Source organism: Pseudomonas sp. BE134 (assembly GCF_031456105.1).
In the GTDB taxonomy this organism is placed as follows: domain Bacteria; phylum Pseudomonadota; class Gammaproteobacteria; order Pseudomonadales; family Pseudomonadaceae; genus Aquipseudomonas.
On sequence record NZ_JAVDUA010000021.1, the window covers coordinates 1 to 57671 of the forward strand.

Genomic DNA, 57671 nt, shown 5'->3' on the forward strand with positions numbered 1-57671 from the left:
CGTACCTTCGCTCCGGTATCCATCCGGGGATACTGCCCTCCGGTCGGCTTCGCTTCGACCTACATGCAGCGTGTTCGACTGCGTCGAACGGCGCTACGCGCCACTCCCCGGATGAACACCTCCACTCAGCCTCCCGAAGGGGCGGGCAGATCAAAAGCCAGATCAAAAGCTGCAGGCGAGCTAACGCTCGGCCTGATGAGTGGTGAGAAGCAAAAGCGGTTTGTTGCTCTGTTTTTTTGTGGGAGCTGGCTTGCCAGCGATGGCGGCCTGACAGCCGACCAGTATCTAGCCGATGTACACCAATCCCCTGTGGGAGCTGGCTTGCCAGCGATGACAGCCTGACAGCCAACCCATTTCTAGCCGATGTACACCAATCCCCTGTGGGAGTTGGCTTGCCAGCGATGACGGCCTGACAGCCGACCAATCTCCATCAGATGTACACCGATCCATTGTGGAAGCGAGCCTGCTCGCGATGACGGCCTGAAAGCCAACCAATTCCTGACAGGTGTACCTCATTCCCTGTGGGAGCTGGCTTGCCAGCGATGACGGCCTGACAACCGACCAATCTCCATCAGATGTACACCGATCCATTGTGGGAGCGAGCCTGCTCGCGATGACGGCCTCACGACCCACCCATCTCCACCAGGCGCACACAAAAAAACCGCAACCCTCCCCCAAGAGCCGCGGTTTTTCTATGCTGCGTGATTATTGCTGGAACACTGTTGCCTGGTTGGTACTGCCATTCTGCTGCACGATAGCTGTCTGGGTGAGACCGCTTTGATTAACACTGGCAATGTTGCCGGTGCCGCCCTGGGTTACATAAGCCACGTTCAGGTTGTCGGTTTGTTTGACGGTAATGATGTTGTCGCTGCCATACAGCTGTGTGGTGAACGCCTGGTTGTCAGAGCCGGACTGGTTGAACTCGGTGCTGTTGCCAATACCTTCGCTGCTGCCTTGCGCCAGGTTGGTGGTGCCGCGCTGGTCGGCGATGAGGATGTTGTCGGTGCCGTTCTGCTCGAAGTACAGCTCGTTGTAGGACTCGGCCTGGCTGACGGTGGTTTTGTTGCCGGTGCCGGTCTGATTAGTGGTCATGCGGTGGCCGACGCCGTTCTGGGTGAAGTTGGCGACGTTGTCGATGCCGTTCTGATTGACAGTCGCAGTCTGGAGGCTGCCGAACTGACCTCCCGCTTGCGGACCTTTCCAGTTGCTGGCGTAGACCTTGTTGCCGGTACCCACCGAGTTGGCGTTCAGCACATGACTGTCGCCGCTTTGGTAGGTGAAATGCACGTTGCTCGTGCCGTTCTGGTACAGCGCGACGGTCGAGCCGATGGATTCGAACTGGTCGGCATAGATCGCGTTGAGGTCGCCGACTTGCAGCACCGTCGCCACGTTTTCCTGGCCGAAGCTCTGGTCGACCACGGTTTCGTTGGTTTGCCCGGACTGATTAATGGTGGCGTGGCTGGAAACCTGGGTTTCTTGCCAGACTTCGGTGCCGTTGAAGTCGCCTTCCTGGGTGATTCTCACCGTGCCACCTTCGCCGTTGCGCTGGTCGCCATAGGCATAGTTATCGTTACCCGACTGGAAGGTATTGATCTGGCCAGCAATGTGGGACACCTGTTCGGCGGCGCTGTAGTTGGTGTTGCCGAACTGGATGACGGTGGCGTTGTTGCCGATGCCCATGACCATTTGCTCGACGTAGGCTGTGTTGTTGTCGCCTTGCTGGAAGGTGGTGCCGGTGGCGCCGTCCTGACTGTCCTGATAGACAAACGAGAAGTTGCCGCTGCCTTCCTGCTGTTGCAGCGCCTGGCTGGGGCCTGCGCCAACCGACTGGCTGGCATGGGTGTTGTTGAACGAGCCGGCTTGTTGCTGGGTGATGGTGCTGCCGTTTTCGAACAGTTGCTCACCGTAGGCGGCATTGAATTCACCGTTCTGGGTCTGATCGATCGTGCTGCTGGCGTTGTCCTGCAACGCCGCCGCATCGTTGCCGGTACCGGCCTGTTGCTGAGTGGCGGTGCTGAAGCTGGCCACCTTCTGTGTCACGTTGGCGACGTTGGCATCGCCATTCTGGTTCTGGATGGATGTGCTGTCATCAGCCATCGCCTGGGCACTGACCATGACCAGAATGGCGGCGGCAAGGGGTTTCAGTTTGAACATGATGGAACCTCCAAAGTGGGGCAGTGCTTAGCGATATTGTTTGACCGAGACGCTCATACCGTTCCCGGATTGGTTCACGGCGCTGGAAAGCCCCGTGCCCGCCTGGTCGATGCTGGCGTCGTTGTTATTGCCGTTCTGGGAAATCTGCGCACGGTTATGGCTGCCGGTTTGGGTGATGTCGGCGTTGTTGCCGTAGCCTTGCTGGTTAATCATTGCCATCAGGTCGCTGCCTTGTTGCAGGATGTAGGCTTCCTGGTTACTGCCCGACTGCACGATGGTGCCGAGCAACGACTGACCGTTCTGTTGCAACAGCGCAATGTTGGCCTGACCGTTCTGGTCGATCACCGCGCGCTGGCCAACCAGCGGTGGCAACTCTCCCAGGTCGCCACCGGGACCCAGGTCGTCGTTTTCCATCAAGTCATCGGCGCGCGCGCCCGTACTGCTGCAAAGCAGAAGCAGGCAGAGCAGGGTGGCGGTCGACGTTTTCATGGTTCTAGTCCTTACGGGTGAGGCCAGCCCCACCCACCCCAATGGTGGGTGGGTAGGGCGAGGGCTCAGTTAGCGACTACCGATACCGAGCGTACGGAGCCTTGGGACGAGCGGATGGTCGCCGTCGGATTAGCTGACGGGATCACCGTGGTGGTGTTGCTCACCGTCAGCCGCCAGCGACCGGTCAGCGGCACCGTGGTGGTGCCCAGGGTTTGCAGCCCGGTCGGGGTGGAGACCTGCACGGTGACGGTGTTGCCGGTGGTCACCGATGAGGTACCCGCAAAGTCCCAGGTGAAGCGGTTGTTGGAGCGCGCCGACACCGTGGCCGTGGTCACCGCGAAGGTTTCCGCAGCAGGTCTTGGCGAGACTTGCACCGTGACCGTCGCTGGCGTCGACGCGGCGCCGAAGCTGTCCCGGGCGAGGTAGGTGAAGGTGGTGGTAAAGGCCGTGGTCACCGTGGCCGGTGGGGTGTAGGTGATGACGGTGCCGTCGGTGCTGACGGTGCCGCGACCGGTCGCCGGTGGGCTCACGATGGCTGCACTGAGCGGCACGTTGCCTTCAGGATCGGTGTCGTTGGCCAGCACGTTGATGGGAATCGCCACGCCCAGGGTCGCGACAGCATCGTTGACCGCCGTCGGTGCCTGGTTAGGCGCCACAGTGATGGTCACCGTCGCAGGCGTGGTCGAGGCCAGGCCTTTGGCGTCTTGAGCCGTGTAGTTGAAGGTCACGGTCAGCGGCGCGTTGACAACGGCTGGCGGGGTGTAGACCACCGCTGTGGTGCCGCTCAATACCACGCTGCCTTGCCCGGCAGGCAGTTGAGTCAGCCCCGTGATGGTCAGTGGCGTGTCGCCGTCCGGGTCGCTGTCGTTGGTCAGCAGGTTAAGGGTGAGCGGCACGCCGAAGCTGGTGCTGCCGGTGTCGTTGACGGAAAGCGGCGCCTGGTTCTCACCGACTTCCGGTGCTTTGCCGACGACCACGACTGGCTCGGTGTCACTGCCGCCCGCTGCGGATTTAACCGTCACGGTGGCGGGTGGCTGGGTCAGGTCGGAGACGGTAATGCTTTGCAGGGTGCCGGACTTCGACAGGCGTCCATAGCCCTGAACGACCATATCCGGTACGACCACTTCGTCGCTGGAGGACGCTTCGATCAGCAGTTTGTGATCGTTCCAGCTATAGCGCGCGGTGCGGATTTTCACCACATCAGTGAGCTTGCTCGACACCGATGTAGGTCGGGTAGAGCCCGTCGGGTTGGTGGCGGTGACCACCACGACCGGAGGCACGAGGCCATTGAACAGACGCTTGCCGAAGAACTGCCCGTCGCTGCCGCCTGTCAGAGTGGTCTGGCATGGCGAAAGCGGTGGGCCGGGCACGAGCGCGATGCTTTCGCGGAAGCACAGGGTCGAGCTGATGTCCGCCTTGGCAAAGACTTCGACCTGAGTGTTGATGCCCGTCTCCGATGGGGTGCGGCGATAGGTGGCGCGGTCGATTTCCACTGGCGTTTGTGCACGGTTGTCGAGGATTTTACCGGACAAGGTGAAGAGGGGGGTCTCAATGGTTCCGGCCGGTCCCTGGATCCGTAAGAAGTTAGTGTTGAAGGGGCTGCCGGTGACCGGTTCATTGAGGTTCGGGTCGCCGACGAAGGTATCGATGCTCCCGGTGTCCGGGTTCACTTCGGTATAAGGGCCGTTGATACTTTTCAGAAATGGTCCGATGGCCCCGCCCACGGCGCCGGTGAAATTGCCGGGAGCACCAATGCCGATATCTCTGGTGATGTTGATCGCCCGACGTCCAGTGGTGGTGACGTTGACGGTTTCGACGCCGTAAGGGTGGGTGATGGTATAGACCCCGGCGGTGGGGATGTTCACCCGCAGACGAATCCGCGCGAAGCTTTGCTGATCGCCATCGACAGGGTTTTCCGAAGCAAACGCTGCTTCGATCCCGGCCACATAAGCGTCCACACCATAGCCGGCGGCATTGTCGGGGATGGCTGTCTCGGCGAGGAACCAGAACGCTTCCGGTGGCCAGTTATCCGGGAACACCATTGGCTGGGCGTCGTCGTAAATCCCCGGTTCTGCCAACAAGATACACATGTAGGCCGGTGGCACGCTGACCGGTACTCGCGAGCTGGCGGCTCGGGACTGGCAGAGTTCCATCGACAGATTATTGTTGTCCTGATACCACATGGGGAATTTCCCCGTGGCGAAGGTGTAAGGACCCGGGTCGACTGCGGCGAGTTGCGCGAAGGCGCTACCGGACAGTGAAAGTGTCAGTCCCAAGGCGTTGAGCGCCAAGCGTGGCCAATTGTTCATGATGCCTCCTGATGAGGATCTGGGCATGTGAGCGTTCATTGCACGATGACCACTTCTTCGGTATCACTGCCGCCATTGGCTGACGACACCCGAACCTTGGCTGGCGGATTTGGCGAGAGGCCGGTGGACAGGGCTTTCGCCGCCCCATCGCCAATCAGGGAGCCAATCGGAACCCCGGTGCCAGTGGTGGCGGTGAGTACCGGTGGCGAGGTTTCGTCACTGGTGGAGGCTTCGATGGTTATTTGCCCGGTGCTCAATTTGTATTCGGCGCGTGAAATCACTACCAGGTCGGTCAAGGGCAAGGGCAAGGTCGTTGGCGTGCTGCTGGCGATGGCCAGATGGTTGTCGGCGGTCACTTGCAACGTACTCGGCACCGTTGGATTGCTGGAGGACTGGGCGTACCAGCTGCCGGTGGTATTCGCTTCGGTCAGATTCAACGCCGGGCTGTTGCTGTCCAGGGTCACTGTGGCCGGTGGCGGTGGGGCCAGCACAAACACATCCTGTTGGGCCTCCACTGCGCTGGTGCCGGCATGCCGCGAGTAGGTACTGCGCTGGGCGATCATTGGCGTCGGGCGGACCACTGCCGACAATTTGCCGGAGACGGCGAGCACATCGGTGCGCAAGTCCAGGCCGCCGGGGCCTTCGATGCGGATGAAGTTAGTGTTGAACGGGCTGCCGGTGACGGCTTCCGAGAGGTTTGGGTCGCCGACGAATTGTTCGGCGGCGCCGGTGACCGGGTTCGTCTCGGTATAGGGACCGTTGACGCTGCGCAGGAACGGTCCGACATCACCCTTGAGCGCCCCGTCATAGGTTTTCGGGCTGCCGATGCCGATGTCCCGGGTCATGTTGATCGCCCGCCGCCCGGGGGTAGCGATGTCGAAGACCTCGACACCGTAAGGGTGGGTGATGACATAGGTGCCGGCGGTGGGCACATCGACGCGAATGCGGATACGGGCGAAACTGACCTGGTCACCGTCGACGGGTTCTTCGGCGGCGAAGGCGGCTTCGATGGCCGCTCCGTAGCCCAGATCGATGCCTCTGGCCGCATCGACGATCGCGCCATCGGCAGTGAACCAGAACGCTTCATCGGGAAAGTTGGTCGGGAAGACCACCGGTTGTGCATCGTCGAAGACGCCAGGGGTCGGCAGCAAATTACACATGTAGCTCGGCGCGCCTGGAGCGCCGGGAACCCGAGAACTGACAGCCTTTGACAGGCACAGGTCGAGGGTTCGACCATGGGTGTCTTGATACCAGGCGGCGAAACCGCCGTTGGCTGGCAAGTACACTCCGAGGTTCCCTGGGTCCACAGCAAACAGCGCCGCCTGGGCAGTGCCTTGGGCCAGAGCGGTCACGACCAGAGCGATCGCGGTTTTGGACAGTAAAGGGTGCATGTGTATTCCCTCTATCAGAAGACCTGCCCCATGGGGGGCAGGTCAGTTGACAGGGCTTTGGCAACATCCATACCAACTTTGAAAAACGTCAGCACAGGCCCGTAATGAAGGCCTGTAGCAGTGCAGCGGCGAAATCGTGTCGAGCGCCGAAGCGGGCGACTCCCCCCAGAGTTGGGGGTAGATGGGGGGCGGAGGATCAGGCGGGGAAAGTTGGGGGGGGAAATACCGCAAACGGGGCAAACAGCGAGCAGTGGGCTATAACCTATAGGGGAAGCCGGGGAACCACGTCCATGAATATCCAAGCAGCAGCCCTTCAAAAAGAGGAGGCCGATATTCGCCTTAGGTCGCGTAAACAACCGTTCAATCTGCTGCGCTGGTTTTCGCTGATCAGCCTGGCGGTGATCGGCACGGTGGCCGTGGCGCTGGGCGCAGTGTCCACGCGTTTTGTCATTACCGAGAGCGTGCAGCGCGATGCCTTGTTGACGTCGCAGTTCATTCAAGCGATTGCCTCAGCCGAGGTACGCCATGTGTCCATTCCCAACGTGCGGACCATGGGCGAGTTGCTCGATCCGCGCAAAGACAAGGATTTTCCCGATGTCGATCCAATGGCCCGTGCCAGTGCCCGCGGTGAATTTCTCGACCATATCGAACATTTGCCCGATGTGATCCTGGCCAACATCTACGCTCCGGATCGCATGGTGATCTGGTCCACCAACCCGGAGTTGATGGGCACCACAGTCCATACCGACGATGACCTCAATCAGGCGTTTGCATCCAAGACTCCGGTGTCTGCCAGCTATCACAGCGTGGACAAGTCGCGCATGGAGCAGAAGTTCATTACGCCACCAGATCACATCTTCATTGAGAATTACATTCCGTTGTTCGATGCCGACCACGAAAACGTCACCGCGATGGTCGAGATCTACAAGGAGCCCAAGGACTTGATCGACCGCATGGAGCGCGGAATGGCAATGATCTGGCTGGCCACGGCCCTCGGGGGTGGGCTGATTTACCTGGGGCTGTACTGGATTGTACGGAGAGCGGCGATTCTGTTGGCCACGCAACAAAAACAACTGATCACCAATGAAACCTTTGTCGCCCTCGGGGAGATGTCTTCAGCGGTTGCCCATAGCCTGCGCAACCCGTTGGCGACCATTCGCTCCAGTGCCGAATTGGCGCTTGAATTCGACAGTGGCCCGGCCCACAAAAACATCAATGACATCATCGGTCAGGTCGATCGCATGTCGAAATGGGTCCGGGAGTTGCTGCAATCCTTGCGACCGCTCAACGACGAAGCGGAGCCGGTGAACCTGGTCGCGTGCTTGCATGACAGTCTCCTGGCCTTCGAACAGCAGATCGCCAAGGCCAGGATTCACGTGGTCTTCGAGCCGAAAGAGACGCCGATGGTGCTGAGCCAGCAGGTGCAGCTGACGCAGATCCTCAACAGTTTGGTCGCCAATGCGCTGGAAGCCATGGAGAAGGAGGGCACGCTGACCCTCACGCTGGAACCGATCGATCCGGCAAGTATTTGTCTGATCGTCAGTGACACCGGCAAAGGCATGAACGAGGAGCAGCAGAGCATGGCGTTCCGCCCGTTTTTTACCACAAAGCAAGGCGGGTTGGGCGTCGGGCTGGTCCTGGTGAAGCGCATCATGGAACGTTGTGGTGGTGCGGTAACCCTGGACAGCCGCGAAGGCGAGGGCACGACCGTCCGTTTGTCGTTCAAGCGCATTCCCTGAAGATGGGTATGAACTTTCCCCGGTAGCGGGTGTCAGGCCCCAGTCGCTTTGACTGTGGCATGGCACATTGATGTTGATAAGCCATTGTTTTGCTAAGTGTTAATGCTTTTGTATAAAACTGTTACAAATTTGGCGAGGTCTTTGCAAATCCCACATCACCCCTTCACACGTTCGAGGCGGTTGATGATGGACAGGAAAGCGCGTTATCCCTTCAAGTGGATTGGCCTGTTGACGCCTCTGGGCGTCCTTTTGACGATGACGCTGGGCACAGCGAGCCTGCGTGCCAGCCCGATTGATGACGAGCGACAGCCTGAACCCACCGACCCTTCGGCTTACTACGACGAACCGGCTGACGAACCCGCGGCGTTGAACGCCATTTTGACCATGCCGGAAGCTAACGAGGACGCCTTCGATTTGCCCGATGGCAACAAAGGCAGCCGCGACGATACGCGTGTAGAGAACGCCTTGCCGCCCGCGCAGCAGACGAGTTTCAACTATCCCACCAATGGCAAGCCGAGCCCGCTGTATGGCGCTCAGCCCTTCACTCAGCAGTTGGTGTTGTTTGAAGAGTTCGGCCCGGAAAAACTCGACCCCACCACACCGGCGGCGCCCTTGGGTTTCCCGCCCGCAGCCGTTGGCCCATTGCCACAACAGGACCCGACCAATGCGGCCCGCAGTGCGCCACCGAGCGCGGCCCTCGATGCCTTCATGCGTCAACCGGGCCTGACGCCGTTCCCCAGTCAGTTCTCCAACGTGGTGGACCGCAACCCGTGGCAGGCGCAGATCGAAGTGTTCCTCAACCGCCATATAGGCTCGTCGGCTGAAGGTCGTCCGCCAGGAAAGGGCTGGTCGCATCAGCGCTGGAACGAGTTCTACCCGCAATTGGCCTACAAAACCGTGCAAACCGGGGCGAGGCTCAACAGCGGCTGGCGTGACAGCCTGCAGATGCACCACTACGCCGTGGGCGAGTTCGGCCCCGGTGGCCTTTATCACAACGTCGCCGGCGTGCCGGCAACGGATGGCACCTCCAAAGGCGTTGATGCGCGCTTCCACCCGAACATGCCGGTGCAGAATCACAACTCGGTCTGGACCTTCGATGGCACTCTGCCGCCGAAATTGCTGATGGTGCGTTATGGCCAACCAGTATTGATGCGCCACTACAACGGCTTGCCGATCGACCCGGCGGCCAACATGGGTTTTGGATTGCACACCATCAGTACCCACGAACACAACGGTCACGCACCGGCGGAAAGCGATGGTTATGCCAACGCGTTTTTCTTCCCGGGGCAGTATTACGACTATCGCTGGCCGATCCAGCTGGCCGGTTACGACACCATCAACACCGACGCGCATGATCCACGCGCGGCGTTCCCTTGCTCGCCGGGCGAAACCCTGTGGACCAACGACGTCACCCCGAGCCGCAAGACGTGCGAGAACGGCACGATCAAGATCCGTGGCGACTGGCGTGAAACCATGAGCACCCACTGGTTCCACGACCACATGCTCGATTTCACCGCGCAGAACGTCTACAAGGGCAACGCGGCGATGATGAATTACTACAGCGCCCTGGACCGTGGCAACGAATCGGTGAACGACGGCGTCAACCTGCGTTTCCCCAGCGGCAGCGCCTTGCCCTGGGGTAACCGCGACTACGACGTCAACCTGGTGTTCGGCGACAAGGCGTGGGATCAGAACGGTCAGTTGTGGTTCAACCCGTTCAACACCGACGGCTTCATCGGTGATCAGGTGCTGGTCAACTGGCAATGGAAACCGACCCTGGATGTACGCGCCCGCAGCTATCGGTTCCGCATGCTCAACGGTTCGGTGTCGCGCTACTTCAAGTTCGCCCTTGTCCGTGAAATCAAAGGTACCAGTGGCGAGTTCCAGGGACCTAAAGGCTCGGGTGTGTCCTATGCCCGCGTGCCGTTCCACATGATTGCCAACGACGGCAACATCATGGAGCACAGCGTGCCCTTCGACGGCACCATGGACCTCGACGCCGATGGCGATAAAAAGAACCACAACGCCATCCTGCCGACCCAGGGCATTGCCGAGCGCTTTGACATCATCGTCAACTTCGCGAAAAACGGCATCAAGCCAGGGGACAAGATCTTCTTCGTCAACCTGCTGGTGCATGACGACGGTAAAGGCCCGAAAGAGCCGGAGTCGCTGGCCAACGTGCTCTCCGAAGAATACAAAGCGGTGATCAAGCAAACCAGCAAAGGGCCGATGTGGGACAAGGGCGACCCGGCGGTGGGCAAGATCTTGCAGCTCAACGTCAAGCCCTACACCGGTCAGGACCTGAGTATGGACCCGGTCGCTTATGAACCGGCCAAACCGGGTAAAGCCGAAGGCCTGGTGATGATCCCGCTGAAGATCCATCGCGACAATGCGGCCGACAAATCGCTGCTGGCTCAGGCACGTCACCGGACCTTCACCTTCGGCCGCTCCGACGGCACCGATGAAGCACCCTGGACAGTCAAGACCGATGGCGGCTTCGGCTTCCACATGGACCCGCGTCGTTTGAACGCCGCGACGCAGTTGGCTAACGGTCCCACCGATGCCGGGGCCGCCGGTTTCGGCACCCTGGAAGTCTGGAATATAAAGGCCGGCGGCACAGGCTGGAGTCACCCGGTGCATGTACACTTCGAGGAAGGGATTATTCTCAGTCGCGGCGGCAAGGCACCACCGGAATGGGAAAAATGGGCGCGTAAGGACGTGTACCGCATCGGTTCGGAAAAAGACGGTCTGGACAGCGTCGAGATGGCCATCAACTTCCGAGAATTCGCCGGGACTTACATGGAGCACTGCCACAACACTCAGCATGAAGACAACTCGATGCTGCTGCGTTGGGACATTGAGAAACCCGGGCAATTCCAGTTGATGCCAACACCGCTGCCCAGCTGGGATGGTGTGCGCTACGTCAACTCCGCCGCGCTGCCAACCTTCCGTTCTGGCGACGGTTCTGGCCCTAAAGTGACGGTTAAATAATGAAACACCGCGAGGGAGCCGACATGGACATGAACGTGAACATGAAAACACCGCGCTCCCGCGCCCTGGGCATGCACCTGGTATTGGTACTGGTGACGTGTCTGTTGGCCAGTCAGGTGCTGCTGGCCCATGAAGGTGTGCTTTCGCCGCCGCAGGAACCGGAGCCGGCGACACCCTGGGGCGGCGATTATTTCCCTAATACCCTGCTGACCGACCAGGACGGTCAGCAGGTGCGTTTTTTCGATGACTTGATCAAAGACAAAGTGGTGGTGATCAACTTCATCTTCACCACGTGCAGCGACTCCTGCCCACTGGAAACCGCGCGCCTGCGCCAGGTGCAGAAGCTGCTTGGCGACCGGGTCGGACAGGACATTTTTTTCTACTCCATCAGCATCGACCCCTTGAGCGACACACCTGAAGTGCTCAAGGCCTATGCGCAACGCTTCCAGGTCGGACCGGGCTGGAAATTCCTCACCGGGGAATTTGCCGATGTCACTGACCTGCGCAAAAAACTCGGACTGTTCATTGAGGGCGTCGACAACGGACGCAACAAGGACCACAACCTGAGCCTGATCGTCGGTAACCAGAGCACCGGTCGCTGGATGAAAGCCTCACCGTTCGAGAACCCATGGATTCTCGCCGATCAGTTGGCCAACACCTTGCAGAACTGGAAAAAGGCCAGCACTGGAGAAAGCTACGCCAATGCCCCGGAAATTCGTCCGCCGAGCAACGGCGAAGAACTGTTCCGCACCCGCTGCGCGTCGTGCCACAGCCTGGGCCCGATGGACGGGCAGGGCATCGGCATGCGCAGCATCGGCCCGGACCTGATTGGCGTGACCCGTCAACGTGACCCGGCCTGGCTCAACCGCTGGATTCGCGAGCCGGACCGCATGCTGAAGGAGAAAGACCCGATTGCCGTGGAGCTGTTTGAACGTTACGACAAAGTCCCGATGCCCAACCTGCGTCTGGATGAGAAATCCGCGCGATCGATCATTGAATTTTTGCAGGAAGAAACCGACCGCCAGCAACCGTTGAAAGCGGCGCAGGCGCAGTAGCGGCTAAATAATATCATTGGGTCAGAGACAGTCACGTTCAATGCCACCTACACTGATCGGTGACATGGCTGAACAGGCTTGATGCGAGTATTCAGGACAACCCTATGCCGACACTGGAACAACAAAAAGAATCGGCGCCAGCCACGCCGACAGCACAGGGCCAGAACCGGATGGGGCAGTTCAATCTGCTGCGCTGGTTTTCCGTGGGCAGCTTCGTGATCATCGCCCTCGTCGCGGCGGGGCTTGGCTATGTTTCCACGCGTTTTGTCGTCATCGAGAGCATCGAGCGCGATTCGTTGCTGACCGCGCAGTTCCTTCAGGCCATTGGTGCTGCCGAAATTCGTCATGCCTCGATCAGCCCGAACAGAACCATGGGCGAAATGCTCGACCCGCGCCTGGACAACGCCTATCCCGACGTGTCCCCGACAACCCGCGCGTCTGCGCGTTCGGAGTTTCTCGATCATGTGGAGCATCTGCCGGATATTTTGCTGGCGACGGTGTACGCGCAGGATCGTACCGTGGTCTGGTCGACGAACCCGGAGCTGATCGGCGAACGCATCGAAGGCGATGAGGAGCTGGACGAATCGTTTGAAATGAAGGAACCGGTGTCCTCCAGCTACCACGAGATCGACATTGAGCGTCCCGAACAAAGATTGCTGCGCGAACCGGAATACCTGTTCATCGAGAATTACATCCCGATGTTCAATGCGGACAAAAGCAAAGTGGTCGCCATGGTCGAGATCTACAAGGAACCGGTGGACCTGGTGGCGCGCATCCAGCGTGGTTTCAAGGCCATCTGGCTGGCGACCGTACTCGGCGGTCTGGTCATCTATCTTGGGTTGTTCTGGATCGTGCGCCAGGCCTCCTTGTTGTTGAAGAGCCAGCAAAAGCAATTGATTACCAATGAAACCTTCGTTGCATTGGGGGAAATGTCCTCGGCGGTCGCGCACAGCTTGCGCAATCCGCTGGCGAACATTCGTACCAGCGCCGAGATGGCCCAGGGCATCGCCAGCCAGAGTGCGCAGAAGAACATCGGCGACATCATCAATCAGGTCGATCGCATGTCGCGCTGGGTCCGGGAGTTGCTGGTGTCGTTGCGGCCCATGAATGACGACTACGAAACGGTCGATCTGGTACTGGCCATTGATGACACCCTGAGTGCTTTCGAGGCGCTGATCAAACGTTCGAACGTGGAAGTGGACTTCACGCCTGAAACTTGCCCACCGGTCGTCAGCCAACAGGTGCTGCTGACACAAATACTCAATAGCCTGTTTGCCAACGCCCTGGAAGCGATGCCCAAGGGGGGCACGCTGAAGATTGAGATCGAACAGCCACAGGCCGGCAAGGTGCGCATGATTCTCAGTGACACCGGCAAAGGCATGACCAAGCAACAGCAACAGATGGTCTTCAAGCCGTTTTACACCACCAAACAAGGAGGGTTAGGTGTAGGCCTGGCCCTGGTCAAACGAATAATGGAGCGTTTCGAAGGCTCGGTCGAATTGACCAGCCAAGAGCAGGAAGGAACCCGCGTCTGTCTCAATTTTAGAGTGGCAACGGGAGGGGAATATGGAGCGCAGCATATTGCTGGTCGAGGATGACGAAATCCTCGCCGAGAATATACAGACCTACCTGGAGCGCAAAGACTTCGAGGTAACGGTTTGTCACTCTGCTGAAGATGCACTGGAGCAATTAAGTACGTTTGCCCCTGACGTGGTGCTGACCGACAACTCGTTGCCGGGCATGAGTGGTCACGACCTGATCCAGAAGCTGCGCGTCAGCGCGCCGGATCTGAAAGTGATCATGATGACCGGCTATGGCAATGTCGAAGATGCCGTGGTGGCGATGAAAGAGGGCGCTTTTCACTACGTCACCAAACCGGTGGCCTTGCCTGAGCTCAAGTTGTTGCTGGACAAGGCGCTGGCGACCGATCGCATGGAGCGCACGTTGTCGTTTTATCAGGAACGTGAGGCGCAGAAGTCCGGCGTGCAGGCGTTGATCGGCGAATCGGCACCGATGAATTATCTGAAAAATACCATCGCCCAATTGCTCGACGCCGAGCGACGCATGGCCAACACCGACCTGCCGCCGGTACTGGTAGAAGGTGAAACGGGCACCGGTAAAGAACTGGTGGCCCGGGCGCTGCACTTCGACGGCCCGCGCAGCAAAGGCCCGTTCATTGAATTCAACTGCGCGTCGATCCCCTCCAACCTTGTGGAGTCGGAACTGTTCGGCCACGAGAAAGGTGCCTTTACCGACGCCAAGGACCGTCGTGTCGGCCTGGTGGAAGCCGCCGATGGCGGTACGCTGTTTCTCGATGAAATCGGTGAAATGGACTTGTTGTTGCAAGCCAAGCTGCTGAAGCTGCTGGAAGACCGGACCATTCGCCGAGTCGGCTCGGTGAAAGAGCGCAAGGTCGATCTGCGCGTGATCAGCGCCACCAACTGCAACCTTGAGCAAATGGTCCAGCAGGGCAAGTTTCGCCGTGACCTGTTCTTCCGTCTGCGGATCATTTCCATCAAGGTGCCGCGTCTGTATGCCCGTGGCGAAGACATTCTGCTGTTGGCCCGGCATTTCCTGGGGAGTCACGGCAAACGCTATGGCAAGCCGAACCTGCATTTCAGCGATCAGGCGGAAGAACTGCTGCTCAGCTACAGCTGGCCGGGCAATGTGCGCGAGTTACGCAACATGCTTGAGCAAACGGTGCTGCTGGCCCAGAGCGATACCATCGCCGCACACCAGCTAAACGTTTGCCTGAGCCTGGTGGATGACCCGCCGATGTATCAGCATGAGCCACAACACCACGAGCAGCGACCGGCCTACAACGGCACCGAGTCGATGAACCTGCCCGAAGTCGAGCGCGACATGGTGCGCAAGATGCTCGACAAGACCGACTGGAACGTCACCAAGTCCGCCCGGCTGTTGGGCCTGAGTCGCGACATGTTGCGCTACCGGATCGAGAAACTTGGCCTGGCACGCCCGGATAAACGGCAGTGGTAGGCTTTATTGCAACATCGGGCCCTGACGACTGAGACACTCGAGTGTGCAGCTCGGGTCGAGGACTTCCTCGTTCACGTACACGCCATGCACGGCATCGTACGTGCGGATAAACACCCGAACGGAGGCATCGGCGAGCGTCGGCAATTGTGAATCGTAGAACACGTGTTCGCTTGAAATCGGTATGAACTCCTGAGGCGAGGTCGGGATGTAGGACCCCGGCGGTATTATGCTCATGGAGGGTGGAACGGGGTGGGCGAAGGGTTGGTCGGCCCCGTAGTAATTGAATTCACTGCTGTAATCGGTGGTAGGCGTCAGGCGGTCGTCTGCGTGGGCGGCGCTTGTAACAACCAGGCAAACAGTGAATAGCAGCGTCAGATCGGTCTTTTTCATGGCAACACCTGTGTAATCGGCTTCGCGCAATTCCCCAAGGCCATTAACTATAGCTGCCGTACGGGCACGCGTTTGCCGTGCCCGGTTTACAAGATTCCAACAGGCTTTTTTACAGGCTGAGCTAGACTCGTGCCGGTCAAACAAGGTCTGAGTTCTGGAGCGTGCAATGGAAATGCCGACAAAAGAAACTGCCATCGCCAGCAACCGCGAGGCGTGGAACGATTCCGCCAGACATCACAAAGAGACCCGCGAATGGCAAGATATTTTGAGTGCCGTGGGTCAGAGGGACTTTTCCTGTCTTGATCCGACGTTGACCGGCGTGCTGGAGCACGTAGGCGTTGATGGCAAGGACGTGGTGCAACTGGGCTGCAACAACGGCCGCGAAAGTCTCTCATTGTATGCGTTGGGTGCCCGTAGCGTGGTGGGCATCGATCAGTCCGCAGCGTTTCTCGATCAGGCCCGGGAGTTGGCGTCGCACTCGCCTTATGCACCCGAGTTCATCGAGGCGGACATCCATCATTTGCCGAGCGCGATGCACCATCGTTTCGACGTGGCCCTGATCACCATCGGCGTCTTGAACTGGATGCCGGACATCGGTGAATTCATGCGTCACGTCGCGCAAACCCTCAAGCCCGGCGGCGCGCTGGTGGTATACGAAACCCACCCGTTCCTGGAAATGTTCGATCCAGAGTCAGCTGATCCGTACCGCCCGGACAGCTCGTATTTTCGCAGCGAGCCATTCGTGCAGAATCAGCCGATCGTCTACGAAGGCAAGGTCGAACAGCAGGCCGCCACTTCATACTGGTTCGTCCATACCCTGGGCGCCATCTTCACCGGCGCCCTTGACGCGGGGTTGCACATCAGCCACTTCAAGGAATACCCGCACTCCAACCGTGAAGAACTGTATGACCGGTATGAGCGGCAAGCGGCGCAGTTGCCGATGTGTTTTACGTTGGTGGTGAAGCAAGCTATTTAACCCGAAGCGACTCTCAGTGAGCCGAGTGATTTACCGAATGACCCGGCTGAGCACAGAGATCAATTCCAAGGGCATGAATAACCTTCAGGACAGTATCAAAACGAGGCTTGGCACCCGGAGCGAATGCCTTATACAGGCTTTCGCGTCCCATACCCGAGTCCTTCGCTATTTGTGTCATTCCTCGTGCTTTTACCACATAGCCGATAGCACGAAGAAACTCCTCGTTGTCGCCGTCGGCCAGCACTTGGGAAAGGTACTCGCTGATAGCTTCGTCGCTGTCCAGCAGCGCCGCCATATCGAATGAAGTCAAAGTCTGGCTCATGTTTAAACCTCCTTTGCCAATTTTTTCGCCCGCCTGATGTCAGCGGATTGCGAAGATTTATCTCCACCGGCTAACAGCACAATGACGACGTTGTTTCGCATGGTGAAGTAGACCCGATAGCCGGCACCAACGTCCACGCGCATTTCGGAAACACCATCACCCACGGATTTGATATCGCCCAGATTGCCCACAGAAGCACGGTCAATGCGACGAGCGATAGCTAATTTTGCCCGCAAGTCGCGAATTGAGGCATGTCATGCCACAAAGATCATAGTTTGTTGAATGAGATAATTCATTACTCAAATGTATCCATTTGGATACGCCGGAGCAGTCAGGCGGATCCTTGGCTACATGCGTTTTTTCCGAGAGCTGTGTAGGCAACATGATCCCCATCGCGAGCAAGCCCGCTCCCACATTTTAATCTTCACCGGACACAAACTTTCTGACCGCCAAAGATCTCCTGTGAGAGCGGGCTTGCCCTAATGCCAGTCAGTTAAGCCGAACCGCACTTTGTAGCAGCTGGCGAAGCCTGCGTTCGGCTGCGCAGCAGTCGTGAAATTAGCCGATGCGGTGTTTCAGGTAGACCGCAAGCTCATGTTTTACGACTGCTACGCAGCCGAACGCAGGCTTCGCCAGCTGCTACGGTCCGCGTTAAGGCTTAACTGATCGGCATTAGGGCTTGCCCGCGATAGCGGTGTCACTGACACCGCCGCACTCAAGTGAACCTCAAGCCTGCGCCACACTCGTCACCACTGGCCGGCCCGGTTTACGCAGCGGGTCCAGGCGTGAGCCGGTGTAGCGGGTTTCGCGGTAGAAGCGCCAGCGGCCGAACAGGCCATAGACGTGGGTCACGCGGCCCTGTTCCTGGTAACCCATGCGGATGTGCAGTTTGAGGGCCGGGATGTTGTGGGTTTCGCAGACGTCCACCACCTTGTTGCAGCCCTGTGCCTGCATCGCTTCCCACAGGGCGACTTGAACATCCACCGACAGGCTGGTGCCGAAATAGGCACGGGTCATTTCGCCGCCGAATTCGAAGAACTCGCCAGGTTTGACCGGGAACCAGCAGCCGTAATAGTGACGGTCGTGATAATCGCGGGTGCTGCCCCAGATGAACCCACACGCATGGCCTTCGTCGTCCACGTACATGTGCCCGGTGTGACCTTCGGCGGCGAGTTCGGCCATGGTGCCGACGCGGTCACCAAAATGCTTGGTGAACGCCGTGGCGTTTTCCGGGGTGATGGTCACTTGGCGCAAGCCGGAATAGGGCCGCAGTTTGTGCGGCGGTACCGGGCTGACCAGGTCGCGCTCCATCCACAACAATTCCCAATGGAAAAACACATAGCGCTTCCACAGTGTTTTGAGTGTGCGGCCCAGACCTTTTTGTTTGATGCGTTCGCGAAGCTTGTCGAGTGCGTTCATGAAGCCCTCCTTAGCGAAGGATTGGTCGTGCGTGGATGAAGGTAGTGATGGGTCATTTGTTTAAATTTGTGCAACAAAGTGGACGCAATTTCAGGCGTCAAAAAAATGTGATTGTTCAGTCCAGAACCGCCTCGCCGCGCTCGCTGAACGTCTTGCCCACGCCGTTGTAGGAAACCCGTTGTACCCCCGGCAAACGCTGCTCCAGCAGTGCGCTCAACGACTCGCCCTGATCAAGGTAGGCATCGCCAAAATCGGCGCCGAGCTGATTGGGGTGCGCGACGATTTCCAGCAGTCCATCCATCGGTGGCGCGGCATTGCGCAGGTCCACCGGGGTGCACACGTAGTCGGCGGTAGCGCCGGCCAGGTGGCTTAAACGCCGGTTGAGCAATTCCTTGAACAGGCGTTTGGGCAGGCTCAGGTTTTGCCCCAGATTGCGCGCCAGCCGTACCGGCACCCCTTGGTGGGCGGCGAAGCGGGCGACGATTTGACCGATGGGCCAGATGTTGTGCACGTGTTGGTGAGAGTCCAGATGGCTGGGGCGTACACCGTTGTCCAGAAAGCGTTGCCATTGCGCCTGGAGCTCTTCGAGTACCGCATCACGATCAGGGCGGCTGAGCCACAGGCGGTGGCGGGGCAGGTTGAGGTCGAACACGCCGGCGCTGTCGCAGAAGGTGCTTCGACCCAGAATCGACTGGCTCAAGGGGCGCCCGTAGGTGAGGTTGAAGTGCAGCCCGATCCGGCCTTCGAGCATCGGATGCCGGGCCATCACACACGCCGCTTCGAAGGCGGGCATATTGGCCATGGCGGTGGCGGAGGTGATGACTCCCGCCTGAAAAGCCCCCAGGATCACCGCGTTTTCGCAGGCACTGAGGCCGAAATCGTCAGCGTTGACTATGACTTGGCGAGGCATGTTCGCTCTCCACAATAGTTGTTGTCGGCTCGGCGGCTTTGGCGAGGGGCGTGGCAACAGGCGCCCGTTTGGCCGCCGCTGCCGTACGACAGGCTTTCCACTGTTGCCAGGCAGGTTTGAGTCGTTGCCAGAAGCGCAAGGCCAGTCCGAGTGCAATCCCGCTTGCGCGCCAGGAATAGAAACTCCAGCGCCAGTGTTCCAGTTGCCCGGTCATGCGCTCGTGAAGCTGATGGCTGGAATTGTCCAGGCTGACGCGCGAGGCATCGATCCAGCGCCAGTTCTCGTCCAGCCCCCAGCGAATCCACTCATCAAGCAACACCCGGCCGCTGCCCAGGTCGGCGTATTGCGGCAGGAACGCCAGGTTGTAATCGTACAGCCGGCCCTGCTCCAGCAAGCCGAGGCGATAACTGATGCAGCGGCCGTTCAGTTCCAGCACCACCACTCGCACCAGCCCTTGTCCGGCGAGGGCGGTGAAGGCGCGGTCCATCCATTGTCGATGGCGCTCGTCAGAGAAAATCCCCACGCCTTCATCGCCTTTCCAGCTCACTGCTTCGACTTCGCTGATGGCCTGCAACAACGGGCCCATGGTCGACGCGTCCGGAGTAATCCGTCGAACCTGGGCACCACAAGCGGCGATGCGTTTACGCGCACGCCGTAATTTGTAGCGCGGATTACCGGAGACTTCCTGATGGTCGGCGTCACTGATCAAGTGCACCGGCACTCGACAACTCAGCCGCCGTTGGCCGGTGGAACTGTCGGCCATCCATTGGGTCAGCGAACTCTCTAGGCCGATCGGTTCGGACAGCTCATTGAGTTGCAGCAAGGCATGGGGGAGCCGTCGACGGATCTCGATCAAGGCCTTGCGCGTATCTTCTGCACCCAGGCGCGTGAGTAAGGCGAGGCGGTCGGCGAGGGGGTAGCCCAGGTGATGCAACACCCGAAAAGGCAAACCGCCGAAGCGCTCGACAGACGCCACCAGCGGCAGGCACAACAGCAATTCAGTGCCTTGCCAGCCCAACAGCACGTGCAGGCGCTGCCCGGCGCTCAACGCCTGCTCGGACGCCGCCATCCAGGCCAGCGTGTTGAATGGTGTGTGGTCCGTCACTCGCAGACGCAACGCTTCGTAAGCCGCTGCCGGGAAGTCTGAGGCGCACAGTGAAGTGCGCCATTCCAATCGTGCCACCATAAGGTCAGTTCGCCGAGGCTGGGACAGGTTCACGCGCCGGTTTGCGCAAGGCATCCAGACGCGAGCCTGTGTAACGGGTTTCGCGGTAGAAGCGCCAGCCGAACAGGCTGTACACGTTCATGATCCGCCCTTGCTCCTTGTACCCCATGCGCATGTGCAGCTTGAGGGCCGGAATGTTGTGGAACTCGCAGACATCCACCACGGTGTGGCAACCCTGGACCTGCATGGCGTGCCAAAGCTCCAGTTGCAGGTCTACCGAGAGCGTAGTGCCCCAATAGGCACGCGCCAGCTCGCCACCGAATTCGAAAAATTCGCCTTCTTTCACCGGGAACCAGCAGCCGTAGTAATGCTTGTCGTAATAGTTGCGCGCCGCGCCCCAGATGAAGGCCACGGCATCACCTTGATCGTTCAGGTGCATGTGTCCGGTGTAACCCTCGTGGGCCAGTTCGGCCATGGTCTGGACACGGTCACCGAAATAGCGGGTGAAGGCCGCGGCGTTTTGCGCGGTGATGGTTTCCACCCGCAGGGGTGGGTAGGGCCGCAGTTTGTGCGGTGGCACCGGGCTGATCAGGTCGCGCTCCATCCACAACAGTTCCTGGTGGAAAAAAACGTAGTGTTTCCACACCTTTTTGACGGTGGCGCTCAGGCCTTTCTGTTTGATGTGTTCGCTGAGTTTCTGCAAAACGCTCATCTTCTGCGCTCCTGACGGCATGGGCCGTGTTGGGAGAAATGCGTCGCGCGGCGAGGGCATGCGCGGCATAGCAATAGAAGTGTTCATGAGGCGCTCCAGCTCAGAGCGAACAAGGTTTCCCCTGGCAGATCGAAGCTGACGCGACCGTTTTGGCAGTTGAAGGGCGCGTCGCGGCTGCGGTTGTCCGCGCCCATATAACGCAACGATCCTTTGGCCAGTGGACACGCCACCCCGTTCAAGTTCACATGCTGCAAACGCCGGCCTTTATTGACCCCCAACAGGCTGCGTTTATGTTCTTCAGCCATGGCCAGCACATCGACTTCGAAGGCGTCGTTCTCCAGCCGCAGCACGTTGTGCAACCAGTGCTGCTGAATAAATTGCTGGGCAAAGCCCACGGGTTTGAGTTCGAAGCGATCCTCACCGAGGACTTTCAACATGCCCTTGGGGTAGTTCGGTTCATCGGCCGCCTGGAACCAGTTGAGCATCTCCAGCAAACCGTCCCGGGACGAATTGATGACGACCGAAGTCCACCACAGCGAGGCGAAATGGGTGTCCTGATCGTACGGGCTCAGGCTGGAGCCGCTGGACATATTGGTCTGGTCCAGCAGCAAGGCTTTGCGGGGCCGGCCTTTACCGTCGAGGCCCACCAGATCGGCGGCGCGGCGCACGCTGTCGCGGTAGACCCGGGTCGCCAGCAGGTCGCGAATCATCCATTCGTGCCAGGCCAGTGCGTCGATCTGCTCGCCGGATTCCCCCAGCAGCTGTTTCGCCCAGTCGATCCCGCGTTTGTCGGCGGCGTTGTCGGTGAACGGGCCGTTGACCAGCCGTGAACTGGCCGGCATGGCGATGCGCACACCGGCCTTGGCGTTGGCCGGGTTGCTGCGCACTTGCCGGGCCATGTTGTTGAAAATGCTTTGGTACTGGGCGTAGCTCGCGTAGTTGAGATTCGGCTCATCGGCAAAACCGATGTAGTGCGTGCCCTTGCCACCGAGCGCCCGGGTCGAGGCGAGCCAGGCCTCGAGCCCGGCGTTGCTCATCGTGTCGGCGCGCAAATTGGCCTGGCGCTGGCTGCCGGCCAGCAGGGTGATGTCCTGGGTGATGCCGAAGCGGTCCTGATAGAGCTGGCGGAAGGCATCTTCGTACTGCGGCTTTTTCGCCGTGACGTCGACAAAGGTGTAATAGGCGCCGGCCTTGGGGTTGAGCGCGTCGAGCACCGCAAAACTTGCGGGCGGTGGCATCACGTAGGGCAGGGCGATGCCCAGGTTCGGCGTCGGGCCCAGCACGTCTTTGCCCAGGGTCAGGCGCACGTCGCCGGCATCTTCGCGCAACGGTTTGAGCTGCTGTGCGTCTTGGGCGAACAGGTTGGCGGTGCCATCGAGCCAGAACGCGACCTTGCCGCTGCCTTGCAGACGCAGGCGCCACACTTGTTCGTTTGGCGTGACAGGTAACTCGACCTTGTCGAACTGCCAATAGGCCCGATACGGTTTCAGCGCCACCGTCAGCTGTTTGCCGTCGCCCACCCGCTGCGCTTGCAGGGCGCTGACGCCACCGTGGAATTTCCCGGCCAGGACCGCGTGTTCACCCGGCGCGACTTTGAAGTACAACTCGTCGCCATCGTGGGTTTCGGCGCTGAAATGCACCTTGGCGGGGGCAAACAGCGCCACCGTGCTGTCGCTATGTTCGACTGTGTAGCGGCGAAAGCTGTAACCCGCAATCTCCAGTTGATAGCTGGCCGCATTCGGCGCCAAAGGCCAGCTCTGGGTGCCGCTCAATTCACTGGCGGCGATTTTGCGCTCAGCCTGAAGTTTGCCTGTGCCGTCGAGCAGATACAGATGTTCTTCGTTGGCGTCCGCCTGCCACGCCGGGGTCCAGCGCACCGTCAACGTGTCGGGTTGTTCCGTTTGCAGGTACAGACTGCCGTCGCGAATGTCCGCCCAGCGCATCGGCCCGGCGTAGGCGTCGAGCGTCAGCCCCAGGCTCACCAGCAGCGCGAAGTACCTCATGCCGACTTCCTTTGCAGCATCAGCAGCATGGGCGCCACGTCGCTGGGCAAGATGATCAGGGTTTGCCAGACCGGCACGCCGCTCAATCGGCAATACATCACCAGCAGCGCCACCGTCACCGCCAGGTACGCGATGGAGGAAGCGGCCGCCGCGCCAACGATGCCGTAGACCGGAATCAACACCAGGTTCAGCGCCAGATTGAGCAGGGCGCCGAGGCCCATTAACAGGGAAATGCTGCCGGGACGGTTCTTGCCCAAAAGGTCCAGGCGCAGGATGCTGGCATAGCACAGGCCGAGCAGCCCCGGCAGCAACGCCAGCAGCGCCGGATACGCTGGTTGATACGCCACACCGAACAGCGTGACGATCAGCCATTCACCGATCACTGCCATGGTCAGGCAGGCGCCGAGCATCACCGCGGCCGTCAGGCGCAGCGCCAGCGGCGTGACCTTGTCGATGCCTTCTTCCTGTTGCAGCAGGCGTTTCATCAGCGGTGTGGTCACGGCTTCCGGCACGATCAACAGCAACTCGGCGGCGGCGCTGGCCATGGCGTAATGCCCCAGCGCAGTGCTGCCGAGCAGGGCGCCGATGAACAAATAATCGGAACGCAGAATCACTTGCTGGAACAACAAATCCGGATGGCTGCGCGCGCTGAAGCGCAGCAGTTCGTTCTGACTGGCGCGGTCCCATTGCAACGTCAATGGCTGCTCGCGTTTGAGCCAGACCCAGCCCGCCAGCACCACGAGGCTGATCCCCGCCAGCCAACTGATCAGTGCAGCTTCCAGAGCCGCGTTTTTCCACATCCAGTACAGCGCGAGAAACAACAGCAGCGGCGTCAGGGATTCCATCAGGCGCAAGGCGTTGAACGCGACTACGCCGCCCGAGGCGTTGTGCAGCGTCAGCAGCCCGCTTTTAAGCACCGTCAGCGGCACCGCCAGCAGCAACAGCCAGGCAAGCAAACCCAGTTGCATCGTGATATCGAGTTCGCTGCCGAATTCGCGCACCAGCGCCACCACCAGCAAGGTCAGCAACGCCGCGAGCAAACAGCCGAACACCAACACCTGACACAGCAACAAGCCCATGGGCCGTTGCTTGGCCGCTTGATAACCGACTGCCGAGTTCAGCCCGCCGCTGGTGGCGGCGCTGATCAGGTCGGGCAGGGTGCTGAGCAGGGCAAACAACCCGCGCTCGCTGGGGCCGAGAATCCGCGCTAGCAACACATTGCGCAGCAGCCGCAACGCAATCATCGCCAATTTGGTGCCCATGCTCAGGGCCAGATGCTTGAGATAATGGCTACGGCTCATGCGCGGCCCCCGCGATACAAACGCCACGACAGCAACTGTGGATTGCATGCCACGCGTTGGCTGACGCCCAAACGCGGCAAGTTCAAGGGATCATTGGTACCGCGATATATACCGGTGCCGGTACCGAGGGCGAACGGGAAGCCGTGCGCGGCGACCTGTTCGCGCACCCGCGCATCGTTGTCGCCGTTGGGGTAGCAATAGACCGGCAGCGGGCGGCTGCAACCGTCGCGCAGGGCATCGCGGCTACGGCTCAGTTCTTCGTGCAAGCGCTGGTCATCAAGACCGGTGAAGATCGCGTGACTGGCGCCATGGGGGCCGAAACGCACCAGCCCCGAGGCTTCCAGCGAGCGCACCTGATGCCAGTCCAGCGCTTGGGGCAATGACTCGTCCGGGCAGGCATCGGTCAGTCGGTTCAGCGTCATCGGGCTCAGGGTTTTCAGGCTTTGCAGAAAATGCAGCAAGGCCAGACTGCGACGCTCCACATCCAGCTCAGCGAATGGCTCGGGCAATGGCCGACCGGCCTGTTGCAGGCTCGTGATCAACAGCAATTGAGCCCGTCTCCCATGGCTGCCCCACAGGGTTTCACCGATGCTTTCCCACCAGAACCGCTGACGGCTGCCGATGAAATCGGTGGAGAGGAAAATGCTCGCCGGCACCTGATATTTTTGCAGCAGCGGGTAGGCGTTCAACGCATTGTCGCGCCAGCCATCGTCGAAGGTCAGGGTGATTTTCGGCCGTTCCGAGCGGACTTTGCCCGGTTGCAAAATCTCCATCAGCGGCACGCAGTCGAAGTGTTTTTTCAGCCACACCAGCAAGTGTTCGAACGCTTTTGGCCCGACGCACAGCTCATTGCGATGAGGCAGGGCGGCTGCCGGGTCGTCAGCCAGCACCCGATGCAACATCAGGATCACCCCGGCGCCTTGCAGCTGATTGCGCCCCACCGGCGAGTTGAGATAGAGCCAGCCACTGGTGCGCTTGAGTAATTGTTTGATCGCCATGGCTCAGTCCTTTCAACGATTCTGTTCGGGATTCCATTGCGCGTACCGCTGGCCGCGCAGGAACTGCCACAGGCCGATACTCATCCCGGCCAGGGTCACCAGCAGGAACGCGGCAAGGCGAAAGGGTTTGGGCAAGCGATGTTGCGAATCCAGCAGGCCGGCGATGGCAATGGCATAACCGGACACCTGCGCAATCAGGCTCAGGCGATAAAAACCATGGTCTTCCCACAGCCAGAAATTGCTCAACAGCAGCGGCAACAACAGGATCGGCGCCAGACGCCGGATCAATTTGTGGCTGATCAAGGCAATGGAATACAGGCCATGCTTGAACGGATTGAGCAGCTCGCGGCGATGCGCCAGGCTTTGCAGACCGCCGACGGTGACGCGCTGACGGCGGCGAAATTGCTTGTCCGCTTCATCGACGCCGTGGTCGATGACCTGCGCCTCGGGCACATAGACAATGCGTTTGAACGCGACCGGCGCGCAGGTACTGATGAAGAAGTCGTCGTTGACCTCCGCCGGCACGTTCTGGAACAACTCGCGACGCAACGCCAATAGAGCGCCGTCGGCGGAGACCATGCAGCCGGTGCGGTTTTCCACCCTGCGCAGCCAGCCTTCGTAGTGCCGATACAGGCTGTCACCGATGCTCAAGCCTTTGCCAGTGACCGGGATCACCATGTGCCCGGCGCAGGCACCGACCTGCGGATCGCAGAGCGGCGCGAGCAAATGGCCGAGGGTGTCGCGCGACCATTGGTTGTCGGCATCGGTGAATACCAGGATATCGCCAGTGCTCAGTGCCACGCCGGCATTCAGCGTCGCGGCCTTGCCCTGGCGTGGCAGGTCGAGCACGGTGATGCGCGGGTCGACCACTTTGCGCGCGCAGGCCACCGTGTCATCGGTCGAGCCGTCGCTGGCCAGAATGATCTGCAGCGAGGCCGGCTGATAGTCCTGGGCAAGCAGGGTGCGCAGCTTGTGTTCGATGTGCCGCGCTTCGTTGTGCGCGGCAATCACCACGCTCACGTTCATCGGCTCCGGCGCGGCATGACGCCGCACCGCAAACATCGGCGCAAGCAGGGTCAGCAACAGTGGATAGCCGAGGTAGGCGTAAACCGGGAGCAGCAGGCACGACCAGAAAATGAATTCAGCCACGGGCGGGCCTCCTGGCATTCCAATGACACAGGCTGAGAACCAGTGCGGCGCCGGCCAGGTGCAGGCGCACCCAGTGCAGGCCCCACAGCTGAAGGGTCAGGAACTGGTCGCGATGCTTGTGGCTCTGGCGCACGCTCAGGATCAGCGCCGGCAACAACGTCAGCGACAACATGAACGCCGCATGGTGCGGGAAGCCATCGAGCAAGGCAGAGATCGCCAGGAAATCCAGGAGCCATGCAACCAGCGACAACAGGGGAAAGCGCAGCAATCGCAGGCTCAGGCCATGGGTGCGGAGCAATTGCACGTGGCTACTCTGGCGCCACATTTCCTTGCCCATCCACTCGCGCCAGTTCATTTCGTAGCCCCAGTGCAGGGCCACGCTTTCATTGATCGCCAGAAGCCGTGCGCCGGCCATGTGCTGGCGCAAGGTGAAATCCTTGTCTTCGCCGGTGCGCAGGCTTTCGTTGAAGCCATCGACCTTGTCGAACCAGCTGCGTCGCATCAGCAGGTTGGAGCTGGGCAGCCAATCCACCGTGCGAACGCCCTCAGCCGCAGGGCGTAATGTGCGACGTTGCCAGGCCGTGGCGTACCACGGTGCCTGGGCCGGGGTGTGCAAATCCAGGCCGAACACATCGGCTTGCCCCGTTCTTTCTATATCGATCAATTGCGTCAGCCAGTCTTCGGGCACTTCGACGTCGGCGTCGATAAACGCCAGCCACTCACCAGTGGCGACGGCCGTGCCGCGATTGCGCAGGGCGCCGATCAGTATCCCCGGCTGCACCAGCACCTGAGCACCGAATTGCCGGGCAATTTGCGGACCTTCATCTTGCGAGCCGTTGTCGACCACGATCAACTCACATTCCAGATTGGCGGCGTGCGCGGCTTTTTGAGCGGCCAGCAAGGTGCGGGCGATGTGTCGCGCTTCGTTGTACATCGGAATCACAATGCTGATTCGGCTCATGCCTTGGCCTCCCTGGGCGGGCTTTCTTCGGCTTTCAAACGCAACACGCTGGTCAGCGCGAGCATGATCCACACGTACTTCTGGTTCGGTGCGCTGAGGAACATCAGGAACAGGTTCAACGCCAGAAAACTCATCGCCAGGTGCGTCATCAAATCGGCCTGTTCCCGGTTATCTCGCTGCATCCACACGCGGCGGGCGCGGATCAGGTTGTACAAGCCGAGGGCGAGCATGCCGACGAACAACAGGCCGGCGGGAATCCCCAGTTCGCTGAAGATTTCCAGGTAAGTATTGTGGGCTCGGCGGTACAGGTCGCCGATTTTGCGGTTGGCGGAAAACGCCTTGGCATAACCGGTGGTGGCGTAGTGCAGCGGGAAGGTGCCGGGGCCGGAGCCCAGCAGCGGGTTCTCGCGAATCATCGCGCTGCCGACCACAATGTATGACGCGCGGCGACCGAGGGATTCATCCTGACTCTTGGGCCCCGCGCTCAAGATACTCAGGGACTGGATGCGGGCGACATAACCGGCCGGCATCGCATAGATCGCCAACGCAATCACGATCACCGAGCCGAGCATGGCAAACCCCAGGTGCCGTGGGCGGATACGCGACAACTCGGCGCGGTAGTGCCAGGCGCCGATCATCAGGCTGAGAAACAACACCACCAGCCCGGAGCGCGATTCGGTCTTGGTCATGCCGCCGAGCAGCAACACACAGCAACCGCCCCAGACCAGTCGATGCAACAGGTTCGGACTGCGGATCACCAGCCACAAGCCCAGCGGCACGGCGAAGGAGATCAGCATGGCAAAGGCGTTCGGGTCTTCCAGCAACCCGGCGGCGCGCCCCTGGTCCTGATATTTGCTGGAGAACATCGCCAGCACGCACGTCATCGTGACGCTGACGGTGACCAGTTTGGCAAACAGGTCTAGGTTCAGTTCACGGCCGATCAGCAGTGTGATCACAAACAGGATCAGGCCGACACTCAGTTCCCGCAGGTGTCCCATCGACATGCCCATGTCGTCGGTGTTCAACAGACTGAGCAGGTACAGCACCATAAACCCGATCAGGTAGCGCCAGATATTGCTGCGCAGGCGTTCGGACGGAATCTGCCGCAGGGCCAGTTGCAGCATCAGGATCAGCGCCAGCGACGCGCCGATGAACTTGGTGCCCGACAGCGAACTGTCCTTGAAGAACCCCTCGAACGGCACCAGCGCCGCGATCCCGAGCAAACCCCAGGTGGGCTTGCGGTACAGCAGCGCGACGCCGACCAAACCCAACACCGCGCCCGGAGCCAGATACGGATAAGGACTGGCCAGCAAACCGAGGCAGACAAGGCCGAGCAGACTGACGATCGAGAGTGGAAAAATCACGCGCGTGCCTCCCGTGCAGTACGGTCATACAGCTGCGACCAGCGTTCGGCCAGGGCCTTGAGGTCGTAACGATCCCGTTGCGTACGTTTTGCATTGTCGATCAGCATCTGTGCCAACACCGGTTCTCTGAGCAAGGCGCTGATCTGGCGGGCGAGGGCGGTGCTGTCGGCGGGTGATGCCAGCAAGCCGTTGTGCCGGTCTTGCAGCACATCGGGAATCCCGCCGACGCCGAACGCCACCACCGGAACACCGGCTTGCATCGCTTCGAGCAAAATCATCGGCGTGCCTTCGGTGCGCGAGCTGATCACCAGCGCATCGAGCTGGCGCCACCACGCATTCATCTCGGTCTGATAACCCGGCAGGGTGATGCGCGCTTGCAAACCGGCGGCGTTGATCCGTGCCAGCAGCGTTTCCCGCTCCGGGCCATCGCCGAGCATCACGGCGTTCAGTTGTGGGTGTTGCTGACAGAGTGGAATCAGCGCATCGAGAAACAGGTCCGGGCCTTTTTCACTGCTCAGGCGCCCGACGTAGCCAGCCAGCCAACGCTGTCGATCAACGCTTTGCGGTAAGTCGTGCGACAACACGGCGGCAGCGGCCGGCAATCCGTTGGGAATCACCTGAAGTTTGTCCGCCCGCACGCTGGCCTGGCGGCACAGCGTGGCGATGCTTTCGGCGACGCAGACCACGCGATTGACCGAAGCGGTGCGGCACAGTTGCAGGCTCAGCCAGGTGTAGAACTTCTGCTTGCGGCTGCGCGGGGTGAATCCGTGCTGGGTGATCACCAGCGGCAAGCGCAACAGCGTTGCGCAGATCCAGCCAAACAACAGGCCTTTGAAGTTGTGCGTGTTGATCAGCGGATGCTCAGCCCGGCGTTGACGCAAATGCGCCAGCAACGCCCCCAGTCCGGCACAGCTCAGGCAGTCCACCCCGGCCTCGCGAAACCGGGCGATCAGTGCTGGCGGCGCATCGAGAAACAGCACCTGGTGCTGCCCCGGCGTTGCCAGACAATGGTCCAGCAGCATCCGCTCAGCCCCATAGAACCCACCGCTGCTGAGCAAATGAATGATCGGCAGGGCGGTGGCAGGGTTGAGCGGCGCGTTCAATTGCGCACCCAATGCACAAGGCTTGGCACAGACCAGTTCCTGTGCGGATTGGCCGGTTCGACGTTCTGATCGTTGATGACCAACAGCACCGGCAAGCCCAATTCGTGGGTGATTTGCGCCGGGGCCTTGAAGCGGTGATCGAAGAACTCACGCACGTAGACCAGGGCAATCGCCAACAGCAAACCGGTGAACAAGCCGAACGGGATGATCAGCAGCGGCTTTGGAAACGCCGCTTCGGTCGGTTCGTACGGCGGGCTCAGGACACGGGCGTTGGACAGGTCGTTGTCCAGCGAACGGGCGGTGCTGCTTTCGGCAAAGCGCTGCGCGTAGGTGGAGAACGCAGCGTGCAAGGCGTCGATCTCGGTGTCCATCTGCCGCAGCTTGCTCTGGGTTTCCTGCAACTGGTGGATGCGGTTTTTGAATTCGGCAATGCGCGCAGTCTTCTGGTCGATCACCGAGCTGACAATCGCCAGGTCGTTGGTGCGTTCCTGAATCCGGTTACTGACCACTTTCAAAAACTGCTGACGGGTGCGAGAGATCTGCTCGCGGGTCAGCAACATCGGCTCGCTGCCTGGCTGGAAGATCGCCAGGTCGTTCATGTAGCGGCTGACCTGATTGGTCAGGGCTTCACCCATCTGTTTGATCTCGCGATCTTCAAACGCCACGTTGTCCACGGTGGTGGTGAAGGTGTAGGGGAAGGTGTAGTCGTTGAGTTTGTTATTGCTGGCGGCGGCGAGGCTGGTTTTCAGGTAGTCGAGCCAGCGTTGGCTCTGCAGGCGACGGTCCTGGTACAGGTTGAGCGCTTGCTCCTCGGTGTTGATCGCGTTGAGGCGGAAGGTGATTTCTTCCTTCGGGTCGGACGAGCCGACGCCTTCGAGCAATGCCAGTCGGGTACCTTCCAGGCCATCAAGGCGTTGCTGATATTGATGCTTCTTGGTTTCGTAGAAGGTCTGCGGCAAGTCGATCGATTGCAGTTCCTGACGGCTGGCGAGGTAGTTTTGCAGCAACGCGGCGACAAACTTCGTGCCCTGTTGCGGATCACCGAAGCTGTAGATGATCGAGATCACGTTGGAGCCCGGCAGGGTTTCAATCTTGAGTTTGTCGATGGCCTCCTGGGTCAACGCATCCAGCGTGGTGTCGCGCACTGGATCGGTTTCCATGCCCAGTGCGGCTTTCACCGGATTGATCACGTGCTCACGCAACGGCGAGGTGATGAACCGTTTGATTGGCTGAAGGACCAGTTTGTTGAACACGCTGGGGGCAGGGCTGTATTCGCCCTTTTCCCGCAGCTCGCTGATGGTCTGGCGGATCAGGGCCGGCGAACGCAGGATGTTGCTCTCGGTTTCCATGTCCGCCAGCGACGGCGGAATGAAGGTGGCGTTGTCCACGGTCAGTGACGTGGTGGCGTCACCCTGGGAGAGTTTTTTCGATTGCACGATAACTTGCGCAGTGATGTCGAAGCTCTGTTTGAGCATCAGCGGCAAGACCAGGGCGATCACTGCAAAGACCAGGAATACCCGCTTCACCAACTGCTTGTTGGCGAAGAAGATCCTGAAGAACTCGTGCAGGTAGTTTTCCTTTGGATTCATGTCAGGTCACCTGAGAGTTAGTTGCTGTCACTGTCTTTGTCGTCGACGCGGTAGCCGAAGCTGAAGCCGACACCCTGGAACAACACCACGTCTGCCAGTTGCCGCGCGAGCTCACCGGCGCTGGCCAGTTTGGTCTTGGGCACGTAAAGCATGTCGTCCGGTTGCAGGTAGGCGATTTGCGAGGCATCGCCGGCCAGGGCTTTTTCCACGTCATACCGACGGGCCTGAACCTGATTGCCGTTGCGGCGCATGATCACCACCGAATCGAGCCGCGCCTTGGCGTTGCTGCCGCGGGCCAGGGTCAGCGCTTCAAGCACCGAGACCGGCCGGCGGATCGGGTAGGAACCCGGCTGGCCGACTTCACCGAGCACATAGATTTCGTTGCCCGCCGTGGACTTGAGCAGCACGTCGACCGTCATCCGCCCCGGTAATTGTGCGTAGCGTTTGTTGAGGAAGGCTTCCAGTTGGTTGACGGTCATGCCTTGCAGCGGCACGGCGCCGATTTCCGGGAAGCTCGCATAGCCGTCGGTGCCCACGGTGATCTCCCGGCTCATGCCGGTGGCGGGGTGGTTCAGGGCACTTTTGAGGTTTGTTTCGTTGCTCAGCGGACTGATCACTTGCACGGTCAGCTGATTGCGGTTGGGCTGGAACAGCTGTTTGCGTTGATAGGCACGCTGGATTTCTTCACGCGCCTGGTCACTGGTCAGCCCGGCAATCTTCACCGAGGTGTTGGCGCCTGGCAGCTCGATGGTGCCGTCGGGCAGCACCAGTTGATTGCCGTTGAGCTGGCTGGCCGCCGTGAAGTTCAGGCCGATCTGGTCACCGGACTGGATGTGGTAGGCGTCCGAGCCGCTGGTGCTGATGTGGAAGATCACGTCCAGCACGTCCTGTGGCCGCAAGGTCTGTTCGATCTTGGGCATGTCGGTGGCCTGGGCGTTGGCCGGTGCGGCGGTGAGGATCTGCACCGGCATGTTCTGGGTTTCACTGGAGTCAGTGCTGGAGCAACCTGCAAGCGGCAGCAACAGCAGGACAAGCATTTTGGCGTTCATGGCGTCATCCCTTTCTGGTTGCTTACAGGTTTTTGTACAGCCATTTCGGCATGTAGTACTTGCGACGGTTGAACACGCTGCCCACCAGTTTTGCGCCGGCCTGGGTCAGGCGCTGGACCGCGGCTTGCGCCACTTCCCAGCGGGTGTCTTCCGCGCGCACGACCATGATCACGCCGTCCACCTGCGTGCTGATGACCAGCGTGTCAGCGGCGGAATACACCGCGTCGCCGTCGATCACCACAAAGCGATACTGGCTGGTGAGTTGATCGAGCAACGGGCTCATGCTCTCGGCTGTCAGGTGTTCGGTGCCGCGTGCGTACCGGCCGTTGGGCAGAATGTCGAAGGGCAAACTGGCGACATTCACCACACAGTCCTGCAGCAACGGCGGGGCTTGCGTATTGAATATCAAGTCGCGAAAACCACGTTCTTTGCCAAGCCCGAGCTGTTGCGTGAGGTTGGTCGAGGACTCGCTGGCGTCGACCAGCAACACCTGGCCGCTGCTCATTTGTGCCAGTTGACTGGCCAGCACCAGGGCGCTGGTGGTGGTGCCCGCGCCGGGGTTGGCGGCAGTGAGCAGGAGAATCCGCAGATCTTGATCGAGCACGGTCGAAGTCAGGTTGGACTCACTCGGGCTGGCGATGCTCAGGCTTTTGTTGGATGAACCGTCCATTTAACTCGCTCCGTGGCCGCTGAATACTTTGAAGGGGGTTTTCAACAGGATCTTCAGATCAAGCAACAGGCTCTGCTCGGCGATGTAGCTGAGGTCCAACTCAACGCGCTGGTCGAAGTCAATATTGCTGCGCCCGGAGATCTGCCAAAGGCCGGTCATGCCGGGGTAGATGCTCAGGCGTACAAGGTGGTTATCCTTGTAGCGGTAGGCGTTGAACGAAGTAGGTCTGGGACCTACTAAACGCATGTCACCGGTCACTACATTGATCAGGTTCGGCAGCTCATCCAGGCTGCTGCGCCGCAGGAAGCCGCCGATACCGGTGATGCGCGGGTCCTTGTCGATCTTGAAATCGATGGCGTCGGCACCGTGCTTGTTCATGTGCCGCAGGGACTCCTTGAGCTCCTCGGCGTTGGCCACCATGGTGCGGAATTTGTACATGCCGAACTTGCGGCCGCGGTAGCCCGTGCGTTTCTGCACGAACATCACCGGCCCCGGGCTGCTGAATTTGATGGCCAGCGCCAGGACCAGCAGCAGCGGCGAAATCAACACCAGAATCATCAGCGCGCCGAGGCAGGCAACCACTCGGTTAGTGCGCGACAACGTCCAGGGACGCCCACCTTCACGGCCGGTCATCCAGCCACACCCTTGCCGGTGAATCGCCGCATCCATGCGTATCCGGTGCTCGGGATCGAGGCGTTTATCCCGCAGCATTTGTTTAACGGGCACACTCTGTTCATGTCCAGTCATAAGGTCCTCCGCTGAAGTTCAGCCGCTAGCGGCGCGTGGGCGATAGGCAGTTCGTAGTAATCACGGAACCAGGCGATAAAGCGCCCGAGTCCCTCATCCAGCTCGATACGTGGCTGGAAACCGGTGGCGCGTGCCAGGTCGCTGGCATCGGCGCAGGTGTTAAGTACGTCGCCCGGCTGCAGCGGCAGCAATTCGACAATGGCCTGTTGTCCGAGGTGTTTTTCCAGCAGCGCCAGGTAAGCCTTGAGCTCCACCGGGTGCTGGCCACCAATGTTGAAGATGCGCCACGGCGCCATGCTGCTGGCCGGGTCCGGTTGCTCGCGATCCCATTCGGCGTTGGCCTGCGGTGGGTGCTCGATCAGGCGAGCGATGCTTTCGATGATGTCGTCGATATAGGTGAAGTCGCGCTGATGTTCGCCGTAGTTGAACAGCTTCAGCGGCTGGCCCTCGGCGATGGCGCGGGCGAACTGGATCGGCGACATGTCTGGCCGGCCCCACGGCCCGTATACCGTGAAAAAGCGCAGGCCGGTGCTGGGAATGGCAAACAGGTGGCTGTAGCTGTGGGCCATCAGTTCATTGGCTTTTTTGCTCGCGGCATACAGCGACAGCGGGTGATTGACGCCGTCCTGCACTGAGTACGGCGTGTGCTGGTTGGCGCCATACACCGAACTGGACGAGGCGTAAATCAAGTGCTTGACCGAGTGCCGGCGGCAGCTTTCGAGGATGTTGAGGAAACCGATCAAATTGCTGTCGAGGTAGGCTCGCGGGTTCTCCAGTGAGTAACGCACCCCGGCCTGGGCGGCCAGGTGGATCACCACCTCGGGTTGTTCACGTTCGAACAGGGCTTCGATGGCCGATGCATCGGCCAGGTCCATCGTGGCGAGCTGGAAATGACCGACCTGATCACGCACCCAATCCACTCGATCGCGTTTGAGTTGCGGGTCGTAGTAATCGTTGAAGTTATCGAGGCCGAACACCTGGTGCCCGTCGCGCAACAACCGCAACACGCAATGGGCGCCAATGAAACCGGCCGCTCCGGTGACGAGCATCTTCATGGGCGCGGCGCCTCGGGTGCTATGTGCCGCAAACCGATACCGCTGTAGTGCAAGCCGGCGGTGGCAACCTGCTCCGGGTTATAGAGGTTGCGACCGTCAACGATCACCCGTGAACGCAATTTGCTCGCCAGCAGGTCGAAGTCGACCACCCGGAAGTTCTTCCACTCGGTGCAGATCACCAGCGCGTCGGCGTCTTCCAGGGTGTCGTCACGGGTGGCGCACAAATGCAGGTCCTTGCGGTAGCCGTAAATGCGCCGGCATTCGGACATGGCTTCCGGGTCATAAGCCTGCACAGTCGCGCCTTCGGCCCAAAGGGCTTCCATCAGATAACGGCTGGGGGCTTCGCGCATGTCATCGGTGTTGGGTTTGAACGCCAGGCCCCAGACCGCGATGGATTTGCCCGCCAGTCCACCCTTCAATTGCGCCTTGAGTTTGCCGAAAAGGATGTGGCGCTGGGTGTCGTTGACGTCGGTGACGCTGCGCAACAGGCGCAATGGCATGCCGTTGTGTTCGGCGGTGTGCAGCAGGGCGCGCAGGTCTTTGGGGAAGCACGAGCCACCGAAGCCGCAGCCGGGGTAAATAAAGTGATAACCAATGCGCGGGTCGGAACCGATGCCTCGGCGCACCGCTTCAATGTCGGCCCCCAACAACTCGGTGAGGTTGGCCAATTCATTCATAAAGCTGATGCGCGTGGCGAGCATTGCATTGGCGGCGTACTTGGTCAGCTCGGCGCTGCGGTTGTCCATGAACATGAGCTTTTCATGGTTGCGGCAGAACGGCGCGTAAAGCTCGCTCATTTGGCTGCGGGCTTGCTCGTCGTGTGTGCCGACGATGATCCGGTCCGGGCGCATGCAATCGGCGAGGGCGCTGCCTTCCTTGAGAAACTCCGGGTTGGACACCACCCGCACCTTCAGCGCGCTCTTGCCCCGGCGCTGCAGTTCATCGTTGGCGGCGGCGGCCACCTGGTCCGCCGTGCCCACCGGCACGGTGGACTTGATGATGAAGGTGCGATCAGCCTCCATATGGTTGGCGATCTGGCGAGCGACATTCAGCACATGGCTGAGGTCGGCGGAACCGTCTTCGTCGGCAGGCGTTCCCACGGCAATGAAAATCAGCTCGGCGTGTTCGACCGCATCGCTGGCCTGGGTGGTAAACAGCAATCGACCGGCCTTGATGTTCTCTTCCAACGTGCTGGAAAGTCCCGGTTCGCTGATTGGCGGCACTGCTTGTTGCAGTTGTTTGATCTTGTTTGGATCAATGTCGACACACAAGACGCGATGTCCGACATCGGCCAGTGCAGCTGCTTGTATCAGGCCAACATAGCCCGTACCAAATACGCTCACGTCCATATTGGCGTGCCTCGTAAGACGGTTGAAATAGCGAGAGTAAAACTGTCAAAAGGGGTATAGCCCAGCGTTGGGAAAACGTGTCAGCAAACTGACATTCTGTTGTGGTAGTGGATCCCCCAATTTCGGGGCTAAATGCCATCAAGTGCTTGTTGAGGCTGGATTTGTCGCGGTTTAGAAGGGTTTATACGGTCTTAAATAAATCGATGGACGGTCTTGCACCAATTAAATTGGGGGATGTACCCCCATTTGTGTGTCAGTTTTGAGGCAACATTTTTTTGACGCCCTTTTGAAAAGTCCGACAATTCTTGCGCTTTGATGGCTCGGTGCTAGTGTCAAAAAACGGCCGACAATCTATTGGCAAATAACATCGGAAATATAATGATTCGATATCTCAAAGAACTGCTCTTAGTTCTCTATTTGTTTAAGAACTACGACTATTACCTCGAACGTTTAAGTGCGATGGGCATCGGTTTTCCGGTGCTGTTATTTGGTGGCATGTTTATTGTGCTGACGATGGCGCTGTTTATGACGGCGTACATTCGTCAGACGATGATCCGACATCTGTTCGCCCTGGTGATGTTCGTGTCGGCGGTGTTTTTCGACGTCTATACCCGTGTCACAGCCGATTACCTGACCTACAGCAGCTTCGTGTCGCTGGTGTATTCGGGCGGATTCATCCAGGAGGCGATCTACCAATACCGCGACGCAATCATCAGTGGCCTGGCCGGCGGTTTGCTGCTGCTGTTTGGCATCGGACTGAAGCCACGCCGGCGCATGCCATTGCCGAGTGCGTTGTTGGTGTCAGCTCCGGTGCTAGGGGTGCTGCTGCTCAGTGCGGTGTTGTTCGTGCGGGCCGGCGAGGGTGCCCGAGGCTTGCCGATCATGTACACGCCGCTGGCCTATTTGAATCTGTTTACTTATGAAGCCTTGCACAACACTGTCGGCCCGCGTGAGCCGGTGAACCTGGCGCGCAACGATCAACCGATGGGCCACGACATCGTGTTGATCATCGACGAGAGCATCTCCGGCAACTACCTGGACATCAATGCGCCGTTTGGCGTGCACAGCAACCTCAAGGAACCGCGCCCGGGGGTGGAGATTTTCAACTACGGGTATGCCGCCTCCATTGCCAATTGCAGCGCCGATACCAACGTCACGTTGCGCTACGGCGGCACTCGCGCCGACTACATGCGGATCAACAGCACGCTGCCGTCGATCTGGCAGTACGCGAAGAAGGCCGGTCTGCACACCGTTTACATCGACGCCCAGCGTACCGGCGGCAACCTGCAGAATCTGATGACCGACGCCGAGAAAAAGGACATCGACGAGTTCGTGCAATTCGACCAGACCAGCGTGCGTGATCGCGACATGGCGGCAGCGGCCAAGCTGATCGCTTTGCTCAATGACGGTCAACCGCAGTTGGTGGTGATCAACAAGGTAGGCGCGCACTTTCCGGTTCACGATAAATACCCGGATGCGTTCATGGCGTATCGCCCGACCTTGCCTCGCGGGCAGTTTGTTGAAGTCGCCGATACCGGTAAACGTGATGGGTTCAACGGGCAGCCGGATGATTGGCTGTTGTACCGCAATGCCTACAAGAACACCTTGCTGTGGAATGTCGGAGAGTTTTTCTCGCGGGTGTTCGCGCAGGCTGATCTGAGCAATGCCTTGTTGATCTACACCTCGGACCACGGACAGGACCTGCATGAGCGGGGCAATCCCGGGCTCAATACTCACTGTGGCGGTGACCCGGTGGAAGAAGAAGGATTAGTGCCGCTGGTGGTGATTCAGGGCAGTGCGTTGAAGACCCTGGACTGGCAGGCGCAATTGGCCGCAAACAAGGATCGCTCCAGTCACTACAACATCTTCCCGACGTTGTTGCAGTTGATGGGGTACGACCTGGCGGGAGTCGAGGCGGTGTATGGCAAGCCACTGAGTGTGTCGACGGCCGACGACTTCACGTTCAACTACCGGTTTAATGCGCGACTGGGGGCGAAGCCACAGTGGAAGCATATTGATTTGGAGAGCATTGTGACGCCTTCGCAGGTACCGGCGAGTGTGGCGGCGGGGCAGTGAATTGTTTGTTGTCTTGGCGGGCCTCATCGCGAGCAGGCTCGCTCCTGCAGGGATAAGTGGGAGTCAGGCCGCTATTCTTGCATCATGCTTCTTAAACGGGTTTGCCCATGCTTCAGGTCCAAGGCGTCTTCAAAAGCTACGCCACCCCACAAGGCCCACTGCCGGTGCTGCAAGGCGTCGACCTGACGCTCAAACCCGGCAGCAGCCTGGCGCTGATGGGCGAGTCGGGCAGCGGCAAAAGCACCTTGTTGCACCTGATTGCCGGGCTGGACAAGGTCGACCGGGGCAGCATCCGCAGCGGTGAACATCGGCTGGAACAGATGACTGAAGCACAACTGGCCCACTGGCGGCGTACCGAAATCGGCCTGGTATTTCAGCAGTTCAACCTGATCGGCAGCTTGCGCGTCGAGGACAATCTGGCGTTTCAGGCGCGGTTGGCGGGGCGTCATGATCCGCGCTGGCAGGCGCATCTGGTGCAACGCCTGAGGCTGAGCGAAGTGCTGCGCCGCTATCCGGAGCAACTGTCCGGCGGCCAACAGCAGCGAGTTGCGCTGGGTCGCGCGTTGGCGTCAAAGCCGAAACTGTTGTTGGCCGACGAACCCACCGGCAGCCTTGATGAAGCCACCAGCGACGAGGTGTTGAAGTTGCTCCTGGAATTGCTCTACGACACACCCACCACATTGTTGATGGTTACTCACAGCCCACGGGTTGCAGCGCGGCTGGCGGAAAAAGTGGTGTTGCAGGGTGGTCGTCTGGCTGGCACGGACGAGCGCTGAAGTGCGGGTTTTTCGCGAGACGCTGCGGGCGCTGCTCAGCCATTGGCGGCAGCACCCGGTGCAATTTTTCAGCGTGCTGACCGGGCTCTGGCTCGCCACCGGTTTGCTCACCGGCGTGCAGGCGTTGAACAGTCAGGCGCGGGAAAGCTACGCCCGGGCCAGTCAGTTGATTGGCGGTGAACCGCAGGCCAGCCTTGGCGCGCCCGGTGGCGGGACGTTTTCTCAGGCGTTGTTTGTCGACTTGCGCCGTGCCGGTTGGCCGGTGTCGCCGGTGCTGCAAGGTCGAGTCATCCTCAAGGGTCATGAAGACCAGCGTTTGCAGCTGATGGGCATCGAGCCGGTGTCGCTGCCGGCCGGTTCCTCGGTGGCGGGGCAGGCGCTGCCAATCGAGCAGATTGTCGAGTTCTTCAGTGCGCCGGGCAGTACCTGGATTTCACCACAGACGTTACAGACTTTGGGGTTGCGCGAAGGTGAGCGCCCGACCAGTTTGAGCGGTGTTGCATTACCGCCACTGCACGTTCAAGCAGACATGGCCCCCGGTGTGCTGCTGGTGGACATCGGCTTCGCGCAGCAGATTCTCGGTCTGCCGGATCAACTGTCGCGTTTGTTGTTGCCCAAGGATTTCAGTGCTCCGTTACCCGATGCCTTCAAGGATCAACTCCAGCTCAAGACCAGCGGCGAGGAGAATAACCTCGCACGCCTGACCGAGAGCTTTCACCTGAACCTCGACGCATTGGGTTTTCTATCCTTCGTGGTCGGCCTGTTCATCGTCCACGCGGCCATCGGCCTGGCGCTGGAACAACGTCGGGGACTACTGCGAACCTTGCGCGCTTGCGGCGTCAGTGCGCGGATGCTCATCGCAAGTCTTGCGGTTGAGCTCGGCGGTCTGGCCCTGGTGGGTGGTCTCGCCGGTGTGGTCAGCGGCTACCTGTTGGCCAGCGTGCTGTTACCGGACGTCGCGGCCAGTCTGCGCGGCTTGTACGGCGCCGAAGTGGCGGGGCAATTGAACCTTAGCCCGTGGTGGTGGCTCAGCGGTGTCGGCCTGAGTTTGCTCGGTGCGTTGCTGGCCGGTGCCAATAGTCTGCTGCGAGCGGCGCGTTTGCCGTTGCTGGCGCTGGCCGATCCACAAGCCTGGCATCAGGCGCATGCGCGCTGGTTGCGACGCCAGGGTTGGGTGGCGGCAACGGCGGCGGTGATTGCGCTCGGTGCCTTGATCTGGGGCGACAGCCTGGCCAGTGGATTTGTGTTGATGGCGACGTTGTTGCTCGGCGCCGCACTGGCGCTGCCCGTGGTGCTCAATGCTGTGCTCAACCTGGTGTTGCAGCGCAGTCATTCAGTGCTCGGCCAATGGTTTGTCGCCGATTGCCGGCAGCAATTGCCGGCCCTGAGCCTGGCCTTGATGGCGTTGCTGTTGGCACTCGCGGCGAACATCGGCGCCGGCAGCATGACCGCCGGTTTTCGTCAGACCTTCAGCAACTGGCTCGAACAGCGCCTGACCGCCGAGCTTTACCTCAATCCGCAAACCCCGGCTCAGTCCCGCGAGTTGCACGCCTGGCTCAAACAGCAGCCGCAACTTTCGGCGGTACTACCTAACTGGCAAGTGGCGATCCAGCTGCAAGGCTGGCCGGCGGAGATTTTTGGTGTGATCGATCACCCGACCTATCGCCAGCATTGGCCGTTGCTGGAGGCCTTGGGCGATAACCCGTGGGATCGACTGGCCAAGGACGACGCGTTGATGCTCAGCGAGCAACTGGCCCGGAGGCTGAAGGTGCGCCTCGGTGATCACCTGACCATTCCCACGCCAGCCGGCCCGTGGTCAACGCGCATCGTCGGGATCTACGCCGATTACGGCAACCCCAAGGGCCACCTGCTGGTCAACGTCAGACACCTGCTGCACGGCTGGCCACAGCTGGCGCCCAACCGTTTTAATCTGCGCATTGAGCCGGCATTGATCCCGTCCTTCGTCAGCGCATTACAAGCACGCTTCGCGCTCGACGATAGCCGCATTGTCGATCAGGCGCGGCTCAAGGGCTGGTCGACGCAGGTTTTCGAGCGCACCTTTGCCGCCACCGCCGCGCTCAACAGCCTGACCCTTTGTGTGGCGGGCGTGGCATTGTTCATCAGCTTGCTGACCCAGAGCCAAAGCCGACTCGGGCAACTGGCGCCGTTGTGGGCGCTGGGCGTGACGCGGCGGCAATTGATGCTGCTCAACCTCGGGCAAACCTGGTTGCTGGCGGTGTTGACGCTGGTGCTGGCGTTGCCGCTGGGGATCGCGCTGGCGTGGTGCCTGGATGCGGTGATCAACGTCCAGGCGTTCGGCTGGCGCCTGCCATTGCGCGTCTTTCCGCTGCAACTGTTGCAGTTAATGGGACTGGCATTGCTTGCGACATTACTGGCGTCGGCGTGGCCGTTGTACTCGCTGTATCGCACGCAACCGGCGGACCTGCTGAGGACGTTTGCTCATGAGGATTAAGCTCGGTCTGCTGCTTTTGGTTTTGTTGAGTGGCTGCGACAACTCGAAGCCGGTTGAGAAAGGCTTCGCCGGTCTGGGTGGCGAGGCCGCAACGTTTGCGCCGGTGCTGCCCGGTCGGGTGTTCAGCTTTCCGGCGGATCATGGCCCCCATGACGGTTTTCGCATCGAGTGGTGGTACGTCACCGCCAACCTCAAGGACGAGCAAGGCCGGGAATTCGGCGTGCAATGGACGTTGTTTCGCAGCGCCTTGAAAGCAACGCCCGAGGTCGCAGGCTGGGGCAATCAGACGATCTGGCTGGGGCATGCGGCCGTGACCTCCGCGACAGTGCATCACGCCGCCGAACGCTACGCCCGTGGTGGCGTCGATCAGGCAGGCGTGAGCCTGGCGCCGTTCCATGCCTGGATCGATGACTGGCGTTTCAGCAGTCAGAGCGCTGACCTTTTGTCGGATTTGCAACTCAGTGCGCGGGACAAGGATTTCGGCTACCAACTGCACCTGACAGCCACCCGTGCGCTGGTGCTGCAGGGCGATAAAGGTTTCAGCCAGAAATCCGAACAAGGCCAGGCGTCGTACTACTACAGCCAGCCGTTTTTCCAGGCCAGTGGCTCGCTGGAAATCGATGGCAAGACCTATCAAGTCAGCGGCCCCGCCTGGCTTGATCGTGAATGGAGCAGCCAGCCGCTGACCGCCAACCAGACCGGCTGGGACTGGTTTTCCCTGCACCTGGACAGCGGCGAACAGGTGATGCTCTACCGCATGCGTCACAAGCACGGCGAGCCTTACCTCACTGGCACCTGGATCGACGCCCAGGGTCAGACTCAACAACTGCATGCAAACGACATCCGCCTCACCCCGCAAGACACCGCCAAGGTCGCTGGCCGTCAAATGCCCGTGCGCTGGTCAATCAAAATCCCCGGCAAACACCTCGACATCACCCTCAATGCCCTCAACCCCAACGCCTGGATGGATTTGCGTATTCCGTACTGGGAAGGACCGGTGCAACTGAGCGGCAGCCATGCGGGGCAGGGCTATCTGGAAATGACCGGGTATTGAGCCGGAACTCTCGGCGGATCGACGTCCTCCTACGTTAACAAACCCGTTCACAGGAGCCCGCCATGAGCGACGACCTCAAACCGCCAGACCTTGCCGCGTGGCAGCGCCTGTTCGACGACAGGGCCTACTGGCAGCAATCCCCCGATGCCCATTACGTCGAACTGCTACGCATGGCCGACGACTTGTTGGGGCAGGGCGCCATCGACCTCGAACAGTGGCAAGACTTGAACGCCAGGGCCGAGCAATCGCACAAGGACTCGCCCGCCGTGAACGTCGCCCAGGAAGTCGACGATCCGCAGGCCTGATAAACCCCCGACGAACGCGAAAGTGACGCCCTGCGCGCCACTTGGCTGACCTGACGCAAGGAAAGTGTAAAAAGCACCGACAACGACGAACCTGGCGCAAAAGAAACTGCAAAAACTTCTTGAGGAGCGTCTATGCTCATTGGCACACATCGCGCTGACGCCTGAGCCAGAGCGGTCTGTTGTCATTTATTACCAAGGAATGTATTGCCTATGAAACTCCACGCACTGACCAAAGCCATCACCCTCGCAACCTTGCTGTCTGCTGTCAGCCTTGGCGCCATGGCCGAGGAGATTCCGCTGTCTGCTGACGTGGTAGCGGATCAGATCTCCGCGACAGTTGTTTCGGTCGACGCCGCAAAACATCAAGTCGTCCTTAAAGGGCCTGAAGGCAAAGAGACTGCAATCCAGCTGACTGACGAGGCGAAAAACCTCGACAAATTGAAAGCCGGCGATGAGGTCGACATTCAAGTGGCACACGCCGTTGTATTCGCCCTCGATACCGACGTCAGCAAAGGCTTGCCAGGTGCTGCCGAACGCACGGGCGAAGCTCGCGCGGCTCCAGGTAGCAACAAACCGGGCGGCGAAGCTTACCGTCAGGTCCAGGTTCAACTGAAAATTACCAAAATCGACCTGGCGAAAAATCAGGTCACCTTCGAAGGTCCGAAGGGTAATTCCAAAACAATTGACGTCGTAAAACCAGAAGTTCAAGCCAAACTCAAAGACCTGAAGGTTGGGCAAAGCGTTGTTGTCACGTACACCGACGTGCTGAAAGTGACCACTAAATCCAAAACCTGAGGATTGACGGTATAGCCTGATTGTTCTTGTATAACTTTTTGTACAAGAACAATCAGATTTAATGTTCTGGTTGGTGAGTTTTGGTGGGTGCCGAATAGTATTTCGATCGTCATTCACTTAAACATTATGTATATAAAATTTCATGTTCGCTGCGCGGACATGTTTGCTGACTTCTATTAAAATCACCTCGTTCGCCCTGTGTCGTGGCTCTTTACCAGTGCATGGAATGCCGAGGCCATTGCGCTGGGCGGACACCTTATAGAAGGGCTGATAGCGAATACACAAAAACGGGCGATCATTTGATCGCCCGTTTTTTTTACTCGGCCTGTGCCTGTGGGCGTTGGCCGAGGTCGTGTTGCGCATCGCAATGACAGGGGTGAAGTCCTGAAGCCGCGTGGGGTTGCCCTAAAGCGATTCACCGTAAACGCTCCATAAACCCCACCCTTTCTGAGGTGAGCGCGCTCAGCTAGACGATAATCAGATGTACACGGCGTGACCGTAATATGAAATCAGGTATCAGGGTTGCATGCAGTTCTCACACCAAACAACTGGTCGGCTATTTGCTTACCTCGCTCCAGTCCTTCTGTAGTCAACCAAATCGATTTGCTCTTGTTCACCGGATTACTGATGAAACCATGTTCATGCAATCGGTTCATGGTCTCGAAGTCGAACCCTTTCCAGGCATTTCCTTTGTCGGAACTGAAGGTTGCCAACAGGGCAAGCACTGCGTTTTCAATCAATTTGTCGTCGTATTCCATGATCATTGCTCCGCTCATATTCAACAGGGATGGTCGAGTTTGTGATGGGCGCCCCATAATTCCTGCCAACTTACATAAGAGTAGTGCGCTCAGCCAGGCGACGCCAGCGAGCAGTTCAAGGATAAAAGGGGACGGATTTATTTTCATCATATTTTCATCAGAGAAAATAAATCCGTCCCCTTTATTTCTTCTTTCGGTCCTTTCGGTCGCTTTCGGTCGGTCCCCTTTCGGTCCCCTTTCGTTCTATCACTCTTCGAATGAGTGCGTTGCTACCTGCGACCAATTATTTTTCTGGATGATCTCTAAGGATGGGTTTTCAGTCTCAAATTCTACAAGTAAGGTTAGAAAGCCATTTACGTTATTGTCCACGTCGCTCGGATTTAACCAGCCCATCTCGCACTCTTCACAGTGCAAGTATAATTTTTCATTAGTAGTGTCATGGGTGATAATTAGCCTTCCTTGCTTGCAGGCCGGACAGTTTTTGTACCAGTAATATTTTTCCATTTTTATTCCGCAGGATAAGAGGTGATTATTTTGTTGGTTTCAGGGACTAGCTTCATTTCAAGATTGTAAAATAATTTGCCTAAATTGGCCTCGCCACCTCCAGAACGACCGACCATTTTTCCCATCGGTACTTTTAATGTCCCTGTCGCGTCCGGTTTAATTCCATCTGCTTGGGCTTTCCTCCAAGCCTCGTTGGTCACATCGACTCCATCACCATAGAAAACCCCATGTTGAGGCTTGGCGGGATTATCGACATTGTGAAGTTGAACATGATCTACTCGGCTTTGGCCTTTGTACTTCCCTTTCGCGGGTACGACGCTTTTCCAATCTAGATCCTCAGCAGGTGCTGGAGCAACGGGTGATGACTCGGCGACCGAACTAGCAGTTGAGTCATTGACTCCATTCCCAGCATTGCCTGGACAACCACTACTCAACCCCAACGGATCCACCCACCCCGTAGGGTTAGGCACGTACTGGTAGTTGTTCAACCCACCCGCAAGCTTGATCGGATCCGGTGTCAGGAACCGCCCGGTCCCCGGATTGTAGTAGCGATTCCGGTTGTAGTGTAAGCCCGTCTCCGCATCGAAGTACTGCCCCTGAAACCGCAACGGGTTGTCGATTTCGGCGACGTCCAATGCGGCAACGTTGCCATAAGCGCGGTACTTGGCCGACCACACGATCTCGCCACTGTAGTCAGTAAGCTCCTGCGGTGTACCCAGATGATCGAGCTGATAGTAAAACGGCGTCGCCTTCATTGGGCCTTCGCCATCCAACATCACCAGCGGTCTGAAGCTAGCCGGCTCATAGATGTAAGTGCGATAGCGGTTATCAGCGCTTTCGGCGATCAGGCGTTCGCCTTGCCACAGGAATTCGGTGGTGCTGCCATCGACGGTTTTTTCGATACGCCTGCCGAAGGCATCGTACTTATAGGACGCGGCATTGCCGCCCGGCAGGCTGGCACCAATCAAACGGTGCTGGCAGTCGTAACGGTATTCGGTGACGAGTTTCTGCCCTGTGCCACGACGTTCGCGGGTCAGGTTGCCGTAGGCGTCGTAGTCTTAGTGGCGGTCGCCCTGCATCAGCAGGCGGTTGCCTTTGATGTTGGCCAGGTGTGCGGTGGGTTGGTCGCCTTGGCCCAGCAAGTTGCCGGCAGGGTCGTGGGCGAAGCTTTCCGGGGTGCTGCCACGGACGTTGATCAGGCGGTCGAGCGGGTCGTAGTGGTAGCTGCGATTGCCTTTGCGACTGTCATCGACGGCAGTGAGGTTGCCATTGGCGGCGTAAGCGTAGCGACGGTGGAACAGATTGCGCTCCTGCTGGCTGGCGCTGTGCGCCTGCAATCGACCTTGTTCGTCGTACTGGTATGACAAAAGGGGACGGATTTATTTTTCTCGTGAAAATAAATCCGTCCCCTTTTTGCCCTTTTTGCCGTCGCCTTTTTGCCCTTTTTTGTCCTTTCACGCTTTTTCACAGGTTAAACTCAGTCCAACGGATATTCACATGACCAGGGTGGAGTGAATAGCTCTGGATTGATATCGTTCTTTTGAAGGAAGGTGTTTATTTCTTCTTCGGATTCTAGTGTTTGGCAGTTTATGATAGTGGTGTCGCTACTTCCGATACTATCTCTGGTTTCAAGTGCGTGTTTTGATATTGTAAATTCTATTGCGACATATTTTGAGTTTTTTGCGTCTTCTAGGAATTTGTAATAGAACTCACCCGGGAATCGATCTGTGAAGTTAAGGTGATATACCGCGTATATAGCAATCCATCTCCGTAAGGACTCGTCATTTGTAGGGAGTTCTTGCGCGATTTCTGTATAAGATTTCGCTTCCAGTCCCCACCAAACTTTTCGCGGGATGATTTTTTGATTTTTCATTTTTGCCCCTCAAACGGGTTTGGCCAGTATATTCGAATTGCTTCACCTTTGACGGGGTGTAGTTGCAAGTGCGGGCTATCACCATGAGGGTCACTAGGGTCGTGGTTCGCCATTGTTACTTTCCTGGTTTTTATGTCGGAAACAGGTGTGTCGTCCCAGTGATAGTATTTTTCAGGTTCCTTCACCTTCCTGAAGTGTGTTTTAGCAGTGGCCGAATTAAAATCATCGGCGTTTCTATAACCTTGTCCAACATATTTGCCTAAAAATAGCTCTTCAGCCTCTGCTCTGCTGTTAACGGTAACAGAGGTCGCACCCCGATCAAGTGCCTCTGATGCTCTTTTTACAGATGGACTTGACCAAGGAATATCTGGAACTGGCGGCTCTTTGGTCTCGACCTTAGCTTTACCTGCCGGGTTTACCGAAGGTTCTGGCTTGCCCCCAGCCCCAGGACACCCATTCAACCCCAACGGATCCACCCACCCCGTAGGGTTAGGCACGTACTGGTAGTTATTCAACCCACCCGCAAGCTTGATCGGATCTTGTGTCAGGAACCGCCCGGTCCCCGGATTGTAGTAGCGATGCCGGTTGTAGTGTAAGCCCGTCTCCGCATCGAAGTACTGCCCCTGAAACCGTAGCGGGTTGTCAATTTCGGCAACATCGAGTGCGACGAGGTTGCCATAAGCGCGATATTTCGCAGACCACATGATCTCGCCACTGTAGTCAGTGAGCTCCTGCGGTGTACCCAAATGATCGAGCTGATAGTAAAAAGGCGTGGCCTTCAGCGGACCTTCGCCATCAAGCATCGCCAGCGGTCTGAAGCTACCCGGTTCATAAATGTAAGTGCGATAACGGTTGTCAGCGCTTTCAGCGACAAGGCGTTCGCCTTGCCACAGAAATTCGGTGGTGCTGCCATCGACGGTTTTTTCGATACGCCGGCCGAAGGCATCGTACTTATAGGACGCGGCATTGCCGCCCGGCAGGCTGGCGCCGATCAGGCGGTGCTGACAGTCGTAACGGTATTCGGTAACGAGTTTTTGCCCGGTGCCGCGACGTTCGCGGATCAGGTTGCCGTAGGCGTCGTAGTCGTAGTGGCGGTCGCCCTGCATCAGCAGGCGGTTGCCTTTGACGTTTGCCAGGTTCGCGGTGGGTTGATCGCCTTGTCGACTTCGGCGACGTCCAGTGCCGCGAGGTTGCCATAGGCGCGGTATTTAGCCGACCACATGATCTCACCGCTATAGTCGGTGAGTTCTTGAGGTGTGCCCAAGTGGTCGAGTTGATAGTAGAACGGTGTCGCTTTCAGCGGGCCTTCGCCATCAAGCATGGCTAGTGGGCGGAAGGTATCGGGTTCGTAGATGTAGGTGCGATAGCGAGTCTCAGCACTTTCCGCAATCAGGCGTTCGCCTTGCCACATAAACTCCGTGGTTTGACCATCGACGGTCTTGGCGATACGACGGCCGAAGGCGTCGTACTTGTAACTAGCGATGCTGCCGCCGGGCAGGCTGGCGCCGATAAGGCGATGCTGGCAGTCGTAGCGATACTCGGTTACGAGTTTCTGCCCGGTGCCGCGGCGCTCGCGGCTCAGATTGCCGTGAGCGTCGTAGTCATAGTGACGGTCGCCCTGCATCAGCAGGCGGTTGCCTTTGACGTTGGCCAGGTTTGCGGCTTGCTGATCACCTTGGCCTAGCAGGTTGCCAGCCGGGTCGTGGGCGAAGCTTTCCGGGGTGGTGCCACGGACGTTGATCAGGCGGTCGAGCGGGTCGTAGTGGTAATTGAGGTTACCTTTGCGGCTGTCGTCGATGCCGGCAAGGTTGCCATTCGCGTTGTAGGCATAGCGACGGCGGAACAGGTTTCGCTCTTGTTGGCTGACGGTATGCGCCTGCAATCGGCCTTGGTCATCGTATTGATATTGGCTGAGGAGCAGACCTTGTTGGCGTTGCTGTTCGCGGTCGGCGCTGAACTGGTGGGTGGTCAGGCGCGAGCCGTTGAGGTCGATGCTGCTCAGACGGCCACCAGGTTGGTGGCGGTAGTCGAGTTTGCTGCCGTCGGGAAGGCGGCAGTGGCTCAGGTTTCCTTGTTTGTCGTACTCATAGCGCAGCGTGCCCCAACCTTGGTGTTCGGTGACGAGGCGGTTTTGCAGGTCGTACTCGTAGGCGAGGGGCCAGTTGCCGTCGTCGACGTTCACGAGGTTGCCGTGAGCGTCGTAGCTGTAGTGAATCTCTTCACCGTCAGGCAGGGTTTTTACCAGCGGGCGACCAGCCGAGTCGCGTTGGTACTCAGTGACTAGCTCGCTGCCGTCGTCGCCTAATTCAGTTTTCTTCAGCAGTTGGCCGTTAAGGTCATATTCGTAAGCAGTACGCCGACCGTCGAAGCCGGTTTCCTGCTGGATCAGGCCATTTGCATAGTAGTCAAGGTGATACAGCTCGCCGCGTTCGTTTTCGATGTCGCTGAGCAACAGACGCGGGTTGTCGTAGCGGTAGCGCAGTTGGCTACCGTCCGGGTTGATACGACGGCTGACCAAGTGCAGGCCATCGGCATACTCATAACGGGTGATGCGACCCAACTCATCGCGTTCAGCGGTAACACGACCGTACGGATTGTAGGTAAACGCGCGAGTGGCGCCGCCGGGTAGGGTAATTTGTGCCAGGCGGTTGGCAGCACCCCATTGGTATTGGGTGACGCCTCTTTCGTCCTGACGAGTGATCTGCCGACCCAGTGCGTCGTAGCGATACTTGCGCTGACCGCCGTCCGGCAGCTGCTCTTCGATCAACTCGCCCAGATTGTTCCAGCCCAGATTATGGCGACTGCCGTCGGCGTGACGGATCTGCAGCAAACGGCCTTGTCCGTTGTAGCTGTATTGAGTGACGTTACCGTCAGGGTCTGTTTGTTGGGTGATGTCACCTTGGATATTTCGCTGGTATCTCCAGATTGCTTCGTCACGCCGGACGAGTGTTACAAAACCGTTGCTGTATTCGTATTGGGTCGGCGCGTCTTCTGGCGGAATGACTGCTTCCAGGCGTCCTGCTTCGTCGTACTGAAACTCTGTGATCGCTCCCAGTGGGTCTTTCTCGGCAATCAACCGACCTTTGTCGTCGTATGCTTTGAGATGTTCGGCACCGTCCGGCTCGACTTTGCTGATCAGTCGGGCTTGATCGTCGTGGGTGTAGATTTCCTCACTGCCGTCGGCATTGGTAACGGTGACGCTACCTTTGTCATCCCAGACGTAACGGGCGTCCATCTGCGAAAAGTTCGCCCAGTGATGGATGCAGCGTGACGATTTTCCTTCGTTTTCCCACTCCCAGAAGAAGCTGGCACCACCGGCCAGTTGTCGTTCAAGAATGACGTGCTTTTCATCGTAGGCGTATCGCTCGCTCTCACCGGCGGCATTCTTCGCTTCAACCAAGTGATGTTGTTCGTCATAGCGATAACTAACTAATGTCTGGATGGTGCTCCATGCATCTTCCAGATTGTCTGCCGGGCTGAACTGCTGGTAATCGATGCCAGCTATATGTTTGCGGTCGTAACGCAACAGCAAGGCACGACCGGAACCGTTATCCACACGCTTGATACGCCCATGAATGTCACGAGTGATGTGCAGGCGGTTGCCGTATTTGCCGCTGATAGCAATTAGCGTGGCGCCCTTGATGTTGTAGCGGAAGTGGTAGAACAGCGTTTGATCGCCAGACTGGGACAGAATCAGTTCAGATGGATCGTCACCGATGTAAATCGCCGCTTTGGACAAGCTATTGGTGATGGCTGGGCGTTGTTCGCTCGGGAGGGGAAAGGTCGTTACGCGGTTTTCATGATCCGTCCAGACAACCTCGTCGCTGTTTATCTCCACTCGCTGCGCTAGTGCATGGCTCCAGCCATAGCCCAAACCGCAATCGATTTCCGCAGCACTGGTGCGATAAAGTCGAGTCCATTCAAATGGAAGGAGGCCATTGAGTTGACCATCGGTGAGTGTGAGTAACTCTTCGCCGGTGACCATCGAAACCGGGCAGCCGTTTACGCAGGTTTCACGGGTGCACGCGACATTTTTGTCATCGTGGTTGGTTGATTGCTTGGAGTTGTCGTCCAAATGTTCCGAGGTATGATCACCGGGTGGTTGGCGACCATGCCGGAGTCTTGCTGGTAGGCCACGGGGTCGAGTTTCGGGAACACCGTCTGGTCATCGCCGAACACCAGTTTGTGAGCCGTGGCGCTGTGCTGGAAGTGGTAGTGGATACCTTCTTCCTCGCACAGGCGCTGGATGAACTGCAGGTCCGATTCATCGTATTGAACGCAGTAGAGGCGCTCGGGATAAATCGCCCCGACTTTGAATTCGTAGGTGTTGCTCTGGATGCCGTGCTCTTCGAGGACCTTGCCGATGATTTTCGGCACGCTGAGGTTCTGGAAGATGCGCTGGTTGATGCGGTGCGCCAGGTAGGACAGTTGCGGACGCAGGGTCACCGCGTAGCGGGTCAGGCGTTTGCCGGAATCACCCTGAGCGGCGCGGTAGATCTGGCCATGAATGCCGCTGCCATCAGGCGAGAGCTGCAAAAAGGCCGTTTTGTGCAGCAGGGTTTCGAGGTCCAGGGACGGCTGCTCACTGACCAGTTCCACCTCAAACACGAACGGTTGGCTGATCGCCTCCCGACCTTGCAAGGCCAACACCTGTAAATCGCAGGAGAGGCCTTCGATAGTCAGGGCAAAGTGAGTCTGATTGGCCGGCGCGAACATCCCTTGTTCCTCGTGCAGTGCTGCGGCGTGCGCCAATAGCCGGAAAGGCCTCGGCAGACGCAAAAATTCTGGAAGGGCGAAAACAACATCGACCAGCAGAGCTGGCCGATGCTTTAGACGGTCGGCCTGATTCAGGCGACCGGCAGACGCCAGTCATCGGAACCCGAAGTACCGGATACTTCGTGGGTCCAGGTGATTTTGCGGTAGGTGAACTGCACTTCTTCCAGGTGCGTGAAGTGCGAGTTCGACGGGTCCTGGCAGTTGTGCATTTTGTTGTTGATGGCGACGATGATCGCGTCTTCCAGTTTGGTGGTGTAGTAGTGCTCTTGGGTACCTTGAGCCGAAGTGCGATACCACTGGATAACGATTTCGCTCATGCGCTCGCCAGAGGTCAAAGCCGCTTGCAGCAGTGGCGAGGACTTGTCGTAGACTTTGGTGATAACCACTGGCTTGTGCACGCGCTGACCGGTCGGTTGGCCGGATTGCGGGTCACGCGGGATGATCACGTCGTGGCTGAAAGCCTGAACCATGACCTGGTCTTCGTGACCTTCCTGGTAGGTGTTGCCAACCGAGTCGGCGGTGAACGCGCCGGCAGTGATCAGACCTTGCTTCTCGCCAGTGACGGACATGTACGCTGGTGTTGCCATGGATGAGCTCCTTGCTAAAAAATTAAGAGTGCCCGGGAGGCTGTATCGCCCGGTGGGTGCCAGACACTTATCAAGGTCCGTGCCAGGAGCAGTGAAAGTCATGTAGATCAAGGAGTTAGGGGCGATTTTCGGTTGCTGAAAGATTTGTCGACGTAGATCCCTGAGGAACGTGCGCAATAACTTGCACACCATTGCGCAACTTCTTGCGCACTTGGCTGGAGTGCCCACCTGGCCGGGCGATCAGCATTTATGTAGGAGCTTTCTATAGGATAGGTGCGCAACTTCTTGCGCATAACGGCGTTGCGCCACCCGTCAAAGACAACCCGCATCCGGTGCAACGAATCGACCGGCCGCAGGGTCCATAAAAACAGCGCCGCCGAGCGTTCCGAACAACCCTGAACCGGAGTGAGAACGACATGAAAATCCTGATGGTTTTAACGTCCCACGATCAACTGGGTGACACGGGTAAGAAAACCGGCTTCTGGCTGGAAGAATTTGCTGCGCCGTATTTCGCCTTCAAGGACGCCGGTGCTCAACTGACCCTGGCTTCGCCCAAGGGTGGCCAACCTCCGCTGGACCCCAAAAGTGACGAGCCGGACGCGCAAACCGAGGCCACTGATCGGTTTAACAAAGACCCTGCCGCTAAATCCTCATTGGCCTCTACTGCGCTGCTCAACAGCGTGAGAGTCGAGGATTACGATGCGGTTTTCTATCCGGGCGGCCATGGTCCGTTGTGGGATTTGGCCGAAGACACCTTTTCGATTGCGCTGATCGAGGCGTTTATCAAGGCAGGCAAACCGGTCGCGGCGGTCTGCCATGCACCGGGTGTGTTGCGTCACGTCAAAGGCGCGGATGGTCAACCGTTGGTCAATGGCAAGCGCGTGACGGGGTTTACCAACTCGGAGGAAGAGGCGGTGCAATTGACGAATGTCGTGCCGTTTCTGGTGGAGGACATGCTCAAGGAGAAGGGCGGGATTTATTCCAAGGGCGATGATTGGGCGAGCTATGTACTCACGGACGGATTATTGATCACCGGTCAGAACCCGGCGTCGTCCGAAGCGGCTGCCGAGGCGCTGCTAAGCAAACTCCGCTAAAACACCGCCCTGTAGCAGCTGGCGAAGCCTGCGTCGGCCGGTCCGCGCTCGGGCGTAGCAGTCGTAAAACCGGTAAACACGGTTTATCTGAAAAACCGCACCGTCCGATATTACGACTGCTGCGCCCGAGCGCGGACCGGCCGACGCAGGCTGCGCCAGCTGCTACAAGTGCGCTTCAGATCGCGTGGCCCAACGCGGCATAGCACTCTTCAACCGAACGCCGCTGGGTCTCGGCATACAACCCCAACTCATCAATCGTCGCTCGCCCCAGCGCTTGCTCAAACGCCTGCTGGTTTGAATGCACGCCATAGTGGGTTTGCGCCGCGTCCCCCAGGTTCGACTGGAAAATCCCTGCGGCGCTCACCGGCAGAAAATCCTCATACACAAGCGGTTCAACCCGCAGATAGCCGCCGTCCAGCAAATCTTCCAGCGACAACGATTCAAGCGAATCCGTCGTCTGACCTTTTTCCGTCACGAAGTAGCGGAAGTACGCCAACTCCTGCTGGCGCATGCCTTCGTATGTGTCAGGGAATTCGCCAAAGTGCTGGGTCATCAGGGCGTTGTAGCGTGCGGCATTGGCTTCGTTGGGGAAGTCTTTCAACTCGTCCCGTGCGGCATTGAGCAAACGGTCGTACAGCGCCCGACCTTTAGGTGTCAGTGCGGCGCCGCGTTGTTCGATTTCACCGAAGCGCGCGCTGTGACTGCCACGGGTTTGAGCTTGATCGGTGAAGGCAACCGGTTCGTCCAGCGCCTTGAAACTCGTCTGGCGCAGCAGGATCGGGCACTGACGGCGGGGAGGGCCTTCGATCACCGCTTTGGGGGTGATGCCATGGGCCGGCATCTGCGCCTGGACGATGTCGATGTCCAGTGTGCGCGGCGTCAGGTGGTTGATGTGCGGGCCTTTGAAGGCCACGACGTCGGCGATCAGGCGATGCTGCGCGCTGAGTTTCTGGTATTGCTCGGCAGTGACGGTGGCGCTGTGGTGCCAGCGGAAGGTTTCCAGCGCCTGTTCGACGAAGTCCTGCGCCTCGTCTTCGGTAAGGCCGCCCTCGATTTCAGCACGCTCGATCAGGGTCAGCGCTGTCGGGGTAAAGATCTGGCGTTTATCCAGCACCGACTGAGCGAACGCGCGCAGTTCCAGGTCTTCGATCAGCTCCAGGCGCAACAGTGAGGTGAACACGCGAAACGGGCTGACCTGCAACGCCGCTTCGTGCACCGCGCGAAACGCCGTGGAATGCACTGGCACACCGGCCGGGGTCAGGTCGTAATAACCCACCGGTTGCATGCCCATCACCGCGAACAACCGGGCGAGGGTAGCGAGTTCTGTGGCGGTGCCGACGCGGATGGCGCCGTGACGCTCAAGGTCCAGGCGCTCTATTTCGCCGGTGCTGTTCAACTGACGGGCGATCTGCGGGTCGTTGTCCAGCACGTATTGGTTGGTTTGCTCCACCAACTCCATCAGCGCGCCGTACAACGGCACTTCTTCGCGGTACATGTCGGACATCGCTTTGGAGAAGCGTTGGCGGATCAGGTCAGGGCTGACGAAGCGTGGTTGGCTCATGAAAAAAATTCCTGGCGCGGTGACGTAAAGGATGTGCGAAAAGATCGCAGCCTTCAGCGCCGCCGACAAACGAAGATTCTTACGAACTTCATTCTGCCAAGGACTGCTCGCACAAGAAGACCTGTAGCAGCTGCCGAGCAGCGCGAGGCTGCGTTCGGTGCGGGCCGTGTTGTAGGCGGTTGTTATAGGTGGGAGCGGCTTTCCGTGCGCAGCGATCCCAGGAACTCCCGATACAGTCGTGCGGTATTCGCCGGCTGTTCGACCATCGGCATGTGGCCACTGTGATCCCAGATATGCACCCGCAGATCGACGATGCCTTTGCTCCACACCGCCACGCTGCTGACGTCGATCAAACGATCCTTGTGCCCCCACAGCAACAGCGCCGGGCACTTGATGTCGGCCAGTTTCGGTTCCATCGGCGGGCTGGCGCGAAAATCATTGAAGATTTCTTCCAGTTCATCGCGGCTTTTTTCATAGCGATGGGCAATGGCGTCCAGCACCACGCGGGGCACCCACGGCGGTTCGGCCATGGTCATGGCGTAGAAGTATCGAAACTCTTCCCGAGAATGAATCAGAAACGGGTTGTGCCCCTTGGCCAAATGCCGCTCCAGATCGCTGGCTTCGGGCGCCGTGACACCGGCCGGATCGATCAGCGCCACGGAAGCAATCCGGTCCGGGTACGTGGCCGCCAGCCACGCCGCGATGTAACCGCCCATTGAGTTGCCGATCACATGCACCTTCTCGACCCCGCAGACATCCAGCAACTGGATCATGCGCTTGGCTTGCAGCGGGATGTCATAGCCGCCGCCGGCCTTGAACCCGGTTTCGCCATGCCCGGCAATGTCCGGAATGATCACCCGATAATTACCGACAAAGTGCCGGGCAAAGCGCAGCCACAGATTTTTGTCGGCGCTGTAGCCGTGCAGCATCAGCACGCTGCTGGACGCCTCATACGGCCCGCCTTGCCAGGTCGAGACGGTCATCTCGTTAATGGGCACGATGATTTTGTGCAGCCGATACAGCTTGGCTTCAATGGCCATGCTCAAGTCATACAGCCAATAACCGATGGCCGGATAGTTCAACCAGCTCCAGGCCACGACAACCGCGATGATGACAACGAATAGAAGCATCGTATGACTTCCTTTTACGTGATCAGGACAGGATGTGGTCGGCGGGTTTCAAGGCCCGGGTCAATCGGTGATAACTGAAACTGAACCCCGGAAACATGGCAATCACATGACCGCTCTTGCTTTGGTACCAACTGTGGCACCCTCCGGACTTCCATACGGTGCGCTCCATCTCACGGTGGATCATTTCAGTGTAGGTACGTTCCGCTTCGGCGCGAACTTCAATGCTGCGTAAACCCTGTGCTTTTAACGTACGGATACAGTCGAGGATGTAATTCATCTGCGACTCGATGATGAACAGCGCCGAGGTGTGGCCGATGCCGGTGTTGGGGCCGGTGACGATGAACAGGTTCGGGAAGTCCGGCAGGCTGGTGCCCAGATAGGCCCGGGGATACTGTGCCCAGACGTCCTTGAGTTGCGTGCCGTGTTTGCCGGTCACCGGGTAGGAAATCACCCCGTCGGTGGCGTCGTAACCGGTAGACCAGACGATCAGGTCGAGGTCGATGTGCTGGCCATCCTGAGTGACGATGGCGGTTTCATCGATAGACGCAACGCCCTGCTCGCGGCTGTGCAGGGTGACGTTGCTACGGCCGAGCGTCGGGTACAGGGTGCTGGAGACAATTACGCGCTTACAGCCGATGGTGAAGTCCGGCGTCAGTTTTTTACGTAATTCGGGGTCTGGAACCTGACGCTTGAGGAAGCGCAGGGCATGTTGCTGGACCAAGTGCACGGCCGGTTTCGAGTATTTGAAGGCAATCACCCGGGTTTCGAACTGCCAGTAGATCATCCAGCGCAGCAGTTTGTAGGCCGGTTTCAGGCCCAGCAGCCAGCGCTGGAATGGGCCAAACGCGCGGTCGGCCCTTGGCAGTACCCAGTGGGGCGTGCGTTGAAACACGTGCAGGTGGTAGACGTCCGGGGCAATCGCCGGGATGACCTGTGCGGCACTGGCACCGCTGCCAATGATGGCCACGCGCTTTTGCCGATAATCGTAGGAATGGTCCCAATTGTTGGTGTGAAAGGTCTTGCCCTGAAAGCGTTCCATGCCCTCGAAGTGCGGGACGACCGGTTGGCTCAACGGGCCCGTCGCGTTAATTAGAAACTGCGCGTAATACGTGCCTTTGGCGGCGGTGTGCACGGCCCAGCGTTTGCTGGCGTCATCCCATTCGATCCGTTCGACATTGGCTTGCAGTTCGACCTTGTCGCGCAGGCCGAAGTGTTCCACCACGTACTGGGTGTAGCGGTGCAGTTCCGCTTGTTCGGCGAACATTTGCGTCCAGCGATAGGGCGCAAAAGACAGCGAATACAGCGGCGAGGGCACATCCACCGCCGCGCCGGGGTAGGTGTTCTGGCACCAGGTGCCGCCGAAAAAGTCCCGCCGCTCCAGCAGGCGAAAATCGTCAATGCCGGCCTTGAGCAAATTGATCGCCGCGCACTGCCCGCCAAAACCGCTGCCGATGATCAACACTTGAAAATTCTGCATGGGCTTCCTTTTTTATCATTGTTTATTGAACCCTCCCTTCATGTATAGCCAAACATTGACGACTCGCGTGGTGGC

General features: G+C 59.0%; 45 protein-coding genes and 4 pseudogenes. 15 read left to right on the forward strand and 34 right to left on the reverse strand.

The genetic code is table 11. The annotated features are described in order from the left end of the window. The coding region (locus tag J2Y56_RS17850) for a hypothetical protein (protein WP_310351684.1) at positions 1–342 on the forward strand (342 nt) is incomplete at its 5' end. A 363-nt stretch (positions 343–705) separates the two neighbouring features. Here the strand turns inward: J2Y56_RS17850 and J2Y56_RS17855 are convergent. The 4 genes from J2Y56_RS17855 to J2Y56_RS17870 form a co-directional block, all read right to left on the reverse strand. Beyond that, positions 706–2154 carry a curlin gene (locus J2Y56_RS17855; protein ID WP_007944184.1) on the reverse strand — a complete coding sequence of 483 codons (1449 nt, stop codon included), beginning with the start codon at positions 2152–2154 and terminating at the stop codon, positions 706–708. A gap of 27 nt (positions 2155–2181) precedes the next feature. Next, the gene (locus J2Y56_RS17860; RefSeq protein ID WP_310351686.1) at positions 2182–2643 is read right to left on the reverse strand and encodes a curlin; all 462 of its coding nucleotides are present in this window, start codon (positions 2641–2643) and stop codon (positions 2182–2184) included. Between the two features lie 65 nt (positions 2644–2708). Then, on the reverse strand, positions 2709–4952 hold the full coding sequence (locus J2Y56_RS17865) for an Ig-like domain-containing protein (protein WP_310351689.1): 2244 nt from the start codon (positions 4950–4952) through the stop codon (positions 2709–2711). Between the two features lie 35 nt (positions 4953–4987). After that, complete coding sequence (locus tag J2Y56_RS17870; RefSeq protein WP_007944178.1) at positions 4988–6343, reverse strand: hypothetical protein; 1356 nt, start codon at positions 6341–6343, stop codon at positions 4988–4990. Between the two features lie 290 nt (positions 6344–6633). Between J2Y56_RS17870 and J2Y56_RS17875 the strand changes: the two genes are divergently transcribed. From J2Y56_RS17875 to J2Y56_RS17895, 5 genes are all read left to right on the forward strand, one after another. Continuing rightward, positions 6634–8082, forward strand: coding sequence for an ATP-binding protein (locus J2Y56_RS17875; protein ID WP_310336403.1), 1449 nt, complete (start codon positions 6634–6636; stop codon positions 8080–8082). 186 nt (positions 8083–8268) lie between these two features. Then, positions 8269–11073, forward strand: coding sequence for a multicopper oxidase domain-containing protein (locus J2Y56_RS17880; protein ID WP_310351836.1), 2805 nt, complete (start codon positions 8269–8271; stop codon positions 11071–11073). A 23-nt stretch (positions 11074–11096) separates the two neighbouring features. After that, positions 11097–12128 carry an SCO family protein gene (locus J2Y56_RS17885; protein WP_310351692.1) on the forward strand — a complete coding sequence of 344 codons (1032 nt, stop codon included), beginning with the start codon at positions 11097–11099 and terminating at the stop codon, positions 12126–12128. A gap of 104 nt (positions 12129–12232) precedes the next feature. Beyond that, positions 12233–13726, forward strand: a complete 1494-nt coding sequence (locus J2Y56_RS17890) for a HAMP domain-containing sensor histidine kinase (protein ID WP_310351695.1) — start codon at positions 12233–12235, stop codon at positions 13724–13726. Next, on the forward strand, positions 13695–15125 hold the full coding sequence (locus J2Y56_RS17895; protein WP_007949234.1) for a sigma-54 dependent transcriptional regulator: 1431 nt from the start codon (positions 13695–13697) through the stop codon (positions 15123–15125). The genes J2Y56_RS17890 and J2Y56_RS17895 overlap by 32 nt, the downstream gene beginning before the upstream one ends. A gap of 3 nt (positions 15126–15128) precedes the next feature. Here the strand turns inward: J2Y56_RS17895 and J2Y56_RS17900 are convergent, their stop codons facing one another. After that, complete coding sequence (locus tag J2Y56_RS17900; protein ID WP_310336399.1) at positions 15129–15515, reverse strand: hypothetical protein; 387 nt, start codon at positions 15513–15515, stop codon at positions 15129–15131. Between the two features lie 166 nt (positions 15516–15681). Here J2Y56_RS17900 and J2Y56_RS17905 point away from each other — a divergent pair, with 166 nt between their 5' ends. Then, on the forward strand, positions 15682–16491 hold the full coding sequence (locus J2Y56_RS17905; protein ID WP_310351699.1) for a class I SAM-dependent methyltransferase: 810 nt from the start codon (positions 15682–15684) through the stop codon (positions 16489–16491). Between the two features lie 13 nt (positions 16492–16504). Here J2Y56_RS17905 and J2Y56_RS17910 read toward each other — a convergent pair whose 3' ends face one another. The 5 genes from J2Y56_RS17910 to J2Y56_RS17930 all read right to left on the reverse strand — a co-directional run bounded on the left by J2Y56_RS17910 (position 16505) and on the right by J2Y56_RS17930 (position 19905). After that, entirely contained in the window at positions 16505–16813 is a 309-nt protein-coding gene (locus tag J2Y56_RS17910; protein WP_007949238.1) for an addiction module antidote protein, read from the reverse strand. A 2-nt stretch (positions 16814–16815) separates the two neighbouring features. Then, a complete protein-coding gene (locus tag J2Y56_RS17915) occupies positions 16816–17058 on the reverse strand; it encodes a type II toxin-antitoxin system RelE/ParE family toxin (protein WP_310351838.1) in 243 nt (80 codons plus the stop codon). A gap of 481 nt (positions 17059–17539) precedes the next feature. Then, positions 17540–18232 carry an N-acetyltransferase gene (locus J2Y56_RS17920; protein WP_310351703.1) on the reverse strand — a complete coding sequence of 231 codons (693 nt, stop codon included), beginning with the start codon at positions 18230–18232 and terminating at the stop codon, positions 17540–17542. A gap of 115 nt (positions 18233–18347) precedes the next feature. After that, on the reverse strand, positions 18348–19142 hold the full coding sequence (locus tag J2Y56_RS17925; RefSeq protein WP_007948641.1) for a ChbG/HpnK family deacetylase: 795 nt from the start codon (positions 19140–19142) through the stop codon (positions 18348–18350). After that, positions 19114–19905 carry a GNAT family N-acetyltransferase gene (locus tag J2Y56_RS17930; RefSeq protein ID WP_405046867.1) on the reverse strand — a complete coding sequence of 264 codons (792 nt, stop codon included), beginning with the start codon at positions 19903–19905 and terminating at the stop codon, positions 19114–19116. Before J2Y56_RS17930 ends, J2Y56_RS17925 begins: the two co-directional genes overlap by 29 nt. A gap of 238 nt (positions 19906–20143) precedes the next feature. Here J2Y56_RS17930 and J2Y56_RS28500 point away from each other — a divergent pair, with 238 nt between their 5' ends. After that, a complete protein-coding gene (locus J2Y56_RS28500) occupies positions 20144–20269 on the forward strand; it encodes a WhiB family transcriptional regulator (protein WP_405046866.1) in 126 nt (41 codons plus the stop codon). 63 nt (positions 20270–20332) lie between these two features. Here the strand turns inward: J2Y56_RS28500 and J2Y56_RS17935 are convergent, their stop codons facing one another. The 14 genes from J2Y56_RS17935 to J2Y56_RS18000 form a co-directional block, all read right to left on the reverse strand. Further along, on the reverse strand, positions 20333–21019 hold the full coding sequence (locus J2Y56_RS17935) for an N-acetyltransferase (RefSeq protein WP_310351708.1): 687 nt from the start codon (positions 21017–21019) through the stop codon (positions 20333–20335). Between the two features lie 83 nt (positions 21020–21102). Continuing rightward, the gene (locus J2Y56_RS17940) at positions 21103–23022 is read right to left on the reverse strand and encodes a hypothetical protein (RefSeq protein ID WP_310351710.1); all 1920 of its coding nucleotides are present in this window, start codon (positions 23020–23022) and stop codon (positions 21103–21105) included. Continuing rightward, positions 23019–24323, reverse strand: a complete 1305-nt coding sequence (locus J2Y56_RS17945) for an oligosaccharide flippase family protein (RefSeq protein WP_310351712.1) — start codon at positions 24321–24323, stop codon at positions 23019–23021. The genes J2Y56_RS17940 and J2Y56_RS17945 overlap by 4 nt, the downstream gene beginning before the upstream one ends. Next, on the reverse strand, positions 24320–25321 hold the full coding sequence (locus tag J2Y56_RS17950; protein WP_310351715.1) for a polysaccharide deacetylase family protein: 1002 nt from the start codon (positions 25319–25321) through the stop codon (positions 24320–24322). Before J2Y56_RS17950 ends, J2Y56_RS17945 begins: the two co-directional genes overlap by 4 nt. 12 nt (positions 25322–25333) lie before the next feature. Continuing rightward, a complete protein-coding gene (locus J2Y56_RS17955; RefSeq protein WP_310351717.1) occupies positions 25334–26470 on the reverse strand; it encodes a glycosyltransferase in 1137 nt (378 codons plus the stop codon). Beyond that, positions 26463–27431, reverse strand: coding sequence for a glycosyltransferase (locus J2Y56_RS17960; RefSeq protein ID WP_310336377.1), 969 nt, complete (start codon positions 27429–27431; stop codon positions 26463–26465). Before J2Y56_RS17960 ends, J2Y56_RS17955 begins: the two co-directional genes overlap by 8 nt. Then, positions 27428–28795 (reverse strand): O-antigen ligase family protein, encoded by a 1368-nt coding sequence (locus tag J2Y56_RS17965; protein WP_310351719.1) that lies wholly within the window; start codon positions 28793–28795, stop codon positions 27428–27430. Before J2Y56_RS17965 ends, J2Y56_RS17960 begins: the two co-directional genes overlap by 4 nt. Next, positions 28792–29898 (reverse strand): glycosyltransferase family 4 protein, encoded by a 1107-nt coding sequence (locus J2Y56_RS17970; RefSeq protein ID WP_310351721.1) that lies wholly within the window; start codon positions 29896–29898, stop codon positions 28792–28794. The genes J2Y56_RS17965 and J2Y56_RS17970 overlap by 4 nt, the downstream gene beginning before the upstream one ends. Beyond that, positions 29895–31487 carry a Wzz/FepE/Etk N-terminal domain-containing protein gene (locus J2Y56_RS17975; RefSeq protein WP_310336370.1) on the reverse strand — a complete coding sequence of 531 codons (1593 nt, stop codon included), beginning with the start codon at positions 31485–31487 and terminating at the stop codon, positions 29895–29897. The genes J2Y56_RS17970 and J2Y56_RS17975 overlap by 4 nt, the downstream gene beginning before the upstream one ends. A 17-nt stretch (positions 31488–31504) precedes the next feature. Continuing rightward, entirely contained in the window at positions 31505–32536 is a 1032-nt protein-coding gene (locus J2Y56_RS17980) for a polysaccharide biosynthesis/export family protein (protein ID WP_310336367.1), read from the reverse strand. A 22-nt stretch (positions 32537–32558) separates the two neighbouring features. Continuing rightward, positions 32559–33206 carry a CpsD/CapB family tyrosine-protein kinase gene (locus J2Y56_RS17985; RefSeq protein WP_310351725.1) on the reverse strand — a complete coding sequence of 216 codons (648 nt, stop codon included), beginning with the start codon at positions 33204–33206 and terminating at the stop codon, positions 32559–32561. Further along, positions 33207–33953 (reverse strand): sugar transferase, encoded by a 747-nt coding sequence (locus J2Y56_RS17990; RefSeq protein ID WP_007948626.1) that lies wholly within the window; start codon positions 33951–33953, stop codon positions 33207–33209. Further along, positions 33950–35008 carry an NAD-dependent epimerase gene (locus J2Y56_RS17995; RefSeq protein WP_007948624.1) on the reverse strand — a complete coding sequence of 353 codons (1059 nt, stop codon included), beginning with the start codon at positions 35006–35008 and terminating at the stop codon, positions 33950–33952. Before J2Y56_RS17995 ends, J2Y56_RS17990 begins: the two co-directional genes overlap by 4 nt. Beyond that, positions 35005–36357, reverse strand: coding sequence for a UDP-glucose/GDP-mannose dehydrogenase family protein (locus J2Y56_RS18000; RefSeq protein ID WP_310336362.1), 1353 nt, complete (start codon positions 36355–36357; stop codon positions 35005–35007). Before J2Y56_RS18000 ends, J2Y56_RS17995 begins: the two co-directional genes overlap by 4 nt. Positions 36358–36735: 378 nt before the next feature. Between J2Y56_RS18000 and J2Y56_RS18005 the strand changes: the two genes are divergently transcribed. The 6 genes from J2Y56_RS18005 to J2Y56_RS18030 all read left to right on the forward strand — a co-directional run bounded on the left by J2Y56_RS18005 (position 36736) and on the right by J2Y56_RS18030 (position 43836). Further along, a complete protein-coding gene (locus J2Y56_RS18005; RefSeq protein WP_310351729.1) occupies positions 36736–38433 on the forward strand; it encodes a sulfatase-like hydrolase/transferase in 1698 nt (565 codons plus the stop codon). Between the two features lie 107 nt (positions 38434–38540). Then, positions 38541–39209, forward strand: a complete 669-nt coding sequence (locus J2Y56_RS18010) for an ABC transporter ATP-binding protein (RefSeq protein ID WP_310351734.1) — start codon at positions 38541–38543, stop codon at positions 39207–39209. A gap of 1 nt (position 39210) precedes the next feature. Further along, on the forward strand, positions 39211–41682 hold the full coding sequence (locus J2Y56_RS18015; RefSeq protein WP_310351736.1) for an FtsX-like permease family protein: 2472 nt from the start codon (positions 39211–39213) through the stop codon (positions 41680–41682). After that, positions 41672–42736, forward strand: a complete 1065-nt coding sequence (locus J2Y56_RS18020; RefSeq protein WP_310351738.1) for a lipocalin-like domain-containing protein — start codon at positions 41672–41674, stop codon at positions 42734–42736. Before J2Y56_RS18015 ends, J2Y56_RS18020 begins: the two co-directional genes overlap by 11 nt. A 62-nt stretch (positions 42737–42798) precedes the next feature. Then, positions 42799–43041: a hypothetical protein gene (locus J2Y56_RS18025; RefSeq protein WP_150780000.1), complete on the forward strand. Its 243-nt coding sequence runs from the start codon at positions 42799–42801 to the stop codon at positions 43039–43041. Positions 43042–43251: 210 nt separating this feature from the next. Then, entirely contained in the window at positions 43252–43836 is a 585-nt protein-coding gene (locus J2Y56_RS18030) for a hypothetical protein (protein ID WP_007948233.1), read from the forward strand. Between the two features lie 509 nt (positions 43837–44345). On the opposite strand, the gene J2Y56_RS18035 is transcribed toward J2Y56_RS18030, so the two are convergent. The 7 genes and pseudogenes from J2Y56_RS18035 to J2Y56_RS18060 all read right to left on the reverse strand — a co-directional run bounded on the left by J2Y56_RS18035 (position 44346) and on the right by J2Y56_RS18060 (position 52334). Continuing rightward, positions 44346–44594 carry a DUF6429 family protein gene (locus tag J2Y56_RS18035; RefSeq protein ID WP_007948234.1) on the reverse strand — a complete coding sequence of 83 codons (249 nt, stop codon included), beginning with the start codon at positions 44592–44594 and terminating at the stop codon, positions 44346–44348. A gap of 506 nt (positions 44595–45100) precedes the next feature. Continuing rightward, positions 45101–46468 (reverse strand): annotated as a pseudogene (locus J2Y56_RS18040) (RHS repeat domain-containing protein); the annotation flags it as partial. Between the two features lie 107 nt (positions 46469–46575). Continuing rightward, positions 46576–46971, reverse strand: coding sequence for a hypothetical protein (locus J2Y56_RS18045; RefSeq protein WP_007948238.1), 396 nt, complete (start codon positions 46969–46971; stop codon positions 46576–46578). Between the two features lie 364 nt (positions 46972–47335). Continuing rightward, positions 47336–48122, reverse strand: a pseudogene (locus J2Y56_RS18050) (RHS repeat domain-containing protein); the annotation flags it as partial. Next, positions 48122–51043 (reverse strand): annotated as a pseudogene (locus tag J2Y56_RS18055) (DUF6531 domain-containing protein); the annotation flags it as partial. The pseudogenes J2Y56_RS18050 and J2Y56_RS18055, both read right to left, overlap by 1 nt. A 17-nt stretch (positions 51044–51060) precedes the next feature. Beyond that, a pseudogene (gene tssI / locus J2Y56_RS28505) lies at positions 51061–51687 on the reverse strand (type VI secretion system tip protein TssI/VgrG); the annotation flags it as partial. Between the two features lie 131 nt (positions 51688–51818). Next, the gene (locus tag J2Y56_RS18060) at positions 51819–52334 is read right to left on the reverse strand and encodes an Hcp family type VI secretion system effector (RefSeq protein ID WP_007948242.1); all 516 of its coding nucleotides are present in this window, start codon (positions 52332–52334) and stop codon (positions 51819–51821) included. A 416-nt stretch (positions 52335–52750) separates the two neighbouring features. On the opposite strand from J2Y56_RS18060, the gene J2Y56_RS18065 reads away from it, so the two are divergent. Beyond that, on the forward strand, positions 52751–53428 hold the full coding sequence (locus J2Y56_RS18065) for a type 1 glutamine amidotransferase domain-containing protein (RefSeq protein WP_007948243.1): 678 nt from the start codon (positions 52751–52753) through the stop codon (positions 53426–53428). A gap of 175 nt (positions 53429–53603) precedes the next feature. On the opposite strand, the gene J2Y56_RS18070 is transcribed toward J2Y56_RS18065, so the two are convergent. The 3 genes from J2Y56_RS18070 to J2Y56_RS18080 all read right to left on the reverse strand — a co-directional run bounded on the left by J2Y56_RS18070 (position 53604) and on the right by J2Y56_RS18080 (position 57596). Next, positions 53604–54989 carry a VOC family protein gene (locus tag J2Y56_RS18070; protein ID WP_310351742.1) on the reverse strand — a complete coding sequence of 462 codons (1386 nt, stop codon included), beginning with the start codon at positions 54987–54989 and terminating at the stop codon, positions 53604–53606. Positions 54990–55171: 182 nt separating this feature from the next. Further along, positions 55172–56119 (reverse strand): alpha/beta fold hydrolase, encoded by a 948-nt coding sequence (locus J2Y56_RS18075; protein WP_310336347.1) that lies wholly within the window; start codon positions 56117–56119, stop codon positions 55172–55174. A 22-nt stretch (positions 56120–56141) separates the two neighbouring features. Next, a complete protein-coding gene (locus tag J2Y56_RS18080) occupies positions 56142–57596 on the reverse strand; it encodes an NAD(P)/FAD-dependent oxidoreductase (protein ID WP_310351745.1) in 1455 nt (484 codons plus the stop codon). Positions 57597–57671 lie beyond the last annotated feature (75 nt).

Coding starts and splice junctions, on each gene's coding strand:
- J2Y56_RS17855 (WP_007944184.1), bottom strand. CDS start 2,154: ATGTTCAAACTGAAACCCCTTGCCGCCGCCATTCTGGTCATGGTCAGT.
- J2Y56_RS17860 (WP_310351686.1), bottom strand. CDS start 2,643: ATGAAAACGTCGACCGCCACCCTGCTCTGCCTGCTTCTGCTTTGCAGC.
- J2Y56_RS17865 (WP_310351689.1), bottom strand. CDS start 4,952: ATGAACAATTGGCCACGCTTGGCGCTCAACGCCTTGGGACTGACACTT.
- J2Y56_RS17870 (WP_007944178.1), bottom strand. CDS start 6,343: ATGCACCCTTTACTGTCCAAAACCGCGATCGCTCTGGTCGTGACCGCT.
- J2Y56_RS17875 (WP_310336403.1), top strand. CDS start 6,634: ATGAATATCCAAGCAGCAGCCCTTCAAAAAGAGGAGGCCGATATTCGC.
- J2Y56_RS17880 (WP_310351836.1), top strand. CDS start 8,269: ATGGACAGGAAAGCGCGTTATCCCTTCAAGTGGATTGGCCTGTTGACG.
- J2Y56_RS17885 (WP_310351692.1), top strand. CDS start 11,097: ATGGACATGAACGTGAACATGAAAACACCGCGCTCCCGCGCCCTGGGC.
- J2Y56_RS17890 (WP_310351695.1), top strand. CDS start 12,233: ATGCCGACACTGGAACAACAAAAAGAATCGGCGCCAGCCACGCCGACA.
- J2Y56_RS17895 (WP_007949234.1), top strand. CDS start 13,695: ATGGAGCGCAGCATATTGCTGGTCGAGGATGACGAAATCCTCGCCGAG.
- J2Y56_RS17900 (WP_310336399.1), bottom strand. CDS start 15,515: ATGAAAAAGACCGATCTGACGCTGCTATTCACTGTTTGCCTGGTTGTT.
- J2Y56_RS17905 (WP_310351699.1), top strand. CDS start 15,682: ATGGAAATGCCGACAAAAGAAACTGCCATCGCCAGCAACCGCGAGGCG.
- J2Y56_RS17910 (WP_007949238.1), bottom strand. CDS start 16,813: ATGAGCCAGACTTTGACTTCATTCGATATGGCGGCGCTGCTGGACAGC.
- J2Y56_RS17920 (WP_310351703.1), bottom strand. CDS start 18,232: ATGAACGCACTCGACAAGCTTCGCGAACGCATCAAACAAAAAGGTCTG.
- J2Y56_RS17925 (WP_007948641.1), bottom strand. CDS start 19,142: ATGCCTCGCCAAGTCATAGTCAACGCTGACGATTTCGGCCTCAGTGCC.
- J2Y56_RS17930 (WP_405046867.1), bottom strand. CDS start 19,905: ATGGCCGACAGTTCCACCGGCCAACGGCGGCTGAGTTGTCGAGTGCCG.
- J2Y56_RS17935 (WP_310351708.1), bottom strand. CDS start 21,019: ATGAGCGTTTTGCAGAAACTCAGCGAACACATCAAACAGAAAGGCCTG.
- J2Y56_RS17940 (WP_310351710.1), bottom strand. CDS start 23,022: ATGAGGTACTTCGCGCTGCTGGTGAGCCTGGGGCTGACGCTCGACGCC.
- J2Y56_RS17945 (WP_310351712.1), bottom strand. CDS start 24,323: ATGAGCCGTAGCCATTATCTCAAGCATCTGGCCCTGAGCATGGGCACC.
- J2Y56_RS17950 (WP_310351715.1), bottom strand. CDS start 25,321: ATGGCGATCAAACAATTACTCAAGCGCACCAGTGGCTGGCTCTATCTC.
- J2Y56_RS17960 (WP_310336377.1), bottom strand. CDS start 27,431: ATGAGCCGAATCAGCATTGTGATTCCGATGTACAACGAAGCGCGACAC.
- J2Y56_RS17975 (WP_310336370.1), bottom strand. CDS start 31,487: ATGAATCCAAAGGAAAACTACCTGCACGAGTTCTTCAGGATCTTCTTC.
- J2Y56_RS17980 (WP_310336367.1), bottom strand. CDS start 32,536: ATGAACGCCAAAATGCTTGTCCTGCTGTTGCTGCCGCTTGCAGGTTGC.
- J2Y56_RS17985 (WP_310351725.1), bottom strand. CDS start 33,206: ATGGACGGTTCATCCAACAAAAGCCTGAGCATCGCCAGCCCGAGTGAG.
- J2Y56_RS17990 (WP_007948626.1), bottom strand. CDS start 33,953: ATGACTGGACATGAACAGAGTGTGCCCGTTAAACAAATGCTGCGGGAT.
- J2Y56_RS17995 (WP_007948624.1), bottom strand. CDS start 35,008: ATGAAGATGCTCGTCACCGGAGCGGCCGGTTTCATTGGCGCCCATTGC.
- J2Y56_RS18000 (WP_310336362.1), bottom strand. CDS start 36,357: ATGGACGTGAGCGTATTTGGTACGGGCTATGTTGGCCTGATACAAGCA.
- J2Y56_RS18005 (WP_310351729.1), top strand. CDS start 36,736: ATGATTCGATATCTCAAAGAACTGCTCTTAGTTCTCTATTTGTTTAAG.
- J2Y56_RS18010 (WP_310351734.1), top strand. CDS start 38,541: ATGCTTCAGGTCCAAGGCGTCTTCAAAAGCTACGCCACCCCACAAGGC.
- J2Y56_RS18020 (WP_310351738.1), top strand. CDS start 41,672: ATGAGGATTAAGCTCGGTCTGCTGCTTTTGGTTTTGTTGAGTGGCTGC.
- J2Y56_RS18025 (WP_150780000.1), top strand. CDS start 42,799: ATGAGCGACGACCTCAAACCGCCAGACCTTGCCGCGTGGCAGCGCCTG.
- J2Y56_RS18030 (WP_007948233.1), top strand. CDS start 43,252: ATGAAACTCCACGCACTGACCAAAGCCATCACCCTCGCAACCTTGCTG.
- J2Y56_RS18035 (WP_007948234.1), bottom strand. CDS start 44,594: ATGGAATACGACGACAAATTGATTGAAAACGCAGTGCTTGCCCTGTTG.
- J2Y56_RS18045 (WP_007948238.1), bottom strand. CDS start 46,971: ATGAAAAATCAAAAAATCATCCCGCGAAAAGTTTGGTGGGGACTGGAA.
- J2Y56_RS18060 (WP_007948242.1), bottom strand. CDS start 52,334: ATGGCAACACCAGCGTACATGTCCGTCACTGGCGAGAAGCAAGGTCTG.
- J2Y56_RS18065 (WP_007948243.1), top strand. CDS start 52,751: ATGAAAATCCTGATGGTTTTAACGTCCCACGATCAACTGGGTGACACG.
- J2Y56_RS18070 (WP_310351742.1), bottom strand. CDS start 54,989: ATGAGCCAACCACGCTTCGTCAGCCCTGACCTGATCCGCCAACGCTTC.
- J2Y56_RS18075 (WP_310336347.1), bottom strand. CDS start 56,119: ATGCTTCTATTCGTTGTCATCATCGCGGTTGTCGTGGCCTGGAGCTGG.
- J2Y56_RS18080 (WP_310351745.1), bottom strand. CDS start 57,596: ATGCAGAATTTTCAAGTGTTGATCATCGGCAGCGGTTTTGGCGGGCAG.